Here is a 57,671-nt window from a genome sequence, read left to right as displayed (position 1 = left end):
GGGGTTCAACTCCCCCCACTCGCACCAGCGAAAAGGGCTGGAACCGATTGGTTCCAGCCCTTTTGCTTTAGGTTCGATTCCTACATCGCCCGTCTAAACCGACAATCGCAGCCCCGTTCCATCATCAACCCTCGATGGCAATCTGATGCTTGGCCTCGACCTGCGGCTTCGCCTCGGCCTTCGGCACCTCAAGGCACAGCGTGCCGTTCTTATAAGAGGCGTGGATGTCGGATTCCTTCACATCGTCGCCCACATAGAAGCTGCGGGACACCGAGCCCGCGTAACGTTCGCGGCGCAGCCACTTGCCGCCCTCATCCTTGTCCTCATGCGAGCTGTTGCGCTGCGCGGACACCGTCAGATAGCCGTTGCTCAGCTCCAGGTTGATGTCGTCCTTCTTGAAGCCGGGCATATCGATGTCGACGTCATAGCCCGTGTCGGTCTCCTTCACATCCGTGCTCATCATCGACTGGACGGGCATGCGATCCGCCGCACCGTTGGCGGCCTCGCGCCACCCCGCGAAGAACGGGTCATCGAACAGATCGGAGAACATCGTGTCGTTCATCAAAGCCGGAAACATTGCCATAATCCATACTCCTTGGCCGGAGTTGGAGCGGTTTGGCTTGCCGCCCGCGGCTCCGCTGGGAGCCCTGGACGGCTATCGTTGCCGTTCCCGGAACCCCTCGGCGGGGCTCCTTCGTTCCTTGTCACCTCCCCCAACATTCCCGAACGGATGCCATTCCATGATTTCACCGTGAGCATAATTCGACGAAGACCGCCCGACAACGCCTCGACGCCAAGCCCGCCCCGTTACATCGGCGCTGTATAAACGGGGTTGGTATGAGCATGACAGGGAACACGAATCAGACGAAAGGGGCTGCGGACGGAGAGCCGCACCATGGCCGGCATACGCTCGCGGGCATCCTTGGACCGGCCTTCGTGGCGGCTGTGGCCTATGTGGACCCGGGCAACGTCGCCGCCAACATCACTTCCGGCGCACGCTATGGATATCTGCTGGCGTGGGTGCTGGTGATGGCCAACGCGATGAGCGTGCTCATCCAGTATCAATCCGCCAAACTCGGCATCGTCACCGGCAAATCGCTGCCGCAGATTCTCGGCGAGCGCATGGGAGACGCCGGTCGCTTCATGTTCTTCGCGCAGGCCGAGGTCATCGCGATCGCCACCGACCTGGCCGAGCTGATCGGCGGCGCCATCGCGCTCAATCTGCTCTTCGGACTGCCGCTGTTCGTCGGCGGCTGCGTCATCGGCGCGGCCTCGACCATACTGCTGCGCTTCGAAGGCGGGCGGACGCACCGGCTGTTCGAACGCATCGTCATCACGCTGCTGCTGGTCATCACCTTCGGATTCATCGCCGGTCTGTTCATCGACCCGCCGAACCCAGGCGAGGTGGTCGGCGGCCTCGTCCCGCATTTCCGCGGCACCGATTCGGTGCTCATGGCCACCTCGATGCTCGGCGCCACCGTCATGCCGCACGCCATCTATCTGCATTCGACGCTGGTCAACGACCATTACGCCCCCGGCCAGTCCAAGCCCAGCATCCCGCGTCTGCTGCGCGGCTCGAAGATCGATGTGGCGTGGGCGCTGCTGCTCGCCGGCAGCGTGAACCTGTGCCTGCTCATCCTCGCCGCGAACTCGCTGTACGGCATGAGTGGCACCGATTCGATCGAAGGCGCGCAGCATGCGATCGTCACGGTGCTCGGCCCCGTGATCGGCACGATCTTCTCGATCGGCCTGCTCGCCTCCTCCCTGAGCTCGACCTCGGTGGGCACCTATGCCGGCGAGGAGATCATGAGCGGCCTGCTGCACGTCAGGGCACCGATGTGGGCATGCCGCCTGGTCACGTTGGTTCCGGGACTCGTGGTGCTGTGGTTCGCCCCGAATCCAACGATGGCGCTGGTGATCGGCCAGGTGATTCTGTCGATCGGCATCCCCTTCGCGATCATTCCGCTGCTGCGATACACGCATGACCGCGAGTTGATGGGCGAATGGGCCGACGGGCGGTTCAAGCACGCGCTGTTCGTCGCGGTGGCAGCGCTGATCATCGCCCTCAACGTCACGCTGATCGCACTGACGATCCTGGGGAAGGCTTAGCAGCGTCGGCGGCGCAGCGGACGGAGCGGGGCCGGTCCGGAATCAACGGTCGACGCCGCCAAAAGCCTCGGTCAGGCTCCGCCACTCGTTCTCGTCGATGGCGAGCAGCGAGCCGTGGCGTGCGAAGGGCGGCATTTCGTATTCTTCGACCCCGAGTTCGCGGAAGGAACCGGCACGGGTCGGATCGTCGGCGATCAGCGGAATATAGCCGCGCCTGGCGTTCGCGTATTCGTCGACGAAAAGCAGCGTCGTCCCATCGGCGCGACGCACGGCGGCCGGCCCCTCGACCCAGCTCAGGTCGGCGAGCGCGCGCTGCGGCACATCGGCGAAACCGGCCGACAATGGCTCGCATGTCGCTCCGTCCCCATCGAAGAGCCGGGCGGAGACCTTGACATCGATGCGTTTGTCCCGCTCGTCCTTGATGACCATCAGCCACCGGTCGTCGCACGGCATCAGCAGCATATCGATGCGCGAATGCGCGTCGTCAAACAAGGGGAACGGCTCGGAACAGGTCGTGAAATCCCCGGTCCAGCAGCCGTAGATGCGCTCCTTGGCATAGCCATCGCCGCCCGTGGCGCTGGACCATGCGATCAGATACCGGCCGGCCTGCGGCACCCACACGGCCTTGGGTGCCCACGCATTGCCGGCGCCCACGCCGTCGGCGACGGGCAGCAACGTCGGACCGGACCAGTGCGCGAGATCATCGGAACGCCACACGAGGATATCGGTGCGACCGTCCGATTCCATGCGGTCCCAGTCAGGGCGTCCCTCGGCATCCGCATACCGGGGATGCTTGGTGTTCAGGTCGGTGGCGATCAACACAAACCCGCCGTCGGCCAGCCGCAGCACGAACGGATCGCGCGCCCCGCAATCGTTGATCTGCGATTCGAGCACGGGCCGCCCGCCGTTCAAGGGCGACCAATGCAGGCCGTCGCGGCTTACGGCGAAGCGCACCTGCTGGTCGTCGGCGAGTGTTTCGTCGCCGCTGAAGTAGGTGTAGAGATATCCGGCGGTGTTCATGGTGTGCCTTCCTTTGCCTTACCCGGACATGGAAAGGTGGCGTCCGTCCCGTGTGGGGCGGAAGCCACCCATTCGTTCGAGGAGGAGAATCCTCATATGGACGGCGCGCTGCGAATCACACCATCCACGCTATTTTCAGCCGTTGGACGGTCACTTATTGACGGTGTATCCCTGGCCTTCGGCATATTCGACGAGCTTGTCCTGCCACTGCTTGAGGCCGTCCTGCATGGTGGTGCCGTCGCCGGAGAAGGCCTTGCCCACGGTGTCGGCGTAGACGTCGTTCGCGTAGACCTGGAAGGGAAGGAACTGGAATTCGGTCTTCACGTCGGCCGCGGACTGGGCGAGCACCTGGTTGATCTGCTGGCCGCCGAAGTAGTCCCATTCCTTGTCAAGGAAGGCTTTGTCCTCCAAGGTGGCCTTGTCCGGAGGGAAGCTGCCGCCCTCGGTGAAGGTCTTGTTGCCGCCGCCGATGGCGACGTACTGCGCGAACTTGTAGGCCGCCTCGGCGTTCTTGGTGCCCTTGACGACCGCGAGCGCACCGCCGCCGTTCTCGGAGCTCACGGCTTCGCCGCTCGGGGTGGGCAGTGCGGCCACGCGGTACTTGCCGGCCGCATCCTTGACGCTGTTCTCCAGCGTGATCGGCATCCAGGCGCCGGTGAGCAGCGAGGCGATCGAGCCATCGTTCAGCGACTTGTACCAATCCTCGGACCAGCCGGCCGTCTTGGTGTCGATGAGATCCTCGGAGATCATCTTCTGCCAGAACTCGGCGAAGGCCTGCACACCCTTGTCGCCGGTCAGGTCGATGGTGAGGTTCTCGCCGTCGAGCTGGAAGGGCTCGCCGCCGGCCTGCCACATCATCGACATCGCGAAACCGGCGTCGCCGGAGTCGGAGGTGATGTAGGAGCCGGTGGCGCGGATCTTCCTGGCGGCCTCGTAGAACTCGTCCCAGGTCTTCGGCGCCTCGGTGACGCCCGCCTTGTCAAAGACCTCCTTGTTGTAGAACATCGCCATCGGGCCGGTGCCGAGCGGCAGGCCATAGACCTTGCCCTGCACGGTGACGGCGGACTTGGCGCCGTTGGTGAACTGGTCCATGATGCCGTCGGCGCCATACTGGCCCAGGTCCTCAAGGCCTTCGGTAAGGGCGAACTGGGGGATGGCGTTGAAGTCGAGCTGCACGACATCGGGGGCGCCGGAGCCGGCGTTGAGCGCGTTGCTCAGGGCCGTGTATTCGTCGGCGTTGGTGCCGGCGTTGGTGAGCTTGACCTTGATATCCGGATTCTCCTTTTCGAATCCTTCGATCACATCGCTCAGCAGCGGCTCCCAGCCCCAGACGTTGAGCTCGGTGGCGCCGCCGTCGGCCTTGGCGGTGGAGTCGTCCTTGGCTGCCGTATCGGATCCGCAGGCCGCGAGGGGGACGATCATGGCGGCGGCCGCCGCGAGAGCCACGGCCTTCTTCCTCAATGTCAACATATCTGCTCCTTTGCGTTTCATTTAGCGGTAAACTTGTACCGGTAAACTAGATGGTATTGCTTGATATCGGACTTGTCAAATCCAACGGGAGCCATGCGGCTCGCAGACCCGACAAACCGTATAATGAAGCCGAAAACACAGGGGAGGGCAGCGATGACGACCACGATCCAGGATGTCGCCGAGGCCGCGGGCGTCTCGAAAATGACCGTCTCCAACGTCGTCAATGGCAAACCGAACGTCGGCGCGGCGACGCGCAGGCGCGTGCTCGAGACCATCGAAAAGCTCGACTACCGCCCAAACGTCGCGGCCAGCGCCCTGAGTTCGGGGCGCAACGGATTCGTCGAGATCATCGTGCAGGACCTCGATTCCCCCTTCTATGGCCGCCTCACCCGCGCGATGTCCGGGCGCATCGACGCCGCCGGCATGCACGCCATCGTGCGTCAGACCCTCTATTCCGAGGAATCGGAACGCCGCATCCTCGGCCAGACCCCCCGCTTGTTCTGCGACGCGCTGGTGCTGGTGACGCACGGCATGTCATTGGACGAAGCACGCAACCTGGCCCGCGGACGCGTGCTGATCCTCGTCGACGAGCTATCGGACCAAAACGAGTTCTGCACGGTGAACACACCGAATCACGACGGCGCCAAGGCCGCGATGGCGCATCTGCTTGAGGTCGGAGTGCGCCGTCCCTTCATCCTTGGCGCGGGCCGCGACCAGATCGACCGGGGAAATGGTGAGCAATGGGCCGATCTCGTCGGCTCGACCCGTCTGGCCGGAGTGCGCGAAGCGTTGGCCGAACACAGCATGGAGCTGACCGAGGCCATGTGCGTTCCGATGGACTGGACCTACGAGAACGCCCAGGTCGCCGCGCGACGGCTCGCCGCGGAGCACCCGGAATGCGACGGCATCTTCGCAATGGCCGACACCGTGGCCTTCGGCGCGATCCGCGGACTGGCGGATGCCGGCGTGCGCGTGCCCGAGGATGTGCGGGTCGCAGGCTTCGACGGGGCCACGATCGGCCGTTTCACCACACCCTCGCTGACCACCGTCGATGTGGATATGGATGCGATGTCCGACATCATCGTGCGCCGCCTGCGCGAACAGCTCGACGCGGACGGGCCGCGGCCCGCGGCGACCCACGACATCGCGCCCTTCACGTTGCGCATCGCGGAGTCCACACGCTGATTCCCACCGGGGCGCCGCCCCACGCGCCCGCACGCGCCCCTGCCACGTCTCCCCCCGCCAACGCTTCGCCACCGGCCCCGCTGCCCCGCGCACAGGAAGCTCTCAGACTCCACACAGGGGTATAACAGTGATGGACAAGACAACGGTCACATTGCGTGACCATAGTGGGTAGGTACGGGATGCCTGCGCCTCGTGACACCTCGCGACGCCTTGCGATGGCATCCCGGCCAATTTGCGACGCACGCCCGCCCTCCCCGCGGCAGCGGACGCCCGCGCGCACGAGAACTGGAGAAGTACCGCATGTTTGTGCTCAAAAACGCATGGGCCGCGCTGGGACGCCGCAAATGGCGCACCGCGCTGACCGCTCTGCTGGCCCTGATCATCACCTTCGCAAGCTTCGTCTCACTGGCGGTGGCCAAGGCCAACGACACCGCGAACGGCTCGGAGCTCGACGCGCAGAAGGCCACCGCCGCCGTCCGCCTCAGCGACAAGGCGCGCGCGAAGTATGACGGCACGGACCCGAAGTGGGCCGAGAACAACCATCTCAACTGGGACGACTACACCAAGGTCGCCACCGCCGTGCAGACGGCCGGCCTGCAGTTCCAATACACGCTCACCGACACGGTTCCCGTGCGCCAGACCAACTCGATCAAGGCGATCGCCGGCTCCGACGACCCGGGCGCCGACAAAACCGGCGGCGAGCTGCTGATGCGCTCCTTCTACACGCTCGACGCGGCGAAGGACAACAGCCTCGGCGCCTACAAGGTGGTCGAGGGCAAGCACCTGAAATACAGCGGCGGCAAGGACAACGGCGTGCTGATCTCGCGCGACCTGGCCACCCTGAACAAGCTCAAGGTCGGCGACAAATTCAAGGTCGCCGAGCCGGGCGACAAGTCGAAGACGCACGAGCTCACGGTGCGCGGCATCTACGAATACACCGCCGAGCCCACCGCGGCCGACGCCGCCGGCAAAGCCGCTTCCCTGGCCAGCCCGAAGCTGTCGAAGGACAACCGCGACAACGCGATCTACACGACCTATTACACCTTCTACACAGCCGGACTCGACGCCAGCGACGGCAAGGGCTGGGCCAAACCCGACCTCGACATCGTGTTCCAGCTGAGCAGCAAGGCCGATTACACCAAGTTCGAGAAGGCCTTCAAGAAGGCCAAGCTCGACGACAAGTATGTGGTGAGTTCGCCGAGCCTCGACGAGTATCGAGCCTCCATCGCGCCGCTGGGCGCCTTCAACGACCGCATGCGCGTGACCTCCATCGCCGTGTGGGCGGTCGGCGGCCTGCTGCTGCTCGCGCTGACGCTGTCCGCCTCCTGGTTCGGGCGGCGCGAGGAGACCGCCACCGCCCTGCTGGTCGGCGTGTCCAAGGGCCGCCTCGGCTGGCAGTTCATGGTCGAGACCTTCGTCCCGACGCTGTTCGGTCTGGCCATCGGCGCGGTGGCCGGCGGCTTTGCGGCCGGCCCGATCGGCCGCGCGCTGGCCGACGGCCACGCCACCCCGGTGAACGGCACGATCATCTGGCAGGTGGTCGGCGGAGGACTCGCCGCGGCGCTGGCGCTGGCCATCGTCGCCGCGCTGGGCGCCGCCGCCTTCGACGCCAGCCGCATCTTCGAGGCGCGCACGGAGGCCAAGGCATGACGGGCACGACGAACACGACGGGCGACAAGGAGCATCTGGATATGAACGCCGACGAGACGAAGGACGAAACCATGGCCGAGAAGACCGCCGAGACCGTGCAGACGGACGCCGTGGAGACCGTGGACGCCGCGGCCACGGCTATGCCCACCGACGCCAGCGAAACCCCCGAGATCCCCGAGACGGTGCAGTTCGGCATCGACTTCGACGATGACGAGGAGACGGATGCCGCCGAAGGCGACGGCGAGCCGGCGGACGCCATCGATATCTCCACTCTCGCCGCCGAAGCCGAAGCCATCGATGACGACGCGTCCAGCGCCGAATCCGCCCCGCGCTCCGTGGACGCCTCGACCGCCATGGCCGCCGCGAACGCGCAGCGGGTCAACGACACCCTGGCCCTCGGCGCGCAATCCGCGGAGAACACCGCGGACACCGCCGCGGCGGCAGCCAAGGCCGCGCCCTCCGGGACCGCCGCGACCCGCCTGTCCTCGCATATCGACCGCGAGCTGGGCGATGCGGACGAGCAGATGTTCGTCAAGTCATATCCGACTTTCTCCCTCAACAAGCTCACCGTCGCCGACCGCCGCTCCGGGCGCAACGTGCTCGACCAAGTGGACATGGTCTTCCGCGCCGGCAAAACGCATGCCGTGCTCGTGCCGGCGGGCGACCCGGCGCAGCACCGCGCGCTTGTGGGCGCGATGGCGGGCCTCGTCGCGCCGACCTCGGGCTCGGTGATGAACAAAAGCGCGAATATCGCGGAGCTCGAGCCCGTCGAGCTGCGGGGGCACCGGCTGGGCGTGGTGCCGCAGCGGTTCGCGGTGCGCGACGACATGGACGCCGAGGCCAATGTGCTCTATGCGATGGATGCCTCGAACCGCACGTTCTTGAAGCCCAAGCCGGTGATCGCGCGCGAGCTGCTGGCCCGCGTGGGCTTCGACGGCGCGACGACCGGAGTGAAGGCCGGCGCGCTGCCGGCGCTGGAACGCTACCGCGTGGCGATCGCACGCGCCCTGAGCTGCGAGGCCGAGGTGCTGATCGTCGACGAGCCGGCCGCCTCGCTGGACGGCGACGCCGACGCCGCCGAGATCATGCGGCTGCTGGCCACGCTCGCGCACAAGGGCGACCCGAAGCACTGCGTCATCATCGTCACCGCCGACCGCACGCTCGCCGAAACCGCCGACGTCACCTACGAGCTGTAGACGCCGACCACCATGTCGGGGCCCGCGGAACGACTGCGTTCCGCGGGCCCCGACGCCTTCTCCCGTCATGGTCCGCATGCCGCCATATGCGCCGCGGATCGCATCGAGCGGCACCGACACCGCGCGATGCCGACGACTCCCGATCAAGATCCGACGGCAATGGAGCTTTTGCAAGTATTGCCAAGGCTCGCAGGCTCGGTTCGAGACCATGCGTACACTATGACAAGGATAGAAAGGGAGTACTATGAGCTTTCTCGACCGCTTTGAGAAGGGCGTGGAGGACAAGGTCAACGGAGTCTTCGCCAAATTCGGCTCCAAGGACCTGCAGCCCGTCGACCTCTCCAGCGCGCTGGAGCGCGAGATCGACAACGAGGCCATGCCCGTCGGCCGCGACCGCACGGTGGCCCCGAATGAATACCGCTTCAAGCTGAGCACTCCGGACTTCGACCGCATCGACCAGTGGGGCAGCGAGGCCCTGGCCAACGAGCTGGCCGACAACCTCACGCAGTATGCGAAAAGCCAGCACTACGCCTTCGTGGGGCCGGTGGTGGTGATTTTCGAGGAGGACCTCGACCTCAACAAAGGCGATTTCAAGCTCACCTCCGAATCCGTGCAGGGCAACGCCGTGCCCGTCACCACCGACGCGCAGACCGAGGACTGCCCGGTGCTCGAGGTCAACGGCAGCCAGTATCTGCTCACCAAGGAGAAGACCGTGATCGGCCGCGGCTCCGGCTGCGACATCGTGATCGACGATCCGGGCATCTCCCGCAAGCATCTCGAGATCGACATCACCGACAACGGCGTCGTCGCGCGCGACCTCGGCTCGACCAACGGCACCTATGTCGAGGGCCACCAAGTCCCGGCCGCCACGCTGCTCGACGGCAACACCATCACCATCGGACGCACGCGCATCCTGTTCTGGGCCTCCTCCGAGGAACAGGCCTAAGCCACCCGGAGCCAAGGTCCGTCATTATGACCGAACTCACCTTCGCGTTGCTCAAGTATGGATTCCTGATCCTGCTGTGGGTATTCGCATGGCTCGCGGTGCGCTCGCTGCACCGCGACATCACCTCGTTCTCCCCCCGCCCCTCGCGTTCGCGCCGGCGCAGGGAACGCCACGCGCGCGCGGCGGCCACCGCCACGGCCCCCGTGGCCGCCGCCAATCCGGCGTTGCCGGGCACGCCCGCGCCGAACGCCGATCCGACGCTGCTCGTCGTCATCGACGGCCCGCTGGCCGGCACCTCGATGCCGCTGACCGCCGGGACGGCGATCACACTCGGCCGCTCCGCCTCGAACGCCGTGGTGCTCGACGACGAATTCGTCTCCTCGCACCATGCCCGCGTCTACCAGGACCCGGCCACCGGCCGCTGGGCCATCGAGGACCTGGGCTCCACGAACGGCACCGTGGTCAACCACCAGCGCATCGCCGCCCCCACGCTGCTGCCCGCGCGCATCCCGGTGCGCATCGGCGCTACGACCTTCGAACTGAGGTAGCCGCCCGATGCCGAATTCCCCCACCCCACAGACCCTGTTCCTCTATTCGACCACCGTGTCGGATGTGGGCACCGTGCGCTCCAACAACCAGGACTCTTCCTTCGCGGGAGAGCATCTGGTGGCGATATGCGACGGCATGGGAGGCCACGCCGGCGGCGACACCGCCTCGACGATCGCGATACGGTCGCTGGCCCATATCGAACAGGACGACACGGGAGGGGACATCGCCGCGATCGCGCGGATGATGGAGACCTCCGTGATGGCCGCGCACGACGCGATCGTCGGCAAGGCCAAGCGCGAACGCAAGCTGGCCGGCATGGGCACGACCGTCACGGCCGTCGCGCTTGTGAACGGCCACTGGGTGCTCTCGCATATCGGCGATTCCCGCGCATATCTGCTGCGCGACGGCAAGCTGCGCCGCATGACCGCCGACCACAGCTATGTGCAGCACCTCATCGACACGGGCCGCATCACCGAGGCCGAGGCGCGAAACCATCCGCAGCGCAACGTCGTCATGCGCGTGCTCGGCGACTTCGACATCGATCCGCGCCCCGACATCGCGATCCTCGACGCGCGGCCGGCCGACCGCTGGCTGCTGTGCTCCGACGGCCTGTGCGGCGTGCTCGAGGATGAGACGATCGCCTCGATGATGACCCAGCTGTCCGACCAGGAGGAATGCGCGCAGACGCTGGTGTCGATGGCGCTCAAGGCCGGCAGCACCGACAACGTGACGGCCGTGATCGCCGATTCGACGCTGGCGCTCGACGCCGATGCCTTCGACCTGCCGCACCAGACGCCGCTGGTCGGCGGCGCGGCCAGTGCCAGCCTCGAGCCGATCGCCGACATCGTCAACGAACCGGTGGCCTCGGCCCCGTCGCTTCGTTCCGACGGCTCGCCCGCGCAGCGCGCCGCGGCCCTGGCGCAGGAGGCCGCGCAAGTCGCCGAGGAGGAGGGCGCGCAGGCGCGCATCGCCCAGCCTTCGGCGGTGCGCGAGGAAGCCGGCGAACGCGACAATCCCGACACCGGCGAGATCCCGGTCGTCCAGAAAAGCGACGGCCGTCTGTCGGCCGACCCGAACGACCCGGATGTGGCGCAGGCCATCCACCACGAGAAGATCAGGAAGCGCAAGTCCGACCATGCCAGGACCCGGCGCAGGCGCGTTCTCGCCGTCGTCATCGTGCTGGCCGTGCTGGCCGCGTTGGCCGGCGCCGGATGGGGAGCATGGCGCTGGAGCCAGACGAAGTACTACCTGACCGAGTCGAACGGCGCGGTGACGATCTGGCAGGGCGTGCCGACCGATCTGTTCGGCATCGACCTGTCGCACGAGGTCGAGCGCACGTCCATCAAAACGGCCCGGCTGCCCCAGTCCTGGCGCGACCAGCTGGCCGAGGGCATCACGGTGGACAACTATGACGAGGCCATCCGCCACGCCAATCTGATTCGCCGCGAGCTGAAGAAGAACCTCGAGCGCCAGCAGAAGGAAGAGGCGGACAAAAGCGGCAAGGCGGATGCCGGGAAAACCGGATCCGACGAGTCGAAGCAATCCAAGCCCTCCTCGACGGACGCCTCCGACAAGGACGCTGACAAGGCCACGGACGCGCCTGACAAGGACGGTGAGGGCCGATGATCGTCACCCGTCTGCGTCAGATGGCACTGCTGCTGCTGGCCATGTTCATCGGCGCCATCGCACTGGTGCAGATGTTCGAACGCACCACCGGAGGCTTCCCCGCCGGCTATGCGGCCATGTTGGCGCTCGTCGCCGCGCTGCTGCTCGTCGACTGGGCCCTGGTGCTCAAATTCCAGCCCTATGCCAGCCAGACGATCATGCCCTGCGTGCTCCTGCTCAACGCGATCGGACTGACGATGATTACGCGCATCGACCAGGCCGAGGGCACCTCCGTGGGGCTGCGGCAGCTGATTTGGCTTGCCGTGGCGCTGGTGCTCTGCGGCGCGCTTGTCGTGGCGCTGCGCGACTACCGGCTGTTGCGCCGCTTCTCCTATGTGTGCATGGTCGTGGGCCTGGTGCTGCTGCTGTCACCGATGATCCCGGGACTCGGCCAGAACGTCAATGGCGCACGCATCTGGATCCACATCCCCGGCCTGGGCTCGATGCAGCCGGGCGAATTCGCCAAACTGTTCCTCGCCGTGTTCTTCGCGGCCTATCTGTTCAACCACCGCGACCAACTGGCGGTCGGCGGGCGCAAGGTGCTCGGGCTCCAACTGCCGCGTATCAAGGATCTTGGCCCGATCGTCATCGTGTGGGTCGCCTCGATGGGTGTGCTCGTCGTGCAGCATGACCTCGGCACCTCGCTGATGTTCTTCGCGATGTTCGTCTCGATGCTCTACGTGGCCACCGGCCGCGGCAGCTGGATCGCGATCGGCTTCGTGGCCTTCGGCGCGGGCGCGGTGGCTGCCACGACGATCTTCAGCCATGTCGGCGCGCGCATCGACAACTGGCTGCACGCCTTCGACCAGGCGCAGTATTCCGCCGCAGGCGGCTCCTACCAGCTCGTGCAGGGCGTCTTCGGCCTGGCATCCGGCGGCATCTTCGGCACCGGACTGGGCCAGGGCCATCCTTCGATCACCCCGCTGGCCAATTCCGACTACATCTACGCCTCCGTGGGCGAGGAGATGGGACTGGTCGGGCTGCTCGCCGTGCTGCTGCTTTACATCATCATCATCGCCTCCGGATTCGTGACCGCCATGAAGATCAAGGACGGCTTCGGCAAACTGCTCGCCTCCGGGCTCGTCTTCACGATGGCCTTCCAGGTGTTCACCGTCGTCGGCGGCATCACGCTCGTCATCCCGCTGACCGGCCTGACCATGCCGTATATGGCCGCCGGCGGCTCCAGCCTCATCGCCAACTACCTGTTGGCCACGCTGCTGGTCATCATCTCGAACTCGGCCAACAAACCCGCGGCCGACACCTCGAGCGAGACCTTCCAATACGAGGCGCTGGCGGCATTGCGCGACCGCGAGCTCAAGGAGCGCAGCGAACAGGAGCCCGCCCGCCGCACCTCCTCGAGCACGCCCACCGAACCGGTGGACGTCGCCTCCCTCCGCAGTGACCCCGCCTTCGTCGGGAGCGTCGCCGAAGACCTCGACGAAGACGCGGAGCTGACCGCCACCCGCGAGCATCCGGTCGTGCCGGACATCCCCGCTCCCCCGGCCCCACGCACGGCGAGGGGAGGCGCACAATGAACAAAACCCTGCGCCAGCTCTTCACGGCCGTCATAGCCCTGTTCGTCGTCCTCGGCCTGTCGACGACCGTCATCACCGCCATCCGCGCGAACACGCTCAACGCCGATTCGCGCAACCAGCGCGCGCTCTATCACGAGCTCGGCGCGCCGCGCGGCTCCATCCTCGCCTCCGACGGCACCGTCATCGCCAAATCCGATCCGGTCAACGACGCGTTCTCGTATCAGCGCTCCTACGCCAACGGGCCGCTCTACGCGCCCGTGACCGGCTATTTCTCGATCAACCAGCCCGCCGACCGCGGCATCGAGGCATCCCGCGCCACATTGCTGTCGGGCCAGTCCGACACGCTGTTCTGGTCGCGGGTCAAGGCGATCGTCACCGGACAGACCAACAAGGGCGCCTCGATCGAAACCTCCATCAACCCCAGGCTGCAGCAGATCGCCTACGACCAACTCAACGGCAAGGAAGGCTCGGTCGTGGCCATCGAGCCAAGCACCGGGCGCATCCTCGCGATGGTGTCGACCCCGAGCTACGACCCCAATGTCCTGGCCACGCATGACACCAAGCAGGCCGACGCCGCATACCAGGCCCTGGTGCAGGAAACCGGCAATCCGATGCTCAACCGCGCCACCTCGCAGCTCTATCCGCCCGGCTCCACGTTCAAAACCGTGGTCGCGGCCGCCGCGCTTGAAACCGGCGACTACAACCCCGACACGCAGCTTCCGGCCGGTGCCTCCTACACGCTGCCCGGCACCGCCACCGCGCTGACCAACTCGACGGCGGCCGGCGGCGGATCGGACGGCAAGATCTCCTTCGAGGACGCGATGGCGTATTCATCCAACACCGCCTTCGCGCAGCTCGGCGTCAAACTCGGCGCCGACGAGGTCGAGGACATGGCCAAGAAACTCGGCTTCGGCTCCACCATCACCCTCGACGGCTCCGATTCGACCGGCGCGCCAATGAAAACCGTCGCCTCGAAATTCCCCTCCGACGCGGCCGAGGACCGGCTGGCCCTCGCCTCGATCGGCCAGGGCGACACGCTGATCACCCCGCTGCAGAACGCGCTGGTGGCGGCGGCCGTGGCCAACGGCGGCAAGCTGATGCAGCCGACGCTGACCGACCGCGTGCGCGCCTCCGACCTGTCCGTGCTCTCCGAGACCAAGCCGCGACTCATGTCCGAGGCCTTCGGCAAGGACACGGCCGATGCGCTGACGCAGATGATGGAGGCGGTCGTCACCAAGGAGAACCAGAACATCGCCATCGACGGCGTGAAGGTGGCGGCGAAGACCGGCACCGCCCAGATCGGCGCAAGCAACGAGTCCATCGACGGATGGACGATAGGTTTCGCACCGGCGGACGATCCGAAGATCGCGGTCGCCGTCGTCGTGCACAACGTGGATCTGCTCGGTTCGCTTGCGGCCGGCCCCATTATGAAGTCTGTGATGGAGGAGGCGCTCAGGCAATGAAACTCATCGAAGGACAGCTGATCCACCGCCGGTACCGCCTCGATGCGAGGCTGGCGCAGGGCGGCATGGGCGAGGTCTGGAAGGCCTGGGACATCCAACTGGGCCGCCCGGTGGCCATCAAGGCGTTGCGTTCCGACGTGACCAGCGCCGAGGCCAAGCTGCGCCGACTGCGCGCGGAGGCCCATAATTCCGCCAACCTCGCGCATCCGAACATCGCCGCGCTGTTCGAATACTACGAACACGACGGCATCGGCTTCATCATCATGGAATACGTGCCGAGCAAATCGCTGGCCGACCTCTTCCATGAGGAGGGGGCGATGGATCCGCTCAGGCTGCTGCCGATCCTGATCCAGACCGCCCGAGGCCTGTTCATCGCGCATTCGCACGGGGTCATCCACCGCGACGTCAAGCCGGCGAACATCATGGTCGCCGATTCGGGGGCCGTCAAGATCACCGACTTCGGCGTGAGCTATTCGACCGGCCAGGGCCAGATCACGCAGGACGGCATGGTCGTGGGCACCGCGCAATACATCTCCCCCGAGCAGGCGCAGGGCAAACAGGCCACGCCGCAATCCGACATCTATTCGCTGGGTGTCGTCGCCTACGAGGGCCTGGCCGGGCATCGCCCGTTCACCGGCGCCACGCCCGTCGACATCGCGGCCGCGCATGTGAACAACCCGGTGCCGCCGCTGCCGGACGACGTGGACGTGCAGCTGCGCGAATTCGTCATGTCGATGCTGGCCAAGGATCCGCAGGACCGCCCGGCCGACGCGCTGGTCGTCGCACGCACGCTGCAGCGCATCGAGCGCCGCCTCTACGACCAGCAGACCGTCTCCAGCGATGTCACGATGGTGACCGCGGGGCGCGTGCCGCGCCGCGTGATGAGCTCGCCGCACGCGGGCTCGTCGATGCTGCGCGCCGCCTCGACGGCCGCCGATCCTGTGCGCATCCAGACCAGGCCGGCGCCGCGGACGGTGACGGGGGTGGCGGGCGTCGATGCCGCGCCCGCGGCGTTTGCGTCCCCCATCGAACTCGACGCGACCGGCGCACCCATCACGCCCGCCGATCCGAACGCGGACGCACCCGCGCATGTCGTCGACCCGCATCCGGCCCCGCGGCCGATGCCACTGCCCGCATCCGGGGCAACCCAAGCGTATCCTTCCCAGGCCGAGCCGGCCCCGGGACAAGAGGAGGAGCAGCAATGAGCAGCAATATGCCCAACTCGTTGGCGAACGGCCGTTACCAGCTCGGCCAGCTCATCGGCCGCGGAGGGATGGCCGAGGTCCATGTGGCGCTTGACACGCGACTGGGCCGCACCGTGGCGGTCAAGATCATGCGCGCCGACCTGGCCAACGACGAGATATTCCTGAGCCGCTTCCGCCGCGAGGCGCATTCGGTGGCGCAGATGAACAACACCAACATCGTCGCGATCTACGACTCCGGCGAGGAGATCGTCTCGGCCGAGGGCGGGCAGACCGAACGCCTGCCGTATCTGGTGATGGAATACGTCAAGGGACAGACCCTGCGCGACATCATCAAGGTCAACGGGCCGCTGAGCCAGCGCGACGCGGCGCAGGTCATGCTCGGCGTGCTCACCGCGCTCGAATACTCGCACCGGATGGGCGTCATCCACCGCGACATCAAGCCGGGCAACATCATGATCTCCGAACAGGGCGCCGTCAAGGTCATGGACTTCGGCATCGCCCGCGCCCTCGATGACTCGGCCGCCACGATGACCCAGTCGCAGGGCGTCGTCGGCACCGCGCAATACCTCTCCCCCGAGCAGGCGCGCGGCGAATCCGTCGACATGCGCTCCGACCTCTATTCGGCCGGCTGCGTGCTCTACGAAATGCTCACCGGCAAGCCGCCGTTCACCGGCGACTCGGCCGTCGCCATCGCCTACCAGCATGTCTCCGAGGTCGCCACGCCGCCTTCCGCGGTGGTGCCCGGCCTGCCGAAGATGTGGGATTCGATCTGCGCGAAGGCCATGGCCAAGGACCGGCAGAACCGCTACGCCACGGCCGCCGAGTTCAAGAACGACATCCTGACCTTCATGAACGGCGGCATGCCGGTGGCGGCCTCGTTCAACCCGCTGACCGACCTGTCGAATATGAAGGCGCGCAAGCAGGCCGAGCAGGACGCCGCCACGCAGGCGATGTCCCCGGCCGAGGCCGCGACCACCACCCAGGCCTTCAACCCGGTGACCGGGCAGTTCGAGGCCGTCATGGCATCGCCGGCGGCCACACGCGCCGCCCAGCGCGAGGCGACCGCCAAGGCACGCCGCAAGAAGAAGACCATCATCGGCGCCGTCATCGGCGTGATCGTCGCCGTGGCCCTCGCTCTGGGCCTGTGGTTCGCCTTCGGCGCGCCCTCCAAGGCCGAGCAGGTCACCGTGCCCGAATTCAACGCGATGACCACGCAGGCGCGCGCCGAGGAGCAACTCAATGCGTTGGGGCTCAAGCTGCGCAAGATGGACGACACGAAGTCGACCGAACCCGAGGGCACCTTCACCCGCCAGGATCCGGCCGGCGGCGCGAAGGTCGACAAGGGCAGCACCGTGCGCGTGTGGTTCTCCACCGGCCCCAAGTCCGCGAAGATCCCCGATGTGAAGGGATACACGCAGGAGCAGGCGCGCAAGACGCTGACGGACGCCGGCTTCAAGGTCTCCGACAGCGTCACCCCGGAGGACTCCGCCACCGTTGAACGCGGCAAGGTGACCCGCACCAACCCGGCGGCCGGCATGGCGCTCGACCAGGGCCAGGAGGTCACGCTCTTCGTGTCGAACGGCATGACCAGCATGCCCGACGTCACCGGCAAGACGCAGGAGCAGGCGCGCAAGACGCTGACGGACGCCGGCTTCGGCACCATCGACATCCAGCATGAATACAGCGCCACCGTGCCGGCCGGCTCGGTGATCCGCATGGATCCGGCGGGCGGCACCCCCGTCTCGCAGGGCACGACGGTGACTATATGGGTATCCGACGGCGCGGAGAAGGTCACGGTGCCGGATATCAAGCTCAACACGGAGACGCTGGGATCGGCGCTGTCCAAGCTGCAGCAGGCCGGCTTCGCGATCCAATACACCACCGGCAGCTCCGAGGATATGCTCTCCGTCGTCACGAACATGAACCCCGCGCCCGGCACCCAGGCCGACAAAGGCTCCACCGTCACCATCACCACCCAGGCGATGGGCGACGATGACGGATCCAGCGGCGAGCCCGACGACCCGAACGATATCGGTGGCCGTCCCGGCGGCGCCAACTGACGGCTCCCGACCGGGTACTGACACCCCCTGACGCCCCCACGAACACGTCCCATGGGCACCCCGAGTCATCGGGAACCCATGGGACGTTCCGTTTTCTCCCTTTTCTCGTGCTAAGGGGGCCATAACTACGAGAAAAGCGAGAAAATCGACGCTGGTTTTCTCGCATTTCTCGTATCAATGTGTGGCTGGCACGAGAAAAGGGAGATTTCAGTAAGGCTGTCGAGCGGACCGGCCGTCAGTGGGCCGTCACCTTGGGCCGGAGGCCGGCCGACTTCTCAACGGCGTTCGTCTGCCCGCAGATCGCAAGCCAGTTGGCGAAAAGCCGGTAGCCATCCTGGCTCATCACCGATTCGGGATGGAACTGCACCGAATACAGCGGCAGATCGCGGTGCCTGATGCCCTGGATCGTGTGGTCGTCGATGGTGCGGGCCGTCACCACAAGCTCCTCGGGCACGGAATCCGGCTCGGCGGCGAGCGAATGGTATCGGGTGGCCGTCATCGGATTGGCGACGCCCTCGAACAGCGGGTCGTCGATATGTTCGACGAGGCTGGTCTTGCCGTGCATGATGGTCGGCGCATGGTCGACCGTGCAGCCGTAGACCTCGGCGAGCGCCTGCAATCCAAGGCAGACGCCCAGCATCGGCTTGCGCTCGGCGGCGCAGCGGCGGATCACGGCCTCGCTGGCACCGGCGTCGGCGGGCGCGCCCGGACCGGGGGAAATCAGCACGCCGTCATAATCGTCCAGCAATCCCGGGGCCTCGGGATCGATCGCATCGTTGCGCACGACATTGACGGTGGCGCCCAGCGTCTTCAAATATCCGACGATCGTGTAGACGAAGGAGTCGTAGTTGTCGACGACCAGGATGCGCGCGGAATCCGTCATAGTACCTCCCCGCCGGTTCAGGCCGGCATAGTTTCACGTGCGCCAGTCTACCGCGCCATCTGCGTTCGGAGGGCGGTCAGTCCACGACGAAATTCGACATCTGCTGCAAGTAGGGGATATGGGAGGCGGCCCACGGATATCCCCACTGGAACAGGGCGGCCGCGGCGGCGAGCGCAAGCAGCAGCACCTGCAGCCAGCGCACGGGGGCGACGCCGGGCTGGTGGCGCAGCAGCCATCCGTAGATGCTGATCTCGGGGCGAGGGCGGCGGCCGGCGCGGATATCCCTCAGCACGGGCCAGCGCCACGCGACGGCGGCCGCGATGAAGATGACGAGCCATGCAAGCAGCGCGACGATGACGACGGGCGCGAGCGAGTCGAGGCGCGAGGCAAGCGATGGGGTGCGCGAGTTGACGAAGCGCACGTTGCCGTTGGCGTCCTTGGCCGCAAGTTCCTCGGGCACGCCGTCGGAGACCTTGGCCCAGTATTTCAGCTCGCCGTGGCTGATCCAGCGGTGGGTCGGCGCGCTGTATTTCGGCTCGCAGGTCGTCAGCGTGATCATGCGCTTGGTCGCCGGCTGGCCGGGCCGCTCGGGGTTGGCGGCGATGACGCTCACATCCGTGGGGAGCACGATTTCGGAGGAGGTGTAGGAATACACATACCAGTAGTGCTCGGTGCGCACGATGATGGGGTCGCCCGGCTGGAGTTTGTCGACGTCGCCAAGCGGCTGGCCGTAGCCGTTGCGGTGGCCGGCGATCGCGAAGTTGCCGACCTGCCCGGGCAGTTGGGTGTCGGAATACCGCCCAAGACCATGTTTGTTGAGTTGCGTGAGATCGGTGCCTTCGACGAGGTTGCGTTCCCATTGCGCGCCGAAGCGCGGGATATATACCTGCGCGATGAGATCGCCGGTCTGCGGATGCTCCGGTTCGGCGGGCGGGGCGCCCTGCTGCGCGGCGGCGATCTTTTGTTCGCCGGCGGCCGCGGGGTCGGACCAGTTCACGGATTGCGTGGTCTCGTTTTGGATGCGCTCGGCTTCGACGCCGGTCCACCACATCTGCCAGGCGATGTAGAGCGCGCATATCGCGGCGAGGGTCAGCAGAATCTCGGCGAGCACGCCGACGGACGTCCATAGCGCTCCACGGCCACGGGACGGACGGGTCCGGCGACCGGTCCTAGGCTCGGCCTGTGAGCCGGAGCCGGGCGCATCCCCATCCGTCGCCGACGTCGGCGGAGCCGGCGGCTCATCGCGGCTGAACCGGGCATGGGCGGCGTGACGACTCATTGCCCCTGACCTTCCTGCGAACCGTCGCCGCCGTCCGCGGACACGGTGCCATCGTCGCCGTCAGCGGCGACGGAAGCATATTTCAGCGGCTGCAGCGAGGCGGCCGTCGACGGGAACTCAAGGTTTTCCTTGTTCTTGACCTCCCATCCGAGGCCGAAGGGGGAGACATATTGCTTGAACAACTTGATGGCGGGGGAATCGTCGAGCGCCTTGTTCAGGCGCTCCGGGTCGCCGATCGCGGAGATATGGAAGGGCGGGGAGTATTTCTTGCCGTGCAGCGACACGACGTTGCCGGAGCACAGCACCGCGGAGGTGGACAGCAGACGCTGGTCCTCGAACATCATCGAATCGGCGCCGCCCTGCCATAGCGCGTTGATGACGCCCTCGATGTCCTCCTGGTGGATCACATAGTCGTTGATATTGGCGGTGGTGCCCGAGCCGTTGACGGCCTGCTCCCACATCGGCGAATCGTTGAGGATCACGGTGACGCCGGGACCTTCGACCTTGCGCAGCATCGCGCCCGAGCCGGCGTCCTCGGAGTCGGTGGCGGTGCCGCCGGCGGCCAGGTCGGTGAAGGTGTCGATCTGCGAGCTCAGGCTTTTGACGTCCTCGGAGAGCTCCTCGACCCGCTCGACGCGCTGCTCGACCAGACCGGCGGTGTCGGAGGAGACGGTGGCGGTGCGGTTGACGCGTAGGTTGGTCATCAGCAGGTATCCGCTCAGCGCCACGACCACCATCACCGCAAGTGAACCGAGCAGGGAGCGGCGCGCGCCGTGCCGTGCGGTGTGCTTCGCCATCTGTCCTCGTTTCCGCGTATTTTTCGTATGTTGGCAGTCGCTTTCGAGTGTAACCACTATGATGACTTTTAGCCTATTGAATGGAGACTATGCTGATGGCTGACGAAGAGTTGCGCGAAACCGACTCGAAGGAGCAGAAGGACTGGCAGTCCGCAGACGCCGAGAGCGCCGAAGCCGCCGAGGAGAATTTCGGCGTCGACATGGACAAGATCCGCGCAGTGCTCGATGCCTCCGCGGACAAGGCCACGCTCACCCCGCAGATGCAGCGCATGATGGCGCGCCAGGCGGAGAACACCAAGCGCGTCGAGGAAACGATCAAGGGCACCAAGTCGAACCCGCGCTGGTTCGTGCCGCTGTTCTGCGCGCTGATGATCATCGGCCTGATCTGGGCCGTCGTCTATTACCTGTCCCCCGGCGGCGCCTGGCCGATCCCCGGCATCGGCGCCTGGAACCTCGCCATCGCCCTGGCCATCATCATGGTCGGTTTCATCATGACCATGTGGTGGCGCTGATTTATTCTTCCCCTTCCCTTTCTTCTCCGAAAGCCCGCGGCTCATCCGAGCCGCGGGCTTTCGTCATATGCGGTCCCCGTTTCCAACGTTCCCTCCGCCATCTCCGCCGCCGAAGCGAAGTTATCCACGGGTTATCCACAACGCATCTCCATTTATCCCCCGCTTATCCCCAAGTTATCCACAATGTTGTCCACAACTGTGGAAAACTACATTCGTGTAATTTATGTCGCCGGAATATACCACCAAAAGTGTCGAGTATAAACGACACTTTGCTCATATAAACGCAGATATGTCGACCATACTCGGCATATCTGTGATATATCATCGAAAACATCGAGTATAAACGACACTTTCGATGGAAGAGGACCCTATGGGTACGGACCACGGCCTAATCCCCCGCCCCACTTATCTACGAATGATCGAGCCCTACATCGGCACCGAACAAGTGAAAGTCCTCCAAGGCATACGCCGATGCGGCAAATCCAGCGTGCTGCGGATGCTGCGCGAGGAATTGGAGCAGCGCGGCATCGCACCTCGCAATATCTTCCATAAGTGCTTCGATGAATTCGGGCTGCCCCAACACATCACCGCCCAAGACCTGACCGAGGAGCTCAGCACGGCCTTTGCCAACGCGGATCCGAACTCTACGTTCTATGTTTTCCTCGACGAGATACAGGAGGTCGAGGATTGGCAGACCGTTGTCCGAGGACTGCACGGCAAACCGAATGTCGACGTCTATATCACAGGCTCCAATGCACGAATTCTGTCAAGCGATCTGGCCACGTTGCTCACCGGACGCACCATAACCTTCGACGTCTTCCCACTATCCTTCGTCGAATACCGTGACTTCGTCGCCGCCACGGACACGCAGCCGCACTCCGACGACGAAATGTTCGCCGACTACCTGCGGTTCGGAGGCATGCCCAGCCTGTTCTCGCTGCGCAATAGGGACATGGATGGCGTGACCCGAGAGCTGGGCTCCATCTATAACACCGTCATCCTCAAGGATGTTGCGGAACGGCTGGGAATACGGGATATTGCGCTACTGAACAGACTCGTGTCCTATCTGTTCTCGACTTCCGGAAACCTGTTCTCGACGCGCAAGGTGGTGGGGGCGCTGGTCAGCGGCGGACGCAAAACCACCGCCGACACCGTGGAAAACTACATCGACGCACTTGAACAAGCCTATATTCTGTGCGAAGCGCCGCAATCAGGCCTTCAAGGCAAGGAAATGCTCAACCCCCTGCGCAAGTTCTACCCGATCGACACGGGTCTGAGGAACATGGCCATCGGCTTCTCCATGCAGGATCTCGGCTTCCAATTGGAGGACGTGGCATGCAACGAATTGCATCGCCGCGGATGGCAGACAGAAGTCGGCGTGCTGCGCTCGGGGAAAGAAATTGATTTCGTCGCACGCCGACTCGACGAACGCGAATACATCCAAGTCACCGAAACCATGGTCGACGCTTCGACGCGCGAACGTGAGCTCGCTCCATTGCAAACGCTGAACGACGCTTTCCCTCGGACGGTGCTGACCTTGGACCGATTCAGCACCGGTATCACCAAGGATGGCATTCGCATCATCAACATCATCGACTGGCTGACGAAGCGGTAGGGCACCGCTCACCAACGCGGCGCGCACAGGACGATGACGGCGACGAGAAGGACGACCATCGCGGTGCCGTATATCCACATGCGCTGGGTGAAGGAACGGCGGCGAAGGGGCGGGATGCCGCTGACCAGCAGCCAGGTGAGCGCGCCGCCGACGACGAAGCCACCCGCATGCGCCTGCCAGGCGATGCCGCCCACGACGAAAGGCAGCAGGAAATTGACGCCCATCCATATGAGCATCGAACGGATGTCGACGCCGATGCGGCGGTAGACGACCAGTATGCCGGCGAACAGACCGAAGAGCGCGCCGGACGCGCCGTAGGCGGCCGTGGCCCAATCGCCGGTCGCGCGCGCCCAGACCATAAGTCCAGCCGAGCCGCCGAGGCCGGAGATCAGGTAGAGCGCGAGGAAACGCCAATGGCCCATCATGCGTTCGAGCACGGGGCCGACCGAATACAGAGCCAGCATATTGAACAGGATGTGCAGCACGCTTGGCGCGTGCAGGAACATCGAAGTAAGCCAGGTCCAGGGCATCACCAGCATCGTCAGCGGCGAGACCATGCCCATGCCGACAAAGGCCGCGAACGCGCCCGGGGCAAGGAGACGCAAGGCGATCTCGACCACCCACACCACCACGCATAGGGCGATGATGGCCTTGGTGACCACGGGGCCGCCGTTGCGCCATTCGTAGGACAATTCGCGTTTCGTCGGCATCTTCATAGGGGCCACTGTAGCCGGACACCTCACCCAATCGTCACATTCATGCAACTATGATGGAGGGCAGAGTCGGCCTGAATGGGCAGACCGGCCACACATGGGAAAGGAGCCGTCATGGAGAACAAATCCAGCGGTTGGAAGTTCTTTGCGTTGCTGTTCGGCGCGCTGCTCGCGGCCGTCGCAGCCCTCTACATCTACAAGCAGCAGAACCCGGACTACGATCCGTGGGAGGAGCCGTGGGAGAACAGCTCTTCGCCGGTCGATCTGGGGCTGAACAAGGCCGAGGCCACCGACGGCGAAACCGCCGAGCCCGCCGCCGAAGCCTGAATTCCACAAACGCAGCGAAACCCCCGCAGCCTTTTGGCTCGGGGGTTTTGTCATATATGCTTCGGGCACTCCGAATCGGCATACCAATCGGCTCAGTTGCCCAGCAATGTGGAGACCAGAGTGCCGATGGCGACCAGCAGCAGGAGCACTCCAAACAACAGCGTCAAGGTGCTTTCCTTGACGCGTCGCGAAGCCGGTGCACCAATCAGGCCTCCTCCCATCGAGGCCAAAGCAAAGACCACAACCACCATCCAGTCAATGGTGACACTGGTACCGATGCGCGAAATCAGTCCGACGGCCGAGGCAATGATCATCACCAATAGCGAGGTCGAGGACGCTTCGCGCATCGTAAAGCCAAGCGCCAGCACCAGCATCGGCACTACGGCGAACCCCCCGCCTACGCCGAAGAATCCAGTGAGGAAGCCTGTCGCGGTGGCACAGGCAATCAGCAACAGTAGACTGCGGCCGCTCCGTCGGCCGGAGGACGCATCTTCGACGGCTTCCGTGGCCTTCCCATCGGCACAGCGGGCACGGAACGCTTTGCGTAGCATCATGATGCCGACGACGACCAGCAGCACGCTGAACAGCAGCATCAATGTCCGAGGATTGACGAGCACGGACAGACGCGAGCCCAGCACTGTGCCCACCGAGGACAGCACGCCGAAGACCAGACCATCCCGCCAACGCACATGTCCTTCGCGTGAACGCGGTATCAACGAGACCAACGCGGTCAAACCGACGATGACCAAGGAACCGGCCGAAGCCGCATGAGGCTCCTGCCCCAGCAAATACACCAGCACCGGCACCGACAGGATGCCTCCTCCGGCGCCAAGCGCGCCAACGACGACGCCGACCCCCAATCCGACGGCTAATGCCACGATCAACTCAACCATCCACAATCTCCTTGCATCCTCATTACCTGTCTCCCGTGACAGAACGGTCATCGTGCGGCGCGCACCTGCCGACGCACTTGCGGATCCATGATTTCGGCGGGCGCGCGGTTTGCCCGCAGCAACCGCGCCATGCCGACGATATCGGGCCGAATATGCCCATAGAACTCGGTGTAGCCGGGGCAAAGGTAGTTCTGCCCCTCCTGCCCATCGGCGGACTTGACGAACCGGTCCTTGGGGCAACCTCCGTTGCACATGCGCAAATACGGGCACCGGCGGCACTGATCGGTCAGCTCAATGCGCTTCTTCCTAGAGAAACGTCGCATGACATCGCTGTGCGCCAGCGAGTGGAAGTCGTCCCTGAGCACGTTGCCGACGAGCCAATCCGGCTCGACCCAATGGTCACAGGCATAGACGTCGCCGTTGAACTCAAGCGCGAAATTGTTCCCGCATTCGGGCGCGTGCACACACACGGCATATTGGCCGAACAACGCGCCAAGGGCCGCATCGAAGTCCTGTACGAACACCCGGCCGACGTCCCGCGAAATCCATTCGTCGAAGATTTCACTAAGGAACCGTCCATATTGCGCCGGCCGTGTGGAACGCGAGGTGACCGCATCCCCGGCCTGGCGGTACAGCATGCCGACACCCTGCCCGCCGGTGGCGCGCCAGCCGTCGTGTTCGGCACGTTCGAGCTGCGATGGATTGACGCGCTCGACGATGGGGATGAACTGCATGAAGTCGGCACCGAGCTCGTCGCGGAAATATCGATAGACTTCGAGCCCGTGTTCCTCATTCGCATGGTGCACCGTGCACAGGATATTGCAACGCATGCCGGCCCGACGCAGAATATTCCAGCCTCGAATCACCATCGCATGCGTGCCGCGGCCGGCACGGTTGAGCCGGTAGGCGTCGTGATATGGCTCGGGGCCGTCGATCGAGACACCGACGAGCACGTCGTTGGCCTTGAGGAATTCGGCCCATTCCTCGTCGATCAATGTGCCGTTGGTCTGCATCGCATGGACAACATGTTGTCCGGGGCGACGGTAGCGTTCGCATAGCTTGACGAGGGTGCGGAAAAACGACAGTCCGCGCAGGGTTAGCTCACCGCCCTGCCAGAGCATCGTCACCTCGCCGTCGGGGCTGGCGGCCAGATATTCGGCGACATATGTGGCCAGCGTCTCTTCGCTCATCTGCTGGCGTTTGGTGGCGTAGAGCAGTTCCTTAGACAGAAAGAAGCAATACTGACAGTCGAGGTTGCAGGCCGCGCCGGTGGGCTTGGCGACGACGGAAAATGGCAATTGGCGACGCGTGAGCGGCCCCGCGGGAATCATGCTCCCGGTGGCACTCCTGCCATCGTCCCGTACCATCCGTGATGCCGTCGAGTCTGTCATATGAGCTCCTTAGTCAACGCATTCCGCCGATATATGCCTACTCCCCTGTCCCTATATTCGATCGGGGTCGAAATGGGAATGGCGGCCGCCCGACGGTTGCATCGAACGGCCGCCATGCGGGCGCTACTTGGCGACCTGGTCCCAGTCGGAACGCGCAGTGTTCTTCAGCGGAACGTCGAAGTCGGTCATCGCGGCCATCCACTTGGCGAAGGAGCTGTCGCCACGCTCGACCAACTGGCGGTAAAGCTCGGCGGCCATCTCACGGCGCACCTTGTCATAGGCCGGCGCCGCATAGACGTTGTTCATCTCGTTCGGGTCCTGCCTGAGATCGTAGAGCTCATCCAGCGACTCGTGGTTGATGACCAGCTTGTAGTCGTCGGTGCGCAGCATACGCTGCTGAATCGGGAAATGCAGGCCATGGAACTCGCACACGATGTTCTTGCGCCAATCCGGCACCTCGGCGCCGCGCGCCAGATCGACGACGGAACGGCCGTCCTCCACCTGCGCCGGATCAAGGCCGGCGATCTCCATGAAGGTGGCGGTCATGTCGATGAGCTGCACATAGTCATCGCACTTCGTACCGTGGGTGAGTCCCGGGATGCGGGCGATGAACGGAATGCGGTAAATGTCGTCGTACATGGCCGGCCCCTTGTCGTTGAGCCGGTGTGAGCCGGTGAACTCGCCGTGGTCGGCGCAGAAGAACATAGCCGTGTCGTCCATCAGGCCCAGTTCACGCGCCACGTCGAGGATACGGCCGATCTCGAAGTCGATCATGGCCACATATCCCCAATAGACGGCGATGAGCTTGCGCCACTGGTCGTTATCGAAGGAGGAGGTGGACCAGTAGGTCGCGTAGTTCTGCTGGACCGGCGGCTTACCGACGAGCGTATCGCCGAAGCTCTTGGGCAACGTGACGTCGTTCGGATCCATGAGGTCGAACCACTCGTCAGGAAGGAAGTAAGGCAGATGCGGGCCGAAGAAATGCACGTCCAGGCTGAACGGCTTGCCAGTCTCCTTATATTCCTTGGCGTATTGGCGCAGACGGGCAATGGAGCGATCGGCGATGAAACGCTCGAAGGTCGCCTCCTCCGGCTGCTCGAGCCGCGCCGCGATAATATGGCCGTCGCGGTTGCCCGGCAGCTTGCCACGCCAGATGTCGTGGGCCTTGACCGGCGGCAGGTCGTTTTCCTTGAGCCAGGCAACGTATTCCTCGTTGGCCACTGGGTTCTCGGCACCCCAGAAGGTGTCGTCGTCGCAGCCGAACTTATCGGGCAGGTTCGTGCCGCAATGGTATTTGCCGACCATGCCGACGTTGTACCCGGCATCGCGCAACGCCTGCGTATAGGTCCAGTCAGTTTCCGGGATGGCGGTCGAATAGGCGATGTTCCACTCCGGGTTGGCGAGCGTTTGGTGCTTGAACGGCAGCTGGCCGGTGAGCATCGAGGAACGCGCGGGAGTGCAGATCGCGGAGGGTGTGAAGGCCTTGGTGAACAGGCATCCGTCAGCAGCGAGGGAGTCGATGTTCGGAGTCTGCGCATGGGTGTTGCCCATGCATCCGAGGGTGTCGATGCGATGCTGATCGGTCATGAAGGTGATGATGTTGCGCACGTTGTCGGGGACGACGCGCGGTTTGGTCTGGCTGTCTGCCATGGATGCTCCTTTGGTTGGTGCGAACAGGTAACGAATATGGTTGGGGATACGCGGCGGGCCGGACGACCCGACCCGCCGGAGGGAGGCGACTCAGTCGCCCATTTCCTCGAGGGACTTGCCGCTGGTCTCATGCAGATACTTCTTGGCGAAGATCACCGCAAGCACGCCGAAGACGAAGAACGCCCAGTAGGCAGCGGCCGGCGACCATTCGACGACGTAGGGGAAGAGCAGCACGACGAGGAAGTTGACGAAGAAGTCGGCGCCGGAGGCCAGGGACATGGCACTGCCGCGGATCTGGTTCGGGAACATCTCGCCCATCATCACCGAGAAGATCGGGCCCCAGGAGGAGGTGAAGCCGAGCAGGAAGCAGCACAGAGCGGCGACGGCAAGGAAGCCAAGCACCGGGCTGTGGCTGATGTCGGGGCCGTTGGGACCGCTCGGGGCGACGGTGAAGACGGTGGCGACCACGGCCAGAGAGATGAAGATCAGCGTGCCGCCGTACATCAGCATGCGTTTGCGGCCGACGCGATCAACCAGCAGGATGCCCGTGGTCACGCCGATGATCTTGAAGACGGTCAGAATCAGGGTCTGCTGGAAGGCGGCGGACTCGGGGATGCCGACCGCCTCGAACAGGGTGTTGGAATAGAAGAAGATGCCGTTGGTGCCGGTCAACTGCTGGAAAGCGGCGAGCGCCATGCCCACGCAGACGAGGCCGAGCCACTTCGAGCGCAGCACAGCGAAAATACCGAGGGCCTCGTTGACGCCGCCAAGCGAGCGCTGGATGGATTCGACCTGCACGCTGACGTCGTCGGTGCCGGACAGACGCTCAAGCACCTTGGCGGCTTGTTCGTTCCTGCCCTTGGAGACCAGATAGCGCGGCGATTCGGGGATGAACGGCATCAGAACCATATAGACCAGGGCCGGCACGATCAGGCACAGGAACATGCACTGCCATGCCTTGATGCCGAGGAATACCTCGGCGGAGGAATTACCGGCGAGATTGGTCATCACCAGATTGGCGACCGCGGCAAAGAGCAGGCCGAGGATGATGGCGAGCTGGCGGAAGGAAATCAGACGTCCGCGAATGCGCGCCGGGGAAATCTCAGCGACATATCCCGGAGCGACGGTCGTCGCGGCGCCGAAGCCCATGCCGCCGACGATACGGCAGAACAGCAGGAACGGATATCCGCCCAGATAGGGGCACAGCGCGCCGAAGATGGCCTCGAACATGAGGAAGGGACCAACCAGCAGCAGCACACCACGCCTGCCGATGTAGTCGGAGAGGCGGCCGGCGATCAACGAGCCGATGAGACCGCCGATGATGCCCGCTGCGCCGGCGACACCCTTGGCGAAGGAACCGAGCTGGAATTCGCTGCCGACTGCGCTGATGGCGCCGTTGAGCACCATGCCCTCGAATCCATAGAACAGCGGGCCCAGTGTGACGATGAGCGCAAGGGTCGTGGCATATCGTTCGGCCTTTCGAGCCCGTGGCGTCAGAACCACCTGTGATTCAGCCATGAAAGTCTCCTTTGAATCTCGATACTGAATGCCGCCAGTAATGGCTTGCGTCATCCAGTATACATTATTTTGTCAACCTTGTTGACATATTCAGAGATAATGCGCGAAAGAGACTTAGATATTACTGAAATATCAGGGGTTTATAGAGAGGAAATATTTTTTACACATATATGACATATATGTCGTTTATGTAGCAAGCGTCCGCCCCGAGCCAGCATCTTCGCCGACGCGGGGCGGACGGAGGCTCACGACAGCGACAGCGTCTGCCCCAACGTGCGGGAGGCACCCGGAGCCAGCTCAACCGCATGCTCGCGACAGAGCGCCGCCTCCACACAGACAAAGGAGGCCCATTCGCCCGGCGCCATGTCAGCGATCGCATCGCCAACCCGCGCCCCGGGATTCCACACCACGGTCTGCTCTGCGCCATCCGGACATACATGGATGATGCGGTCAAGGATGGGATCGTGCACCTCAAGCGAGCGAGCAACCCCATAGACACGATCCACCTCGCCCTCGAAAACGACATCCTCATCCGACTGCACCCGATCAACGCCACCGGCCGCGGCGTCCCAATACCCGGCTCCAAAGAGACCACACACCCGCGCGCGACGCACATCGCCGACGCGCAGATAGGTATGCAGCGCCATCTCCAGACGCGCGGGCGCCTCACCCATGTTGATGATGGTCAACATCATGCGCAGCCTTTCGCCGGCCTCGACCTCATAGACCGCTCGCAGCTGCTGGGCGCCAGGACCCGCCGCGTCGGCGGGCAGATCGAGCCGATAGCGCACGCGATTATTCGACCCGCCTGCCGGCTCCTCGCAGCGCCAGAAGCCCAGCCGAGCCGAACCATGCTTGGGGTTCAGGCCAAGCGCACGCCCGTCGACATATCCTGCCCCGAACCAAGGCGCGACCACCGGCACGCCGCCGCGGATCGGTAAGCCCGCCTCCAAAACCAGGGCCGAGGGACGCCATATCACGGAGGGCTGGCCCATCGGCGCCCACGACAGCACCTGCGCTCCGTAATCACTGATCTCCAACCGGGAATCATCGCCATTGAATTCACGAATAACAAAGGTGTCACACATACGAATAATTATAGTATGTAGCCTATCTAATAAATGTTCTCTTTCTCTTCAAACCCACTTCACACAACGAAGAGACGTCCACTAAAGACTGAAATATCAAGTTTTTGTGCACCATATTCCTCGGCACTATATTTAGGAAGCTATCTTGACTAATTAGTTCCACGATGTTATATTCACCAATTGAGGTCAGTCAATGAACCGATTGGCCGCGCACAAGACTCGAAAAAGGAGTTCACGCCGCATGTCCGCCCGCAAAGATGCCACAATAGATACAGGCATCATCGAAAAGCGCCCATTCAAGCGCTGACGGGAGCTTTTCATGCTGCATTTCGCATCGGAACGACCTATAAGCGAGACTCCTTTGACCAACATCGCCACAAAAACGGTGCCATCGGATATCCGCGCCAACAACACGATGGCCGTCTTCAACCTGCTGTTCCCCGCCGCGCATATGTCCCGCGTCGAACTCGGACGGCATATCGGGCTGTCTCGAATGGCCATCAGCAAAGTGACCGAGGAGATGACCCTCCACCGCATCATCCGAGAGACCGGCATCGACAACCGCACCGGCCGCGGCAAACGTTCGACGGTCCTCGCCATCGATACGGCATACTGGCGGGTCATCACCATCGACTTGACGCAGCCCTTCATCATCAAAGGCGCGCTGGTGGATCTCTGCGGACGCATCGCCGAACGAGCCGAAAGCCCCATCGAGACCGATGCCATCACGGTCGACGACGTCATCACCTTGATCGAGCGACTCCGCGCCATGTCCGATCAGCCGGTGCTCGGCGCGGGAGTCGCTCTGCCCGGCATCGTGGACTCGGAGGGCACGGTGCTCAACGCCGTGCACCTAGGCTGGTCCCATCTGCCGCTGCGCGCACGCCTCGAGGAAGCGCTGGAGCTACCCGTATCAGTCAACAACGCGACGCGGATGGCACTGATCGCCGAACGGTTCTTCGGCGAGGGCTCCCCGAACTCATTGCTGGTGCGCATCGGGCAGGGCGTCGGCGCGGCGCTCTGCGTCAACGACGAGGTCGTGGACGGGCAGACCTTCGCCGCCGGCGAGATCGGACACATCACCATCGACCCCAATGGACCGGTCTGCGCCTGCGGACGTCCGGGATGTCTGGAGACCTTCCTCTCCTCCTCGCGGCTGCACGCCATGATTGCCGAGAACCCACAACGACGCACGCAGATACTTTCCGAAGCCGGGCAGACCCTCGGACGGGTGCTGGCGATCCCCGCCGGATTGCTGGACCTCGACGACATAGCGGTCTATGGCCCTCCGGAAATCGTCGGCGAGGCATTCCTCGGATCGATGAACGAAGAGCTGTCCGCGAGTATCTCCTTTGGCAACTGCACGGCACCCCGGCTGCACCGCTGCCAGCAAGGAGAGGACCTCGTGCTGCGGGGCCAAGCCGTGGCCGTCATACGCACCTGCGTTCCGACGATACGCGAAAGCGACGCAGGACCGGCGAAGGAGAACGATCATCCGTGACGCCACACACCATATATTCCACAAAGCACATCAGCAATCGAAGGAGGGCCCTATGAGCACAATCCAAACGGACGGAGGTGCATTGCGCATCGGCATTGACGTCGGCGGCACCAAAATCGCCGGCGTGCTGCTCGCCGAGGCGGCGGACGGCGACGCACGGCCCACGCTGCTGGCCGAGCGGTCGATACCGGCGCGGCCAGGCGCCGAACAGCTTGTCGACGACGTCGTCTCCGTCGTCGAGGCATTGACCGAGGGCGCCCCGGCCGGAGCCGATATCACGACCATCGGCATCGGCACCCCGGGCATGGTCGACGCGGCGACCGGCGCAGTCGAGAACATCGCCAACCTCGACATCGTGCGCGTCGAACTCGGCGGCGAGGTCGCCCGCCGCACCGGCATACCCACCCGCGTCGAGAACGATGTGAACGCGGCAGCACTCGGCGCCGCGGCCATGCTGCCGACGGCCGACGATGCCAAGGGCACCGTCGTCTTCCTCAACCTCGGCACCGGACTGGCGGTCGGAGTGATCCGAGGCGGCGAGCTGGACCACGGATACAGCAACAACGTCGGCGAAATCGGCCACATCCCAGTCGAGCCGCACCGCTGGGCCTGCGCCTGCGGACAGCGCGGCTGCCTCGAGACGGCAGCCAGCGGCGGCGCGGCGACGCGTCTGTGGCCGCAGGACAACCCGCCGATGCCGGCGATCATCGCCAAGGCCAACAACCCGGCTTCGCCGGACCATGCCCAGGCGGTCGAAACGCTCGACACCATCGTCAGCGCGATTGCCGACGCCATCGACGTCGTGGCTGTGACCATCGACCCACGCAGCATCATCATCGGCGGCGGCATGGCGAAAACCGGCCGTCCGCTGCTCGAAAGCATCACGGCCGAGCTGCACCGACGCGAAGAGCCGAGCCGTTTCATCGCCTCGCTGCACCTGGCCGACCGCCTGTCGTTGACCGATCCGGACCAGCCCGTCGGCGCGATCGGCGCGGCGTTGGCCGGCAGAGGCGCCGCCTGACGCACGTCGGCGGACGAACTGCGGCGCGCGCCTCATACCCATAAACCCATAACCCTATAACTCATCCACCAACCCCATATCAACGAAAGAAGGACACCATGGCGGAAGTCATCATCGTCAAGGACGAGGCCGAGGCGGGCGCGATCTACGCGCGCTCCGTGGCCGATCTCATCAAAGCCAAGCCGGACGCGGTGCTCGGCCTGGCCACCGGCTCGAGCCCGCTGGCCGCCTATCAGGCGCTCGCCGCGCTCGTCAAGAAGGAAGCGATCGACGTGAGCCAGGTGCGCGGCTTCGCGCTCGACGAATACCTCGGGCTGCCGTTGACGCACCCGGAGTCGTATCATTCGACGATCCACCGCACCGTGGTCGAACCGCTCGGCCTCGACCCGGCGAAGGTGCATGTGCCCGGCGACGCGCTGGAGGGCGCCCCCCTGACCGATGGCGAGAAAATCGCCGGCGCGGGCGCCGCGTATGACCAGGCGATCGCCGAGGCCGTCGGCGTCGACGTGCAGATCCTCGGCATCGGCACCGACGGACACATCGGCTTCAACGAGCCGGGCTCCTCGCTGGCCTCCGGCACACGTGTCAAGACCCTGGCCGAGCAGACCCGCATCGACAACGCACGCTTCTTCGACGACGACGTGAACCAGGTCCCGATGCACTGCATCACCCAGGGCATCGGCACGATCCTCAAGGCCCGCCATCTGGTGCTGCTCGCCTTCGGCGCAGGCAAGGCCGAGGCGATCGCCGAAACCGTCGAAGGCGGCGTCTCCGCGTTCTGCCCGGCGTCGGCGTTGCAGCTGCACCCGCACGCCACGATCATCGTCGACGAGGCGGCCGCAAGCCGTCTACGCCACAAGGATTACTACAAGTACGCTTTCGCGCACAAGCCGGCCTGGCAGGGCATCTGATTTTGCAGAAAAGAGCTTGGAACATGGACAGACAACAGATCGTCGCGCAGGTCACGGCCTCGATGGAAGGCGCGCCGGCGGCGTTTGCGATTCGAGGTGCGCGCAAGGTGGATGCGCGCGGCATCGAGGAACGCGCTTGGATCGTGACCGATGCCAGTGGCGTGATCGCGGCCACGGGCACGTCGGATGATGAGTTCGAGGCCGCATGCCGCGCGAATGGCATTGACCCGGCTGGCGCCGTGGATGCCGCGGGCATGGTCATCACCCCCGGATATGTGGATATCCATTCGCATGGCGCGTGGGAGAAGAGCTTCGATGACGGTCCCGAGGGAATCGACGTGGCGCGCGCCGGACATGCGGTGCATGGCACGACCCGCCAAGTGTGCTCGCTGATCACGAATCCGATTGATGTGCAGTGCGAGAATCTTCGCAATGTGCGCGCCAAGATGGACCAGCGGCCCGATATCCTCGGCGCGCATCTGGAGGGGCCGTTCCTTGCGATGTCGCGCAAGGGCGCGCACGATCCGGAATGCCTCAAGGATCCGGTGCCCGAGATCGTGGACCAAATGCTCGAAGCGGCCGACGGTTGCCTGCGACAGATCACGATTGCCCCGGAGCTGCCGCACGGCCTTCAGGCCATCCGCCAATTCGTAGCCGCCGGCACGGTGCCCGCGGTCGGACACTGCGACGCCGACTACGAGACCGCCCGCCGCGCTTTCGACGAGGGCGCGGGCCTGATGACGCATATGTTCAACGCGATGAACGGTCTGCATCATCGCGAGCCCGGTCCGATTCCGGCGGCGGTCGAGGACCCGCGCGTCACCATCGAGCTGATCTGCGACGGCTTCCATGTGCAGGATCCGATGCTGCGGCTCGGCCTTGGTTTTGCGCCGCACCGCATCGCCTTCGTCACCGACGCGATGGCGGCCACCGACTGCCCGGACGGCGCCTACAAACTCGGCGCGCTCGACGTGGATGTGGTCGACGGGCACGCCCGGCTCAAGTCCAACGGCGCCATCGCCGGCTCTACATTGACCCTCGAGCACGCCGTGCAGCGCACGATCCTCGAGTTGGGCATGTCCCCCATCGAGGCCGTTGAGGCAGCCACATTGACCCCGGCGAAGGCCTTCGGCTTCGACCGCCCGAACCCGGTCACCGGCGCGCCCCTTGGCCTGCTCGCCCCCGGATACGCCGCCGACGTGCTGATCACCGACCCCGCCGACTGGTCCGTCCAGCACGCCTGGTGCGCGGGCCGCCGCATCAAGTAGGCAACACCACTCAATAAACGAAAGGCCGCACCGGAATCCACATTCCAATGCGGCCTTCACCGTTGATGCTCAGCTACTCAACAAGCATCACTTGAGCGAAGCGAGCGCGATGATGCGTGCGTCCTCTAGGCGCGGAGGATGAAGGCGTATTGAAATACGTCGAATCCTCCGCAACGACGAGGACGCTCCATCATCACGCGAGCGGGCCGGTGTGCCAGATGCGGTCGAGATAATCCTCCATCGAGCGATCCGAGCTGAAGTAGCCGGAGTTCGCGACGTTGAGGATGGCCTTGCGGTTCCACTCGAGCGGATCGCGGTAGAGGGCCTCGATCTCGCCTTGGATGGAGGTGTAGGCGGTGAAGTCGGCCAGGGTCATGAACCAGTCCTTGGTCAGCCAGTCGGCGACGAGCGGCGCGAAGGTGTTGCGGTCGCCGTTGGAGAAGGTGCCGTTGGAGACCATGTCGATGGCGTTCTTCAGGCGCGGATCGGCCTCGTAGTACTTGGCCGGATCGTAGCCGTTGGCGTACTGCGCCTCGACCTCGTCGACGGTCATGCCGAAGAGGAAGAAGTTCTCGGCGCCGACGCGCTCACGGATCTCGACGTTCGCGCCGTCGAGCGTGCCGACGGTCATGGCGCCGTTGAGGGCGAACTTCATGTTGCCGGTGCCGGAGGCCTCCTTGCCGGCCTGCGAGATCTGCTCGTCGAGGTCGGTGGCCGGGATGAGGTGCTGGGCGAGACGCACGTTGTAGTTCCAGGGGAAGTACACGTTGAGCTTGCCCTTGACATCCGGATCGTTGTTGACGACGCGGGCCACATTGTTGATGAGCTGGATCGTCATCTTGGCCAGATAGTAGCCGGGGGCGGACTTGGCGCCGAAGATCACGGTGCGCGGCAGCACGTCGTCGGCGTTCAGCTTGCCAGACTTGATGTCGGCGTAGCGGGCGATGACGGCGAGGATCTTCAGGCTCTGGCGCTTGTATTCATGCAGACGCTTGACCATGGTGTTGAACATGGTGTTCGGGTCGAGCTCGAAACCATACTCGCGCTTGGCATAGTTGGCGAAGTCGACCTTGTTGGCCTGCTTGACGGCCGCGAACTTCTTGACGAACTCGTCGTCCTTGGCCAGCGGTTCAAGGCCCTTGAGCATCTCAAGGTCGGTAAGCCACTTGTCGGTGCCGAGGCCCTCGGTGATGAGCGCGGACAGACGCGGGTTGGCGAGCTTGATGAAGCGACGCGGGGTGACGCCGTTGGTCACGTTGGTGAACTTGTCCGGGTAGACGTCGGAGAAGTCCTTCAGGGTGACGTCCTTCAGGAGCTGGGAGTGCAGCTCGGCCACGCCGTTGACATGCGAGCCGGCGTAGGTGGCCAGATAGGCCATGCGCACGGCGTCGCCGGTGTAGATGCGCATGCGCTCAATCTGCGCGGCATCGACGCCCTTGGAAGCCAGCTCGGCCTCGAACTGCTTGTTGATCTTCTCGATGATCTCGAGGTGGCGCGGCAGCAGCTCGCCGATCAGCGAGGCCGGCCACACCTCAAGCGCCTCGGGCAGCAGCGTGTGGCAGGTGTAGCTGAAGGTCTTGGTGGTGATGGTCCACGCGGTGTCCCAATCGTAGCCATGCTCGTCCATGAGCACGCGCATGAGCTCGGGGATGCCGATGACCGGGTGCGTGTCGTTGAGCTGGAAGCAGATCTTGTCGGGGAACGTGGTCAGATCGGGCTTGTCCTGGCCCGGATAGAACACGCGGATCGCATCGTGGATCGACGCGGAGACGAAGAAGTACTGCTGCTCGAGGCGCAGCGCCTTGCCCTGCGGCGTGGAATCCTCCGGATAGAGAATCTTGGAGATGTTCTCGGCCTCGACCTGCGGCTTGACGGCGTCCAGATACTCGGACTTGTTGAAGGTGAGCAGGTCGAATTCGTCGTAGGACTTGGCGCTCCACAGGCGCAGCGTGTTGACGCGGCCGGACTTGTATCCGGGCACCATATAGTCGACCGGCACGGCGCGCACGGACCAAGCCGGCTCCCACTTGCCGTCGACGACCTTGCCGCCGAAGGAGACCTTCTGCGAGCGGTTGTAGTCGATGTGCCCCCACGGCTCCTCGTTGGTCAGCCAGTAGTCGGGCTTCTCGATCTGCTTGCCGTCCTCGTCGAAAGCCTGCTCGAAGATGCCGTACTTGTACTGGATGCCATATCCGAAGGCCGGCACGCCGATGGAGGCGAGCGAGTCGATGAAGCAGGCGGCGAGACGGCCGAGGCCGCCGTTGCCCAGGCCCGGCTCATGCTCGGCGTCGATGACATCCTGCAGGTCGAATCCGAGCGCCTTGACGGCCTCGTCGAACTGCTCGGTCAGGCCGGCGTTGAGCAGCGCGTTGCGCAGCTGCTTGCCCATGAGGAACTCGGCGGACAGATAGCCGACGGCCTTGGTGTTGCCGTTGACCATATCGGTCTGCGTCTTCATCCACGAATCCATGAGATGTCTGCGCACGGCGAGCGAGGCGGCGACGTACACGTCGGCCGGCGTGGCCTGCTCGGGCGTGACGCCCTGGTTGTATTTCAGTTGTTCCCGAATCTCGTCGGCAAACTGCTCAGCCGTGACGGGTGACTTCGGTGCGGTGATTTCGGTCATAGTCAGACTTTCTTCCTTCCGGGTGATTTCCCCGCTTTATATTATCCCGCGACGACGCACCTGGGCAGTGGCGCCAACATGAACTCTTCGTAACATGGGCCACGCTGTCCTGCATACGTTGTCATCGCACCCCACTATACCGCATCGCCTTCGATCCCGCGGCCGAAGGCCCGCCATAAAAGACGCCCGCGCCCTAGTATTGGGCTGACGGATATCACGCGACGAAAGGCAAGGCTATGGCGGCGATACGCGAGGCGGACCTCGGCAAGGGACAGGCGGCATGGAAGGCATGGCGCGAGGCGGCGCGCGAGGTCCTGGACGCCGGCAGCGCGCCGCTGGACGTCGCGCCGGCATTGGCGCGGCCGACGATGGCGATGGCGGTGCGATACACGCTGTTTCTATTGGAGCGCCGCGCGCCCGGGCCGGGCGCGGAGGTGCGCGTGGCGCCGTTCGCCGCGGTCAAGATATTGGATGGCCCGGAGTCGGACCCGCATAATCTCACGCCCCCGGATGTCATCGAACTCGACCCGGCGGTATGGCTGCGTCTGGCGGCCGGCGTGACGACTTGGGATGAGGAGCGCGAGGCCGGGCATATCACGGCTGTCGGCGAGCGCGACAATCTGAGCGACCTGCTGCCGCTGACAACGCTATAACCACTCGTCTTGGCCCTTCATTGGGAAATAGCCGATTTTAAGGGACTGTCGGTCCGCCTTGGTTATAGCGTTGTAGATTGACGACAACGCTATAACCAACCACAATTCCGCATCGTTGGAATGTCGCGCTTTTAGGCGACCAACGACCGGCCGATGGTTATAGCGTTGTAAAAAGTCACGCCTTCTTGGGCTTAAGCGCGCTCGGCATCGGCATCGGCATCGGAATCGGCTTGCGCGGCGCGGCGGGCTTGGGCGAGGGCGACGCGGCCGGAAACTCGCCGCTGGTCGACTTCGCGGCGGCTTCGGCAGCCCACTTGGCGTATTCGTCCAGATCGTCGCCGGCGGACGCGGCGGTTTCGTCCGCCTCGGGCTCGTCGGCGGGCGCGGAGTATTGATCCTCGATATCGGCGAACGGGTCGACGGAACCAGTGCCCGGCTCCTGCGCGTTCAATTCCTTGGCAAGCTCGTCGTAATCGGTGTCAGTGGTCAGATACTTGAGCTTACGGGCTATTTTCTGTTGCTTTGCTTTCTGACGTCCGCGGCCCATCTGACCCCCTGCGAGTTGCTTCCTATCGATTCATCATCCAAAAGAGTACCACTTGTTATGTTCTGTTGGCTTGTCGGCTCACATATTTACCATAAAAGCGTTATTTTGCACGGTTTTCACACAGTTTGCGAGGGATAGAGGGATGACCGACGAAACGCAGGGGACCCAGCTGACGGCTGCCGGCAACGAAATGAGCGCCAGCTTCCTGGCGGCGAAGAAGCGTTCCGACGCGACGCTGGCTGCGTTGGAGAAGGATCCGTCGAAATTCACGATGCTCACCGGCGACCGCCCGACCGGGCGCCTGCACCTGGGCCACTATTTCGGCTCCATCAAGGAGCGCGTGGCGATGCAGAACAAGGGCGTGCACTCGAATATCATCATCGCCGACTATCAGGTCATCACCGACCGAGACACCACCGAACATATCCAGGACAATGTGCTGAACCTCGTGCTCGACTATATGGCCGCCGGCATCGATCCGAAGAAGACCATGATCTACGCGCACTCCGCCGTGCCGGCCGAGAACCAGCTCATGCTGCCGTTCCTCTCGCTGGTCACCGAGGCCGAGCTGCACCGCAACCCGACCGTCAAGTCCGAGATGGAGGCGAGCGGCCATGCGCTGACCGGCCTGCTGCTCACCTATCCGGTGCATCAGGCGTGCGACATCCTCTTCTGCAAGGCCAACGTCGTGCCGATCGGCAAGGACAATCTGCCGCATGTGGAAATCACACGCACCATCGCGCGCCGTTTCAACGAGCGCTATGCGAAGAAGAACCCGGTGTTCCCGGAGCCGGCGGCGATCCTGTCCGACGCGCCGGAGATCCCGGGCCTCGACGGACGCAAGATGAGCAAGTCCTACGGCAACTCGATCATGCTCGGCGCCACGGCCGAGGAGACGGCCAAGCTCATCAAGAAGAGCCCGACGGATTCCGAGCGCACGATCACCTTCGATCCGGTGAATCGCCCGCAGGTCTCGGCGCTGCTGACCACCGCGGGACTGGTGACCGGCCGCGACCCGAAGGAGATCGCCGACGAGATCGGCGCTTCCGGCGCCGGCGCGCTCAAGGCCTATGTGACCGAGTCGGTCAATGAGTTCCTGGCCCCTCACCGCGAGCGCCGCGCCGAGCTCGCCAAGGACATGGACTATGTGCGCGACGTGCTCGAGGACGGCAACAAGCGCGCGAACGCCGTCGCCGAGGAAACCCTCGCCCAAGTGCGCGAAGCCATGGGCATGCAGTACTGAGCCTGGTTCCGATGGGGGCGGCGCTGTTCCGGCGCCGCCCCATTTGCGTTTCTCGGCGGAGCCGATGCCGACGGACCGGCGTTGGATGCGTCATTCCGAGACCCCCATCATTCCATCGGGCTGTCGGACCATCCGTTTTCTCCCTTTTCTCGTGCCAGCCACACATTGGTACGAGAAAAGGGAGATTTTCATAGGCTCTTTTTTCGCTTTTCTCGTACCTATGCCGTTCCTAGCACGAGAAAAGGAAGAATCGTTGTGCCGAACGCAGCAGCCCGTTGATATTGCCGGATATGCGCATTTCGGATATGCCGCTGCCGTGGAATCCGGGATGGTCCGTCACAGACGGGAGTATGTGCGGCGGCCGGAGAGGAACGTGGCCGCGACCCGGCCGGACATGCCGCGCATGGCCTCGGGCGAGTCGACCGAGTAGGGATCGGCGTCGAGCAGCGCAAGATCGGCGGGATCGCCGGAGCGCAGACGGTCGCGGCCGGTGCCGGTGGAAGCAGCGAGCGCGGCGCGCACGTCGAGGCACTGTTCGGGCTGGAACGGTTCGCGGTCAGAGCTCTCCGTGCCGAAGACGGCGGCGGAAATGGCCATCCATGGGTCGAGCGGGGCGACCGGGGCGTCCGAACCCATGCGCAGACGGGCACCCGACTCATGCAGAGCGCGGAAAGCGTAGGGAATACCGGCCGGATGGGCCCAGAAACGGGGGATGACATCGCGGTCGTCCATCGCGTGCTGCGGCTGGATGCTGGCAGTCAATCCCAACGCGGCGAACCGCGGAATATCGGAGGTTTTGAGCATCTGCGCATGTTCGACGGAACCGTGGGCATGCGTGCGTTCGGCGGCGTCCAGCACAACGGTGTTCGCTTCGTCGCCGATGGCATGGCAGGCGATGTCGAACTCGTGGTCGGTGGCCAGCCGCATATAATCCTCGATCTGCTCCGGCGTGTAGCTCAACGTGCCGTAGGTCGGCGGTTCGATGCCCGAATATGGCGTCGAGCAATAGGCGGAGCGCGTGTTCAACGAACCGTCGGAGATGAGTTTCATCGCGCCGACGCGGCCCAATCCATGCGAACCGGGCAATTCCATGCCGGTGCGCCAACCGGCGTCGATGGCGGCCCGAAGCCGCTCCGGATAGGTGCCGGCGTCCACGCGCAGGCCATCAATGCCGGCGGCGAACCGCGCGATCCAGGTATTGATGTTCTCGGCCATCTCGTAATCGCGCACGCCCACCACGCCTTTGCGGGCGGCGTCCGCCTCGGCCTCGCGCAGCAGACGGTCGGTTTCCTCGGCGGCGCCGGGGGCCTTGTCGAACTCGCAGTAGGCATTGAACCACTCGAGTTCGCCGACCAAGCCGGAATCGCCCACATGCACGCCGAGGCGGCGGGCGGCCGCGGAATTGACCCATCCGCAGTGCATGTCGGCGCTCGAGAGGGCCACGGGCTGCTCGCCGGCGACCGCGTCGATGGCGGCCAGCGTCGGCTGCGCGTCGTCGGCCCAGAGCGAATGGCGGAACCGCATGCCCACCACGAAGGCATCCGGATCGAGCGTGCCGGCGGCGCGGCGTTCATCAAGATGCGCGCGCAGCATCGCCATGGCCTCGCTCGCCGAGCGAGCCTCGATGAGATCCAGCCGACCCAAGGTCTTGGCCCACTGCGTGAAATGCGTGTGGCAGTCCCAGAGTCCCGGAATCACCCAACGTCCCTCGGCGTCGATATCCGACCCGCCGCCGGGATATCCCTCCGGTTTCACCCCATCATGCGGTTCGACGGCCGTCACCACACCCCGGCGTTCGTCGATGACGATATCAATCCGTTCGCTACTGCCCGGCACCCGCGCATCCGTGATTCTCATGGCTTCATTATGGTCATCGCAGGCCCCGTCCGGCCATCGCGCCGTCCACCATGCGGAGCGCGGAAGGCGCGGACTTCCCATGCGACGTGCGCGCCGCCGCCAAGACGCCCGGACGTCGGCCGCAGTCAGATGTCGTAGCGCCAGGATTTATCGGTGATCACGCGCGCCATCGCCAAGCCGATCGGCAGGCAGATGATGACCATGAAGGCGCGGAAGGCCCAGTCCAACGCCAGCTGGGTGTCGAACTGGCCTAGGTGGAACATGGCCTGATACATATACAGGCCGGGTACCATGATCACGATCGAGGGCACGGTCAGGCAGATGCGCGGATAACCCAGGTGCGGCGGCAGCCAGCCGCGGCGCACCGAGGAGCGCCAGCCCGAGGCCAGCAGACCGGCCAGCAGCGCGCCGATGAACGCGCCGGCCTCGGCGGGCACGCCCGCGTCGACGATCTCAAGGCGCAGGGTGTCGGTGATACCGCCAATCAGCGCGGCGGTCAGGCACATACGCTGCGGCGAGTTGAATAGCACGGAGAAGCCCCATACGCCGAGGAACGCGAAGACGAAACGCAACGCGCCATTAACCCACGGGTTGAGGCCAAGCGGTTCGAAGCCCTCTGGGTTGAGGTGAACGATGGTGGCGACCATCCATCCTGCGAGCGTGGCCATCAGCACGATGCAGAACACATAGACGACGCGTTGGATGCCGGAGGGGAAGTCGATTTTCGCCATATCGAGGCCACCGGTGATCAGCGGGAAACCGGGGATGACGAAGAGCATCGCGCCGATGTAGGCGGTGTCGTGCTGCAGCGCCACCGGATCGAACAGGCCGATGAGGCGCAGCGTGCCGGTGCAGGCGAGCGCCGCCAGCGCCACGCACACGAAGGTGACGAAGAACTGGTTGAGATGGTGGGCGAACAACCGCCGACGCATCCATTGGCCGAGGCCCGCGCCGACGAAGGCGCCGATCATGTCGTAGGGGCCGCCGCCCAGGAGGAAGACGAAGGAGGCGCAGGCGATGGCCGAAGCCAGTCCGGAGAACCAAGGGGCATAGAGCGGTTTGCGCCGTTCGATCAGGTCGAGCCGTTCGTGGGCCTGCCGCACGGTGATGCCGCGCGCGTCGATGTCGTCCTTCCCGCGCCGCACGCCGACATGGTCGAAATGCTGGGCGTATTCGCCCTTGGGAGGTTTGTGGTCGCGCCGCGGGCGGGCCGCGTCGGCCCCCTGCGCGATATTGCGGATGGCCGGGTTCGCCGGCGCCGGGTCCGGAACGATTCCGGAAGCGACGTCCGACCCACGATCGCCAACGGCGCCGTCCTTCGGCTCGCCCACAACGGCCTCGGCCGCCGCATCCAGCGCCGCCATCTCCTCCTCAGACTCCTGCGCCTTCCTATCGCGTTCCACCGCGCGCATAATCGAGGCGCCAGCCGCCTCAGGCGAGTCAAGGTGCGCGACCAGTTCCTCGGAAATCGAGGATTTGGCGTGATACATGGTCCCGGTGCCGAGATTGACGTTGAACCAGTCGGCGAAATGCTCAAGCAGCCAGATGCGCTCGGTATTGACGCCGGTGCTGGGCAGGTCGACGACCTCGGTGATGCGGTCGCGTCCGTCGGTGCAGGTCGCCTCGATATCGGTCAGGTTCACGTCGGCGCGCACATGGACGCCGAGCGGATAGGCGATCCGGTGCATCATCTCGCGCACGCGGAACGAACCGGTTCCGGCGCCCAAGTCGAGCATGCCGACGCGCACGACGACGCTGGCCTTCGCCGCGATGCCGGCCTCGGCGACGGGCTTGTCCCAGTCGCGTTCGATATCCTCCATATCCAGCGGAATGGAATGGGTGTGGAATTTGCGCACGGCATTCGCCGCGCTGGTGGACTGATTATGCTCATGCTCGTCGCTCACGTTCCCAGTATTACTCGGGACCGTCCCCGGCCCGCTCTGTTGCGCATTGTGAACCTCGTAACATAGCGTCAGATATCGGGTCGTACAATATTGAGCACAACTTACGCCTCGTCAAAGGCTGTGGGCTCGCAACAACCGATTTCAACAACCGCGGAGGAGCCGCGGGCAATCGGCAGACCGGGCAACCAGAGACGTGGGTATTAAGGAGGTCACTAGTGACAGATAATGATCAGCAGATCACGCCTGCCGATGCGACGATCGTCGATACCGGCACCGGGACCAAGGGACCGGAGGAGCGCGATCTTCCCACTTCGCTCAAGCACGATATGGATTTGTGCATGAGCATTCTGCGCGAGGTGCTGGGGGAATTCGACCCCAAGCTGCTCGCCACATTCGATGAGGTCCGCACCCACACGGTTGAGGCCAGCGCCGCGCATTTCGGCGGCGTTGAGCAGCATCCCGACGAGGATGGACTGGCGAAGGCCGCGGCGATCATCGATGCCATGAATTTGCACGACGCGCAGCTGCTGGCCCGCGCCTTCGCCACGTATTTCCATCTGGCGAACCTGTGCGAGGAGAACTACCGCGTCTCCGTGCTGCATAAGCGCGAGGAAGAGGTCGATGGCAACGAGCCGGTCGATCCCGCCAACGAGCTGACGCTGGCATATCATCAGCTCATCCAAGAGATGGGCCCGGCGAAGGCCCGCGAACTGCTGGACAAGCTCGAGTTCCATCCGGTGTTCACCGCGCACCCCACCGAAGCACGCCGCAAGGCCGTCGAGGGCAAGATCCGCCGTATCTCGCAGCTGCTGGCCGCGAGCAAGCATCTGGGCGGTTCGGATAAGAAGGAGAACTACCGCCGTCTCTACAACGAGATCGACGCGCTGTTCCGCACTTCCCCGATCGCGCTGAAGAAGCCGACCCCGGTGGAAGAGGCCGACACCATCCTCGACATCTTCGACAACACGCTGTTCCATACGATTCCGCAGGTCTATCGCCGTTTCGATGACTGGCTGCTGGGCGACAAGGCCGGCCTTGAGCCGCCGCAGTGCCCGGCGTTCTTCCATCCGGGCAGCTGGATCGGCTCCGACCGCGACGGCAACCCGAACGTCACCGCCAAGGTGAGCCGTCTGGTGTCGCGCAAGTTCAGCGACCATGTGATCGGCGCGCTTGAGGAGGCCTGCCGCACCGTGGGCCGCAACCTCACGATGGAGACCGAGACCACGCCGGCCAGCGAGGAACTGCTGGCGCTGTGGGGCCGCCAGAAGGAGATGAGCGAGCGCCTCACCGAGCGCGCGTCGCTGATCTCCACCAAGGAGACCCACCGCGCGGTCATGCTGGTGATGGCCGACCGTCTGCATTACACCATCGCGCGTGACGCCGATCTGATGTATCAGTCCTGCGACGAATTCCTCGCGGACTTGAAGACCGTGCAGCGCTCGCTGGCCGCGGCAGGCGACAAGCGTTCCGCCTACGGCCCGTTGCAGGACCTTATCTGGCAGACCGAAACCTTCGGCTTCCATATGGTCGAGATGGAGTTCCGTCAGCATTCCGTGGTGCATGCGCGCGCCCTCGCGGATATCCGCGAGCATGGCCTGCATGGCGAGCGCGGACCGCTGCAGCCGATGACGCACGAGGTGCTCGACACCTTCCGCGCGCTCGGCTCCATCCAGAAGCGCGCCGGCGAGAAGGCCGCCCGCCGCTACATCATCTCCTTCACGCAGAGCGCGCAGAATGTGCGTGACGTGTTCGAGCTCAACCGCCTCGCGTTCGCGAATCCGGCCGACGCACCGGTGCTCGATGTGATCCCGCTGTTCGAGCAGCTTGAGGACTTGCAGAACTCGGTGAACGTGCTCGAGGAAATGATCAAGATCCCCGAGGTGCAGGCCCGACTCAAGGCCACCGGCGGCAAGATGGAGGTCATGCTCGGCTATTCGGATTCCTCGAAGGACGCCGGCCCGACCTCGGCCACGCTGGCGCTGCACGCCGCTCAGGAGCGCATCGCGAAGTGGGCCGAGTCGCATGACATCGATCTGACCCTGTTCCATGGCCGCGGCGGTGCCGTCGGCCGCGGCGGCGGCCCCGCGAACCGCGCGGTGCTCGCTCAGCCGGTCGGCTCGGTGAAATGCCGTTTCAAGCTCACCGAGCAGGGCGAGGTCATCTTCGCCCGCTACGGCAACCCGGTGCTGGCCGTGCGCCACGTCGAATCCGTCGCCTCGGCCACGCTGCTGCAGTCCGCGCCGAGCGTCGAGAAGACGAACACCGATATGACCGAGAAGTACGCGGATATGGCGTTCGCGCTCGACGAGGCCGCGCACGAGCGCTTCCTCGACCTGCTCAACACCGATGACTTCGCCCCGTGGTTCTCGACCGTCACGCCGCTGACCGAGATCGGTCTGCTGCCGATCGGTTCCCGCCCGGCCAAGCGCGGACTGGGCGCCAAATCCCTGGACGATCTGCGCACGATTCCGTGGATCTTCTCCTGGGCGCAGGCGCGCATCAACCTGGCTGCTTGGTATGGACTGGGCACGGCGTGCGAGAAGTTCGGCGACCTCGAGACACTGCGCAAGGCCTATCAGGAGTGGCCGCTGTTCTCGACCTTCATCGACAACATCGAGATGTCGATCGCCAAGACGGACGAGCGCATCGCCAAGATGTACCTCGCCCTCGGCGACCGCGACGACCTGCGCGACAAGGTGCTTTCCGAGATGGAGCTCACCCGCAAGTGGGTGCTGCGCATCGTCGGCGACGAATGGCCGCTGCAGCACCGCCATGTGCTCGGCCAGGCCATCCGCATCCGCTCGCCGTATGTCGACGCGCTGTCGGTCACCCAGGTGCTGGCGCTGCGTTCGCTGCGCAAGAAGGTGGACAAGGAAGAGCTGAGCCACGGCCAGCAGGCCGGGTTCACCTACCTGATCCTGTGCACCGTTTCAGGCGTCGCGGCCGGCCTGCAGAACACCGGCTGATCTCACGCGTAGCAAAGACCCCGCACATGTGTGCGGGGTCTTTCTATACTTGAGTCTCATGACCGATATCGAACAGGAATCCACCGCCAACGCCACATGGAGCCGCATGCTCGCCGGCAACCGACGCTTCGCCGAGGGCAAGCCGGAGCATCCGTGGCAGGACCGCGAGACGCGTGAATCATTGGCCGACGGGCAGCACCCGGACGCCGCGGTGCTCGCTTGCTGCGATTCGCGCGTGCCTCCGGAGATCATCTTCGACCAGGGGCTCGGCGACCTGTTCACCGTGCGTACGGCCGGTCAGATGATCGACGAGGCGACGTTGGCCTCGCTCGAATATGCGGTCGATCATCTTCATGTGAGCCTGCTGGTTGTGCTCGGCCACGAAGGCTGCGGCGCCATCACCACCGCCGCGAAGGAGTTCGACGCCCTGTTGGAACATGCCACGGCCGAAGCCGCCGGCTCGCTGGAGGCCGCCGAAATTATGGATTCGCTGGACGAGCGCATCGTCGAAGCCGAGTCCCCGTTCCTGCGTCAGGTGGGACTCTCCGTCTGGCAGGCGCGTGAGGCCGAATTGGAGGCCTTCGCCGATATCGAGCAGGTGCATATCGCCCGCACCATCGAGGAACTGGTCACCCGCTCCGAACCAATCCAGCAAGCGCTGGCTGCGGACCGTCTGATGATCGTCGGCGCGCGCTATCACCTCAGCGATGGCAAGGTCGAGGTGTTAAGCTTCTGAAAAAAGATCGCGCCGCTTATTCCATCGCGAAACGGGTGGCGCGGTCGGCCAGAGACTGACGCACGACGGCGGCACGGGTGTCGCCGACCGAATGACGGATGACCAGCGAGGTGTCGATTTGCGTCACCTCGGAGCCGAACTCCTCGCTGACGATGCCATGCTCGGTCAGATATTGCCGCAGTTCCGCCTCCCGCGGGCTCAGCGCATGCGGCACCGGGCGGCCGAGCAGCAGACTCACGGCGGCCTGCCCCATGGTGGCGCGCGGAATACGTATCGTCGTGATCGAAGGACTGACCACCGGCGCAATCAACGTATTGTCGAATCCGATCACCGACACATCGCCCGGCACCTGCACCCCATCGGCGGTGAGCCGCAGCACGACGCCCGCCGCGACCAGATCGTTATAGGTGATGACCGCGTCCGGCATCATGCCCTCAAGCGCGAGCGCCGCCTGATATCCGCCCTCGACGGAAGGCGTCACCGGACCAATCGAACGCACCGTGAAACCTTGGCGCGCCGCCATATCATGCAGGCAATTCCAACGCGATTGATTCGCCCATGAGGATGGCCCGGCCACATAGGTGAGGGAGCGGTGGCCGTAGCGCCGCAGCATCGTCAGCGCACGGCACACGCCGAGCAGCGGGTCGGGCACGACGGACGGCACCCCTTCGACGGGCCGGTTGAGCACAATCACCGGCATATCGCGCCGTAGACGATGAATCTGCTCGGCCGACAGTTGGTCGGTGGCGAGAATCAGTCCGTCGGCGCTGTGCCTGAGATGACCGAGCATGCGCTCGGTCCATGCGACGGAACGGCCGGTTTCGATCACCGAAACGACATGACCGGATTCCATCGCCGCCTGCTGCGCGCCCTTGAGGATCTGCGAGGATATGCCGTCGGTCGTGTCCTTGACGACCAGCGCCAGCAGGCCCTCCGAAGCCTCGGCCGCGGCTTCCTGCGCGTTGCGGCGGCGTGGCCGCATGCGGGCGCGCCGGACGGGCCGGACGCGGCCGATATCCGAGCCGCTGCGCGACGGCGCGCACCTGTTCGACTGTTTGGAAATTGACGCGATCGGGATTGGAAAACACCCGGGAGACCGTGGATATGGCGACGCCGGCCTCCTCGGCCACGTCGGCCAACCGCACGCGGTCGGTCGCCTTGTGATGTTCGGTCATGCCTTCTCCCGCATCCTTGCGTGTCATCGTGATACGCCGCCGTATGTCAGGATATCCTCCCTGCGTGGGCGGGGAGGATATCGCTTGGGGTTGGTGGGTGATCCTCTGGGGACTACCCCTCAGTCAGGCTTCGCCTGACAGCTCCCCTCACAAGGGGAGCATAATTCGAGCTTCGCCATTTGCGGCGCCTGTCGAACGGGTGCCACCCCTCAGTCAAGCTCAGGCCTCGACGGCCTCGGCCTTGGCGTGGCGCTCGGCCAGCTCGGCCTTGATCTCGGCGAACTTCTTCTCGGTGATCGGGTAGAAGAAGATGATGATGGCGGAGATCACGAAGCCGATCAGCGGCACGAGGCCGGCGGCCAGGCGCAGGTTCTCGGCGACGGACGGATCCTGGGCGACGTTCATGCCCTCCTTGTAGCCGGTGAAGGCGAGGATGGCGGGTCCGAGCCAAGAGGTGAGGGCGCCGAACATCTGGCGGAAGAAGCTCAGGCCGGCCATGGCCGCGCCATCGGTGCGCTTGCCGGTCTTCCACTCGTAGTACTCGACGGTGTCACCTTCCATGCCCCAGACGTAGTTGCCGCAGAACTGGGCGCCGATGGCGTTGAGGGCCAAGGCCACGAGGGAGAGCCACACGTTGCCCACGAAGATGAACATCACGCCGCCGATGATGCCGAGGGCGCAGCCGACGTACCAGCCGCCCTTCTTGCCGAGGTGACGGGCGATGACCGGGCCGAACGGGGAGGCCACGACGCCGATGGAGGCGTTGATCAGGGTGACGAGCGTGGTGATCAGGGCGATCGTGCCGGCGTCCATGCCGTTAGCGAGGACTTCCTTGGCGATGATGGGTCCGATGGAGCCGACGCAGGTGGCGATCAGGTAGAAGCCGGTGGCGAAGCAGAGGATGAGCAGGGCCGGGTTCATGACGATGGCCTTGAGCGTGTCGACGAAGGAGACCTTCGGCTGGGCGGGCACGTCGATCTGCTCGATGGTGGTCTTGTAGAGGAAGACGTAGATCAGGGCGCCGATGAGGCAGAAGATTGCGACGACCGGCAGGAACAGCTTGGACGGATCCATGGAGTTCACCTTCGGGGCGAGGGTGAAGGTGATGATGAGGCCGAAGAGCGCGCCGCCGATCATACGGGCGGAGGACAGGCGCTGGCGCTCGTTCTGGTCCTGCGTCATCGCGCCGAGGAGCGCGCCATAGGGCACGCCGCCAAGGGCGCCGAGCAGCTGGTAGAGCAGGTAGGTGACGATGGCCCAGCAGACCTTGATCTGCAGGTTGGCGTCGGCCGGGATCGTGTACATCAGGGTGATGGCGACCATCATCGGGATGCCGAACCACACGACGAGACGGCGGAACTTGCCGTTGCCCTTGTCCTTCACGCGGTCGGCGTAGTTGCCGGCCAGCAGGTAGACGACGGCCTGGAAGAAGCGGGCGAACAGGAAGATGCCCGCGGTGATCGCGGCCGGAATGCCGATGTAGATGTAGTAGGTCGCCAGGAACATCGACATCATGCGCCAGCCGATGTTGTTGGCGAGATCACCGGAGCCATAGCCGACGTAGTTCAGCCACGTCAGCTTCTGGGGCGCCTTCTTGGCAGGCGCCGCGGTTGCGTTGCTCATATTCTCTCCTTTGTTGTTATATGAGACAGATTGGAAAACTTGATTCTTGTCATCCTGAGCGGAACAGTTCCCCGCTATGTCATCCTGAGCGGAGGTCATTCCCCTCCCCCCGTCATCCTGAGCGGAGGCCATAGGCCGGAGTCGAAGGATCTCATCCACATGCGAGACCGAGATCCTTCGACTTCGCGCTACGCGCTCCGCTCAGGATGACATTGGCGCGAAGCGCCAATGTCACTTGATGATGCAGGGCAATGACGGCGACGACTCGGCGCTCATGCCGATCGCGTTGACCGCGATGACGGAGGCGGTGTAGTTGCCGGGGGTCAGCTCGCCGACGGTCTTCGATTCCTCGCCGGCCTCGGCCTTGACCGTCTTCACCGTGTTCTCGGTGAGGTTGCGCAGCGTGAGCACATAGGAGGTGACCGGGGTGCCGCCGTCGGCCGGAGCCTTCCAGGTGACGTTCATCACGTCGTCGGTGGAGGTGACGCCCGGCTTGTTCGGCTGGGCGGGCACGGTGGCGACGATGGTTTCGGCGCTCGGCTCGGAGGTCTCGGAGACGCGATCCTCGCCATCGGTGGTTTCGATGGTGACGACATACGTACCCTTGGCCACACCCTCGAAGGTGAAGCTCGGCTTCTGGCCCGCGGCCACCCATGCGGCGCGTGCCTTGAGATCGCCGGACACCGACTTCAAGTGCACATTGGTGCCGCCGACCGTGCCGTTCGGAGCGTCGGTCCAGGTGACGGTGACGGCGCCGGTCTCGACGATCAGCTCGGCCTTGGGCGCGGCCGGCTTGGCGATCGTCGTGTCGAGCGCATTGGCGCCGGCGCGGCCGACCTTGAACGGCGCGGACACCGCGGCATCGCCTTCGCCGATGGCATTGCGTCCTTGCACGGTGACGGTCCACTCGCCGGCGGGCACATCGTGCACCAGTGCGCTGGCGGCGTTCCCGGAGACGACGGTTTCGATGACTTCCCCGGCCTCGTTGGTCAGCGTGAGCGTGGTGCCCAGCAGCGGGGAGCGCCCGTCGGAGGCGACCGTCCAGGAGACGCGCACGTCGTGGGCGCTGGCCTCGACCTTGACGTCGGCGGGCTCGGCCGGCACGGTGGGCATATGGGCGTCCGCATAGGCGGCGATTTCGACGAGTTGCAGCGCGTATTCACCGTGTTCGTTCGGGTTCGAGCGCAGCTTGCTCACGTCGAGCTTGACGTACTGCACGTCCTCGGCCGGGTCGAAGTCGAAGGCGCGCGCCTTGCCGTTGGCCGGCAGCGGGTAATCGGTTTTCTGCGCGACCGTGGTCCAGGACTGGCCGTCCTTGGACACCGCGATCGTGAAGTCGACCGGGAAGCCCTGGCCCATGTTCGGGTCGACGGCCTTGTGGCCGGCGGCGAACTCAAGCACGCCGCCCACGCCCTCGCCCTCGCCATGGAAGGCCTCGGCGACGGTGCCGCCGGGGTTCTCGCCGCGGGGCACGAGCACGACCTGCGCCAGCGTGGTCGGCTTGGCGAGCTTCAGCACCACCCATTCGTGGCGGGAGGCATCAGACGGCTCGGAGGACCAGCCGAAGTTGTTGTAGTCGGCGGCGAACAGGCCGTCCACCAGCGCGGCGGAGGTCCAGCCCCAGCGCGTCGAGGCGGAGGAGACGCGCACGGTGGCGCCGACGGTTTTGTCGAGGGCGAGCTCGCCTTCCGGCTGCTCGCCGGCGACGAAGCGCACACGCACCTCGGCGGTGTCGCCGTTCTCGCCCGTGTATTCGATCACGCCGGTGTATTCGCGCCCGGTTTCGAGTCCGGCGACGTTCACCGTGTAATACAGCTCCTGCTCATGGCGCAGGTTGCCGCTCAGGCGCTCGAGGCTCAGCGCGCCATCGGCGTCGTCGACCACGCGCGCGGTCCACTGCTCGCTCAGCGCGCCGCCCTGCTGCGCCAGGCGCAGCACATGCTTGACGGTGCGGGAGACGAAGTCCACGCGGCCCAGGTCAATGAGCGGGCGGACGGCGGCGAGGCGCGCCGGCGCCGGGCGGCCGATCCAGCCGAGGAAGTTGTCTTCGCGGAACTTCTCCTTGCCGGCCTTGCTCACGGTCAGCGTGAGGATGAGCTTGGACTCATACGATTCGACGTCGCCGGGCACATGGATCTCGATGCCATGCTCGGTGAAGCAGCCGTGGTCGACGGTCACGGTGTCGCCGCCGTGCTCCATCTCGACCGAGGCGCCGTCGGGGCGCACCGCCGAGACGGTCCAGCCGAGCTCAAGCTCGGTGCCGTCGATCTCCTCGTCGTTGTAGAGCATGATCGTGCGCTTGGAGGTGGTGCCGGGCTGGTAGATGCTGTGCGGCAGGCCGAGGCGCGGCTCCTTGTCGAATTCGCGGTCGAAGGCGGCCACATCGGCGAAGGAGTTGGCGAAGTATCCGAATCCGTCGCCTTCGATCCAGCGGGCGTCGCCCTCGGCGGTCGGGTCGAACTGCGGTCGGATGAGCTGCTTGGCGTTGATGCCGTGCTTGGTGCCGGCCTGGTCGAGCGGAATGTACTTCTCGATGTTGTCGTAGACGAACATCGACCAGCAGAACGGCTTCCAATCGGCCATGCGGGTGGTGCGGATGCCGCGGGACACACGGCCCAGCTCGCGGCCGAAATCGGCGCGGGAGATGGTGTCCGGATTGCCGTTGAGACGGCCGTGGTAGATGTCCTTGATTGTGCCGTCCTCGGCATACTGCGGGATGCCGGCGGTGGACACGGAGAACTCCTCGCCCGCGCCCAGCGGCAGGTCGGAGTCGATCTGGTAGAGGTTGTAGATGTCGGGCGCGGAGGTCATGCCGGAGGGGTAGCCGCCGAAATAATGGCGCGAATCCTCGTTGGTGATCGGCTTGTTGAAGCCGTCGTTGATGACCATGCGGGAGGGGTCGTTCTTGAGCACGGCCTGCTCCAGGGCGGGGATCAGCACCTCAGGATCGTTGGGATTCCAGCACTCGTTGGTGGTGGACCACAGCACGATCGACGGATGGTTGCGGGAGGCCCTCACCCAGCGCTCGACCCACTCGCAGTAGTAGCCGACGGTTTCGTCGGAGTAGTTGATGTAATACGGCGGGTTCAGAGAGACGTTGGAGACGGAACCGGGGTTCCAGAACGCGGTCTCCTCCTCCATCAGCATGCCCACCTCGTCGGCGTGGTCGAACAGCGCCGGAGAGGGGATGGAGCGGATATGGTTGCGCACGATGTTGGCGTTGGCGTGCTTGTAGGCGTCGATCCAGGCCTTGGCCATCGCGTCGGAGGCATGGTTGTCGTCGAGGATCACGCCGTAGGCGTCGCCGATCTCGTTGATGAGGTCGCGGTCACCCTGGTTGAGCAGGCACAGCGAGTCGCCGCGCAGGCGGATCTTGACGCCGTTGAAGATGTACTTGTCGCCTTCGCGCCAGAACTGGCGGAAGCCGAAGCGGTCGGAGGCCTCGTGCACGGTGGCGGTGCCGTCCGTCAGGCGCGCATCGACGGTGTAGAGGAACGGATCGGTGCGGCTCCAGTAGTGCGCATTGGGCCAGTTGGCCTTGAGGGTAACGACGGTCTCGGAATCGGCGTCCACATGCACGTCGGCCGGAGCGAAGTCGAAGGCATGCTCCTTGGACTGCCATTCGTTGACGGCCGCTTCGAGCTTCAGGTCGCGGGCGGTGGAGGTGTGGTTGACGACGGTGACGTTCACGGTCAGCTCGTCGTCGGCGGGATCGGCGTTCTTCTTGAGATCGGGGATGATCTGCAAGTCGTCGATGCGCAGCTTCGGGCGGGATTCGACCCACACATCGCCGCCGAGGCCGACGCGGCCGACGATATTCTCGGTGCCGAAGGGGAAGAGCAGGCGGTCGGGGCCGCCTTCGGGGGCGAGCGCGTCCTCGGGCAGGGCCTTGACGCTCCACACCTCGATGGCGATCTCGTTGGCGCCGGCCTTGGCCGCCGCATTGATATCGAGATCATAGGGCAACAGGGTCATCAGATAGCCCTTGGTGGTCTTCGGGCCGACGGAGACGCCATTGACATAGACCTTGCCAAGGGTGGCGAGGGCACCGACATGCACGAAAAGATCGTCCTGAAGGTCCTCGGCCTTGAGTTCGACGGTGGTCCGGTAGATGCCGTGGAACAGCCCCTTCTCCCATTCCGCCGGATATCCGGTGGTGACGGGGAGCGAGTCCCACCAAGTCGGGACCACGATGGTGGTTTTCTCATCGCCACCGTTCGGGTAGAAATCCCATTCGCCGTTGAGGTTCAGCCTCATCGCACTGCCTTTCGTCTGCTGCTGTGCTTCCGTTGCGCTCCATGCCGTTGCGTTGGCATGTTTGCGCTGACATCGTTGAGAATAGAGCGAATATCTCTTTGCCATTTTTTGCCAACGCATAGCCGGCGATTTTTGCCAGCCTTTGCCATTTCCCAGCCAATGGCCCACCCGACAGAAACGCCCATATACAATGTCCCGTAGTTTTTCGTCTTTTCACCACCGTCGCCCGGCAGCGCCGCTGCCGCATGGCATGCGCATAAGGAGCCGCCATGATTCGTCGCACCTCGCGTTTCGCGCGCACCGGCCGCATCCTCCTCGCGGCCCTCGTCTCCGCAGCGCTTATCGCTCCGCTGGCGGCCTGCGGACAGTCGAACGAGGCTGCGGACGGCACCACCGAGATCACGCTGTGGACCTGGCAGTCCACCATCGGCGATTTCGTCAGCGCCTTCGAGAAAGAGCACCCCGACATCAAGGTCAAGGTGCAGAACGTCGGCACGAACGACGACGAATACATGCAGCTCAACAACGCGATCACCGCGGGCAAAGGCGTGCCGGACCTCATCTACCTCGATTACAACGCGGTCCAGCAGTTCGCGATCAGCGGTGAGCTGCGCGATGTGGCCGAATATGGCTTCGATGACATCGCCGACGATTTCACCGACTCCGCCTTGAACGCGGTGACCAACAGCGGCGCTCGATATGCCCTGCCGATTTCCAGCGGACCGATGGTGATGTTCTACAATGCCGAGATCTTCAAAGAAGCCGGCATCAGCGAGCCTCCGACCACTTGGGATGAATACGCCAAGGCCGCCGCCAAGATCAAGGCCCTGGGCGGTGGCAAGCATATCGCCAACGAAACCGGCGACGGCGGCTTCCTCGCCTCGATGCTCTGGCAGGCGGGCGCGCGCCCCTTCACCGCCGACGGCGAGACGATCGGCATCGACTTCTCCGGCCCCAAGGTGCGCCAATTCACCGATATGTGGCAGCCGCTGATGGACAAGGAACTCATCGACACCAACACGAAGGGCTGGACCGAGGACTGGTACCAGGCCCTGAACAACGGGCGGATCGCCACGATCCTGACCGGCGCGTGGATGGTCACCTCGCTTAAGAAGAACGTCTCCGGCATGTCCGGGAAATGGCGCGTGGCGCCCATGCCGCAATATCAGGCCGGCGGGCATGTCAACGGCGAGAACGGCGGCGGGGCGCTGGCCTTGCCTGCCAAGTCGGACGACGCGAAGGCCGAGGCCGCATATGCCTTCGCCAAATGGTATGCCCACGACGGCGGCGTCGACGTGAACCTCGCCCAGGATGGCGTGCCGCCGCTCAAGGCCGTTTTCGACGACGAGGCATATCTGAACGCCACCGACGACTATTTCGGCGGGCAGCAGATCCATCAAGTCATCGCCGAGGCCGCGAAGGATGTGGACAGCCGCTGGCAATACCTGCCGTATATGGCCTACGCGAACTCCATCGCCGTCAATACGATCGGCAAGGCCTATATCGGCCGCAAAACCCTCAACACGGCCCTCAACGAATGGGGCGAGGCTCTGGCTGAATACGGGCGTCAGGAGGGCTTCACCGTCAAGTAAAGCGCGGCATCCGCCACCGCTCAGGTTGAGGGGTGCTGGGAGAATGGCGGGTATGGCTATCAAGAAAGGACCGACCAAGGGGTCGGGCGGAAAGCATCGTAACTCCCTGCGCGGCAAGGGACCGACGCCCAAGGCAGAGGACCGCGTCTATCACAAGGCTTATGCGGCCAAGAAGGCGGCCGATCGCCGCAAGGCCGCCGACCCGCGTCTCGCGGCCCGCAGGCGCGCCGATAAGTTCGCCTCCAACGACACCACCGATCTCGTGTTCGGCCGCAATTCCGTGCTCGAGGCGCTGCGCGTGGGCGTGCCCTCCTCGACGCTCTATATCCTCACCCGCATCGAGCATGACGACCGCACACGCGAAATCGTCAAGATCGCCGCCGCCAACGGCCTGCACATGCTCGAAGCCGACCGCCTCGAGATGGACCGCATCGCCCGTTCCGGCAACCATCAGGGCGTGATCCTCAAGGTGCAGCCCTATCAATACTCCTCGCTGGCCGAACTGGCCGACCGCGCCGACAAGAAGGCGCGCGCGATGGAGGCCGCGAACTCCGAGACCGCGCGCATCAAGGCGCGCCCGCTGTTCATCGCGCTTGACGGCGTGACCGACCCGCAGAACCTCGGCGCCGTGATCCGCTCCGCAGCCGCCTTCGGCGCCAACGGCGTGATCCTGCCCGAGCGTCGCTCCGCCTCGGTGACCGCCGCCGCATGGAAGGTGTCGGCCGGCGCCGCCGCGCATATGCCGGTGTGCCGCGTCGTCAACCTCACCAAGGCGCTGGCCGGCCTCAAGGAACGCGGATATTACGTCGTCGGCCTCGACGGCGGCGGTGACAAGCTCGTCGGCGAAACCGGATTCGAGAAGGACCCGCTGGTCGTCGTGCTCGGTTCCGAGGGCTCGGGACTGAGCCGCCTCGTGCGCGAAGCGTGTGATGCGATCGCCGGCATCCCAATCTCCTCCGCCGTCGAATCGCTGAACGCCTCGGTCGCCGCCGGCATCAGCCTGTACGCCGTCGCCACGGCGCGCGCCAAGGCGTGAAACGGAATAGATGACAGTCCAACGGACTGTCATCCC

42 protein-coding genes, 1 tRNA gene and 2 pseudogenes (1 of these 45 cut by a window edge) are annotated in these 57,671 nt (G+C 64.6%); 25 read left to right on the top strand and 20 right to left on the bottom strand.

Annotation, left to right across the window (positions count from 1 at the left end):
• Nucleotides 1-27, top strand: a tRNA-Leu gene (locus AC1AUD_RS08955); it begins 59 nt to the left of the window's first position.
• A 97-nt stretch (nt 28-124) separates the two neighbouring features.
• Here the strand turns inward: AC1AUD_RS08955 and AC1AUD_RS08950 are convergent.
• Nucleotides 125-583: an Hsp20/alpha crystallin family protein gene (locus AC1AUD_RS08950; RefSeq protein WP_476573997.1), complete on the bottom strand. Its 459-nt coding sequence runs from the start codon at nt 581-583 to the stop codon at nt 125-127.
• Between the two features lie 260 nt (nt 584-843).
• On the opposite strand from AC1AUD_RS08950, the gene AC1AUD_RS08945 reads away from it, so the two are divergent.
• Nucleotides 844-2,109 carry an Nramp family divalent metal transporter gene (locus AC1AUD_RS08945; protein WP_476574018.1) on the top strand — a complete coding sequence of 422 codons (1,266 nt, stop codon included), beginning with the start codon at nt 844-846 and terminating at the stop codon, nt 2,107-2,109.
• A gap of 42 nt (nt 2,110-2,151) precedes the next feature.
• Here the strand turns inward: AC1AUD_RS08945 and AC1AUD_RS08940 are convergent, their stop codons facing one another.
• Both AC1AUD_RS08940 and AC1AUD_RS08935 read right to left on the bottom strand, forming a co-directional pair.
• Entirely contained in the window at nt 2,152-3,129 is a 978-nt protein-coding gene (locus AC1AUD_RS08940) for a glycoside hydrolase family 43 protein (RefSeq protein ID WP_476573996.1), read from the bottom strand.
• A gap of 150 nt (nt 3,130-3,279) precedes the next feature.
• Entirely contained in the window at nt 3,280-4,599 is a 1,320-nt protein-coding gene (locus tag AC1AUD_RS08935; RefSeq protein ID WP_476573995.1) for an ABC transporter substrate-binding protein, read from the bottom strand.
• A gap of 153 nt (nt 4,600-4,752) precedes the next feature.
• Between AC1AUD_RS08935 and AC1AUD_RS08930 the strand changes: the two genes are divergently transcribed.
• The 10 genes and pseudogenes from AC1AUD_RS08930 to pknB all read left to right on the top strand — a co-directional run bounded on the left by AC1AUD_RS08930 (nt 4,753) and on the right by pknB (nt 18,053).
• Nucleotides 4,753-5,784: a LacI family DNA-binding transcriptional regulator gene (locus AC1AUD_RS08930; RefSeq protein WP_476573994.1), complete on the top strand. Its 1,032-nt coding sequence runs from the start codon at nt 4,753-4,755 to the stop codon at nt 5,782-5,784.
• A 300-nt stretch (nt 5,785-6,084) separates the two neighbouring features.
• Nucleotides 6,085-7,434, top strand: coding sequence for an FtsX-like permease family protein (locus tag AC1AUD_RS08925; protein WP_476573993.1), 1,350 nt, complete (start codon nt 6,085-6,087; stop codon nt 7,432-7,434).
• Nucleotides 7,431-8,630 carry an ATP-binding cassette domain-containing protein gene (locus AC1AUD_RS08920; protein ID WP_476573992.1) on the top strand — a complete coding sequence of 400 codons (1,200 nt, stop codon included), beginning with the start codon at nt 7,431-7,433 and terminating at the stop codon, nt 8,628-8,630. The genes AC1AUD_RS08925 and AC1AUD_RS08920 overlap by 4 nt, the downstream gene beginning before the upstream one ends.
• Before the next feature lie 244 nt (nt 8,631-8,874).
• Entirely contained in the window at nt 8,875-9,576 is a 702-nt protein-coding gene (locus tag AC1AUD_RS08915) for an FhaA domain-containing protein (RefSeq protein ID WP_476573991.1), read from the top strand.
• Nucleotides 9,577-9,602: 26 nt separating this feature from the next.
• Entirely contained in the window at nt 9,603-10,124 is a 522-nt protein-coding gene (locus AC1AUD_RS08910; RefSeq protein ID WP_476573990.1) for an FHA domain-containing protein FhaB/FipA, read from the top strand.
• A gap of 7 nt (nt 10,125-10,131) precedes the next feature.
• Entirely contained in the window at nt 10,132-11,751 is a 1,620-nt protein-coding gene (locus AC1AUD_RS08905) for a PP2C family protein-serine/threonine phosphatase (protein ID WP_476573989.1), read from the top strand.
• Nucleotides 11,748-13,325 (top strand): FtsW/RodA/SpoVE family cell cycle protein, encoded by a 1,578-nt coding sequence (locus AC1AUD_RS08900; protein WP_476573988.1) that lies wholly within the window; start codon nt 11,748-11,750, stop codon nt 13,323-13,325. The genes AC1AUD_RS08905 and AC1AUD_RS08900 overlap by 4 nt, the downstream gene beginning before the upstream one ends.
• A complete protein-coding gene (locus AC1AUD_RS08895; protein ID WP_476573987.1) occupies nt 13,322-14,788 on the top strand; it encodes a peptidoglycan D,D-transpeptidase FtsI family protein in 1,467 nt (488 codons plus the stop codon). Before AC1AUD_RS08900 ends, AC1AUD_RS08895 begins: the two co-directional genes overlap by 4 nt.
• Nucleotides 14,785-15,681: pseudogene (locus AC1AUD_RS08890) on the top strand (serine/threonine-protein kinase); the annotation flags it as partial. The gene AC1AUD_RS08895 and the pseudogene AC1AUD_RS08890, both read left to right, overlap by 4 nt.
• Nucleotides 15,682-15,989: 308 nt before the next feature.
• Nucleotides 15,990-18,053 (top strand): Stk1 family PASTA domain-containing Ser/Thr kinase, encoded by a 2,064-nt coding sequence (gene pknB, locus AC1AUD_RS08885; RefSeq protein WP_476573986.1) that lies wholly within the window; start codon nt 15,990-15,992, stop codon nt 18,051-18,053.
• 235 nt (nt 18,054-18,288) lie between these two features.
• Here pknB and AC1AUD_RS08880 read toward each other — a convergent pair whose 3' ends face one another.
• The 3 genes from AC1AUD_RS08880 to AC1AUD_RS08870 all read right to left on the bottom strand — a co-directional run bounded on the left by AC1AUD_RS08880 (nt 18,289) and on the right by AC1AUD_RS08870 (nt 21,012).
• The gene (locus tag AC1AUD_RS08880) at nt 18,289-18,936 is read right to left on the bottom strand and encodes an anthranilate synthase component II (RefSeq protein ID WP_476573985.1); all 648 of its coding nucleotides are present in this window, start codon (nt 18,934-18,936) and stop codon (nt 18,289-18,291) included.
• A gap of 76 nt (nt 18,937-19,012) precedes the next feature.
• Nucleotides 19,013-20,215 (bottom strand): class E sortase, encoded by a 1,203-nt coding sequence (locus tag AC1AUD_RS08875; protein ID WP_476573984.1) that lies wholly within the window; start codon nt 20,213-20,215, stop codon nt 19,013-19,015.
• Nucleotides 20,212-21,012 carry a DUF881 domain-containing protein gene (locus AC1AUD_RS08870; RefSeq protein ID WP_476573983.1) on the bottom strand — a complete coding sequence of 267 codons (801 nt, stop codon included), beginning with the start codon at nt 21,010-21,012 and terminating at the stop codon, nt 20,212-20,214. Before AC1AUD_RS08870 ends, AC1AUD_RS08875 begins: the two co-directional genes overlap by 4 nt.
• Before the next feature lie 89 nt (nt 21,013-21,101).
• On the opposite strand from AC1AUD_RS08870, the gene crgA reads away from it, so the two are divergent.
• Nucleotides 21,102-21,524 carry a cell division protein CrgA gene (gene crgA, locus AC1AUD_RS08865; protein ID WP_476573982.1) on the top strand — a complete coding sequence of 141 codons (423 nt, stop codon included), beginning with the start codon at nt 21,102-21,104 and terminating at the stop codon, nt 21,522-21,524.
• Between the two features lie 415 nt (nt 21,525-21,939).
• Nucleotides 21,940-23,139, top strand: a complete 1,200-nt coding sequence (locus AC1AUD_RS08860) for an ATP-binding protein (RefSeq protein ID WP_476573981.1) — start codon at nt 21,940-21,942, stop codon at nt 23,137-23,139.
• An 8-nt stretch (nt 23,140-23,147) separates the two neighbouring features.
• On the opposite strand, the gene AC1AUD_RS08855 is transcribed toward AC1AUD_RS08860, so the two are convergent.
• Nucleotides 23,148-23,855 carry a rhomboid family intramembrane serine protease gene (locus tag AC1AUD_RS08855; protein ID WP_476573980.1) on the bottom strand — a complete coding sequence of 236 codons (708 nt, stop codon included), beginning with the start codon at nt 23,853-23,855 and terminating at the stop codon, nt 23,148-23,150.
• A 111-nt stretch (nt 23,856-23,966) separates the two neighbouring features.
• On the opposite strand from AC1AUD_RS08855, the gene AC1AUD_RS08850 reads away from it, so the two are divergent.
• A complete protein-coding gene (locus tag AC1AUD_RS08850; RefSeq protein WP_476573979.1) occupies nt 23,967-24,179 on the top strand; it encodes a hypothetical protein in 213 nt (70 codons plus the stop codon).
• Between the two features lie 92 nt (nt 24,180-24,271).
• Here the strand turns inward: AC1AUD_RS08850 and AC1AUD_RS08845 are convergent, their stop codons facing one another.
• The 5 genes from AC1AUD_RS08845 to AC1AUD_RS08825 form a co-directional block, all read right to left on the bottom strand.
• On the bottom strand, nt 24,272-25,072 hold the full coding sequence (locus AC1AUD_RS08845) for a sulfite exporter TauE/SafE family protein (RefSeq protein ID WP_476573978.1): 801 nt from the start codon (nt 25,070-25,072) through the stop codon (nt 24,272-24,274).
• Between the two features lie 47 nt (nt 25,073-25,119).
• Nucleotides 25,120-26,463, bottom strand: coding sequence for an anaerobic sulfatase maturase (locus AC1AUD_RS08840; RefSeq protein WP_476573977.1), 1,344 nt, complete (start codon nt 26,461-26,463; stop codon nt 25,120-25,122).
• A 123-nt stretch (nt 26,464-26,586) separates the two neighbouring features.
• The gene (locus AC1AUD_RS08835; RefSeq protein ID WP_476573976.1) at nt 26,587-28,113 is read right to left on the bottom strand and encodes a sulfatase family protein; all 1,527 of its coding nucleotides are present in this window, start codon (nt 28,111-28,113) and stop codon (nt 26,587-26,589) included.
• Between the two features lie 90 nt (nt 28,114-28,203).
• Nucleotides 28,204-29,631 carry a sugar porter family MFS transporter gene (locus AC1AUD_RS08830; RefSeq protein WP_476573975.1) on the bottom strand — a complete coding sequence of 476 codons (1,428 nt, stop codon included), beginning with the start codon at nt 29,629-29,631 and terminating at the stop codon, nt 28,204-28,206.
• Between the two features lie 245 nt (nt 29,632-29,876).
• Nucleotides 29,877-30,719 carry a D-hexose-6-phosphate mutarotase gene (locus AC1AUD_RS08825; protein WP_476573974.1) on the bottom strand — a complete coding sequence of 281 codons (843 nt, stop codon included), beginning with the start codon at nt 30,717-30,719 and terminating at the stop codon, nt 29,877-29,879.
• A 385-nt stretch (nt 30,720-31,104) separates the two neighbouring features.
• On the opposite strand from AC1AUD_RS08825, the gene AC1AUD_RS08820 reads away from it, so the two are divergent.
• The 4 genes from AC1AUD_RS08820 to AC1AUD_RS08805 all read left to right on the top strand — a co-directional run bounded on the left by AC1AUD_RS08820 (nt 31,105) and on the right by AC1AUD_RS08805 (nt 35,420).
• Nucleotides 31,105-32,220: an ROK family protein gene (locus AC1AUD_RS08820; protein WP_476573973.1), complete on the top strand. Its 1,116-nt coding sequence runs from the start codon at nt 31,105-31,107 to the stop codon at nt 32,218-32,220.
• Nucleotides 32,221-32,272: 52 nt separating this feature from the next.
• A complete protein-coding gene (locus AC1AUD_RS08815; RefSeq protein ID WP_476573972.1) occupies nt 32,273-33,241 on the top strand; it encodes an ROK family protein in 969 nt (322 codons plus the stop codon).
• Between the two features lie 98 nt (nt 33,242-33,339).
• Nucleotides 33,340-34,152 (top strand): glucosamine-6-phosphate deaminase, encoded by an 813-nt coding sequence (gene nagB, locus AC1AUD_RS08810; protein WP_476573971.1) that lies wholly within the window; start codon nt 33,340-33,342, stop codon nt 34,150-34,152.
• A gap of 23 nt (nt 34,153-34,175) precedes the next feature.
• The gene (locus AC1AUD_RS08805) at nt 34,176-35,420 is read left to right on the top strand and encodes an N-acetylglucosamine-6-phosphate deacetylase (protein ID WP_476573970.1); all 1,245 of its coding nucleotides are present in this window, start codon (nt 34,176-34,178) and stop codon (nt 35,418-35,420) included.
• A gap of 193 nt (nt 35,421-35,613) precedes the next feature.
• On the opposite strand, the gene AC1AUD_RS08800 is transcribed toward AC1AUD_RS08805, so the two are convergent.
• A complete protein-coding gene (locus AC1AUD_RS08800) occupies nt 35,614-38,046 on the bottom strand; it encodes a glycogen/starch/alpha-glucan phosphorylase (RefSeq protein ID WP_476573969.1) in 2,433 nt (810 codons plus the stop codon).
• A gap of 236 nt (nt 38,047-38,282) precedes the next feature.
• Between AC1AUD_RS08800 and AC1AUD_RS08795 the strand changes: the two genes are divergently transcribed.
• A complete protein-coding gene (locus AC1AUD_RS08795) occupies nt 38,283-38,699 on the top strand; it encodes a sterol carrier family protein (RefSeq protein WP_476573968.1) in 417 nt (138 codons plus the stop codon).
• A gap of 175 nt (nt 38,700-38,874) precedes the next feature.
• Here the strand turns inward: AC1AUD_RS08795 and AC1AUD_RS08790 are convergent, their stop codons facing one another.
• Entirely contained in the window at nt 38,875-39,246 is a 372-nt protein-coding gene (locus AC1AUD_RS08790; RefSeq protein ID WP_476573967.1) for a DUF3073 domain-containing protein, read from the bottom strand.
• A gap of 142 nt (nt 39,247-39,388) precedes the next feature.
• On the opposite strand from AC1AUD_RS08790, the gene trpS reads away from it, so the two are divergent.
• Nucleotides 39,389-40,489 (top strand): tryptophan--tRNA ligase, encoded by a 1,101-nt coding sequence (gene trpS / locus AC1AUD_RS08785; protein WP_476573966.1) that lies wholly within the window; start codon nt 39,389-39,391, stop codon nt 40,487-40,489.
• Between the two features lie 336 nt (nt 40,490-40,825).
• On the opposite strand, the gene AC1AUD_RS08780 is transcribed toward trpS, so the two are convergent.
• Both AC1AUD_RS08780 and AC1AUD_RS08775 read right to left on the bottom strand, forming a co-directional pair.
• Nucleotides 40,826-42,346: an amidohydrolase gene (locus tag AC1AUD_RS08780; RefSeq protein WP_476573965.1), complete on the bottom strand. Its 1,521-nt coding sequence runs from the start codon at nt 42,344-42,346 to the stop codon at nt 40,826-40,828.
• Between the two features lie 125 nt (nt 42,347-42,471).
• A complete protein-coding gene (locus tag AC1AUD_RS08775) occupies nt 42,472-44,166 on the bottom strand; it encodes a threonine/serine exporter family protein (protein WP_476574017.1) in 1,695 nt (564 codons plus the stop codon).
• Nucleotides 44,167-44,465: 299 nt separating this feature from the next.
• Between AC1AUD_RS08775 and AC1AUD_RS08770 the strand changes: the two genes are divergently transcribed.
• Together AC1AUD_RS08770 and AC1AUD_RS08765 are read left to right on the top strand one after the other, a co-directional pair.
• Nucleotides 44,466-47,216, top strand: coding sequence for a phosphoenolpyruvate carboxylase (locus tag AC1AUD_RS08770; protein ID WP_476573964.1), 2,751 nt, complete (start codon nt 44,466-44,468; stop codon nt 47,214-47,216).
• 58 nt (nt 47,217-47,274) lie between these two features.
• Complete coding sequence (locus AC1AUD_RS08765) at nt 47,275-47,952, top strand: carbonic anhydrase (protein WP_476573963.1); 678 nt, start codon at nt 47,275-47,277, stop codon at nt 47,950-47,952.
• 16 nt (nt 47,953-47,968) lie between these two features.
• On the opposite strand, the gene AC1AUD_RS08760 is transcribed toward AC1AUD_RS08765, so the two are convergent.
• The 4 genes and pseudogenes from AC1AUD_RS08760 to AC1AUD_RS08745 form a co-directional block, all read right to left on the bottom strand.
• The gene (locus tag AC1AUD_RS08760; RefSeq protein WP_476573962.1) at nt 47,969-48,934 is read right to left on the bottom strand and encodes a LacI family DNA-binding transcriptional regulator; all 966 of its coding nucleotides are present in this window, start codon (nt 48,932-48,934) and stop codon (nt 47,969-47,971) included.
• Between the two features lie 37 nt (nt 48,935-48,971).
• A pseudogene (locus tag AC1AUD_RS08755) lies at nt 48,972-49,127 on the bottom strand (LacI family DNA-binding transcriptional regulator); the annotation flags it as partial.
• Between the two features lie 219 nt (nt 49,128-49,346).
• Nucleotides 49,347-50,750, bottom strand: coding sequence for an MFS transporter (locus AC1AUD_RS08750; RefSeq protein ID WP_476573961.1), 1,404 nt, complete (start codon nt 50,748-50,750; stop codon nt 49,347-49,349).
• Between the two features lie 231 nt (nt 50,751-50,981).
• Entirely contained in the window at nt 50,982-55,007 is a 4,026-nt protein-coding gene (locus tag AC1AUD_RS08745; protein ID WP_476573960.1) for a fibronectin type III domain-containing protein, read from the bottom strand.
• Between the two features lie 269 nt (nt 55,008-55,276).
• Between AC1AUD_RS08745 and AC1AUD_RS08740 the strand changes: the two genes are divergently transcribed.
• Nucleotides 55,277-56,599, top strand: a complete 1,323-nt coding sequence (locus AC1AUD_RS08740; RefSeq protein ID WP_476573959.1) for an ABC transporter substrate-binding protein — start codon at nt 55,277-55,279, stop codon at nt 56,597-56,599.
• Nucleotides 56,600-56,651: 52 nt separating this feature from the next.
• Nucleotides 56,652-57,635, top strand: a complete 984-nt coding sequence (gene rlmB, locus AC1AUD_RS08735) for a 23S rRNA (guanosine(2251)-2'-O)-methyltransferase RlmB (protein WP_476573958.1) — start codon at nt 56,652-56,654, stop codon at nt 57,633-57,635.
• Nucleotides 57,636-57,671: the final 36 nt, after the last annotated feature.

This window comes from Bifidobacterium sp. LH_730, assembly GCF_056355835.1.
Note: the sequence above shows the minus strand (reverse complement) of the source record. Positions and strands in the feature narration are given on the sequence as shown.

Excerpts from the sequence above, each read along its gene's own strand:
- AC1AUD_RS08950 (WP_476573997.1), bottom strand. The coding sequence starts at position 583 with ATGGCAATGTTTCCGGCTTTGATGAACGACACGATGTTCTCCGATCTG.
- AC1AUD_RS08945 (WP_476574018.1), top strand. The coding sequence starts at position 844 with ATGACAGGGAACACGAATCAGACGAAAGGGGCTGCGGACGGAGAGCCG.
- AC1AUD_RS08940 (WP_476573996.1), bottom strand. The coding sequence starts at position 3,129 with ATGAACACCGCCGGATATCTCTACACCTACTTCAGCGGCGACGAAACA.
- AC1AUD_RS08935 (WP_476573995.1), bottom strand. The coding sequence starts at position 4,599 with ATGTTGACATTGAGGAAGAAGGCCGTGGCTCTCGCGGCGGCCGCCGCC.
- AC1AUD_RS08930 (WP_476573994.1), top strand. The coding sequence starts at position 4,753 with ATGACGACCACGATCCAGGATGTCGCCGAGGCCGCGGGCGTCTCGAAA.
- AC1AUD_RS08925 (WP_476573993.1), top strand. The coding sequence starts at position 6,085 with ATGTTTGTGCTCAAAAACGCATGGGCCGCGCTGGGACGCCGCAAATGG.
- AC1AUD_RS08920 (WP_476573992.1), top strand. The coding sequence starts at position 7,431 with ATGACGGGCACGACGAACACGACGGGCGACAAGGAGCATCTGGATATG.
- AC1AUD_RS08915 (WP_476573991.1), top strand. The coding sequence starts at position 8,875 with ATGAGCTTTCTCGACCGCTTTGAGAAGGGCGTGGAGGACAAGGTCAAC.
- AC1AUD_RS08910 (WP_476573990.1), top strand. The coding sequence starts at position 9,603 with ATGACCGAACTCACCTTCGCGTTGCTCAAGTATGGATTCCTGATCCTG.
- AC1AUD_RS08905 (WP_476573989.1), top strand. The coding sequence starts at position 10,132 with ATGCCGAATTCCCCCACCCCACAGACCCTGTTCCTCTATTCGACCACC.
- AC1AUD_RS08900 (WP_476573988.1), top strand. The coding sequence starts at position 11,748 with ATGATCGTCACCCGTCTGCGTCAGATGGCACTGCTGCTGCTGGCCATG.
- AC1AUD_RS08895 (WP_476573987.1), top strand. The coding sequence starts at position 13,322 with ATGAACAAAACCCTGCGCCAGCTCTTCACGGCCGTCATAGCCCTGTTC.
- pknB (WP_476573986.1), top strand. The coding sequence starts at position 15,990 with ATGAGCAGCAATATGCCCAACTCGTTGGCGAACGGCCGTTACCAGCTC.
- AC1AUD_RS08880 (WP_476573985.1), bottom strand. The coding sequence starts at position 18,936 with ATGACGGATTCCGCGCGCATCCTGGTCGTCGACAACTACGACTCCTTC.
- AC1AUD_RS08875 (WP_476573984.1), bottom strand. The coding sequence starts at position 20,215 with ATGAGTCGTCACGCCGCCCATGCCCGGTTCAGCCGCGATGAGCCGCCG.
- AC1AUD_RS08870 (WP_476573983.1), bottom strand. The coding sequence starts at position 21,012 with ATGGCGAAGCACACCGCACGGCACGGCGCGCGCCGCTCCCTGCTCGGT.
- crgA (WP_476573982.1), top strand. The coding sequence starts at position 21,102 with ATGCTGATGGCTGACGAAGAGTTGCGCGAAACCGACTCGAAGGAGCAG.
- AC1AUD_RS08860 (WP_476573981.1), top strand. The coding sequence starts at position 21,940 with ATGATCGAGCCCTACATCGGCACCGAACAAGTGAAAGTCCTCCAAGGC.
- AC1AUD_RS08855 (WP_476573980.1), bottom strand. The coding sequence starts at position 23,855 with ATGAAGATGCCGACGAAACGCGAATTGTCCTACGAATGGCGCAACGGC.
- AC1AUD_RS08850 (WP_476573979.1), top strand. The coding sequence starts at position 23,967 with ATGGAGAACAAATCCAGCGGTTGGAAGTTCTTTGCGTTGCTGTTCGGC.
- AC1AUD_RS08845 (WP_476573978.1), bottom strand. The coding sequence starts at position 25,072 with ATGGTTGAGTTGATCGTGGCATTAGCCGTCGGATTGGGGGTCGGCGTC.
- AC1AUD_RS08840 (WP_476573977.1), bottom strand. The coding sequence starts at position 26,463 with ATGACAGACTCGACGGCATCACGGATGGTACGGGACGATGGCAGGAGT.
- AC1AUD_RS08835 (WP_476573976.1), bottom strand. The coding sequence starts at position 28,113 with ATGGCAGACAGCCAGACCAAACCGCGCGTCGTCCCCGACAACGTGCGC.
- AC1AUD_RS08830 (WP_476573975.1), bottom strand. The coding sequence starts at position 29,631 with ATGGCTGAATCACAGGTGGTTCTGACGCCACGGGCTCGAAAGGCCGAA.
- AC1AUD_RS08825 (WP_476573974.1), bottom strand. The coding sequence starts at position 30,719 with ATGTGTGACACCTTTGTTATTCGTGAATTCAATGGCGATGATTCCCGG.
- AC1AUD_RS08815 (WP_476573972.1), top strand. The coding sequence starts at position 32,273 with ATGAGCACAATCCAAACGGACGGAGGTGCATTGCGCATCGGCATTGAC.
- nagB (WP_476573971.1), top strand. The coding sequence starts at position 33,340 with ATGGCGGAAGTCATCATCGTCAAGGACGAGGCCGAGGCGGGCGCGATC.
- AC1AUD_RS08805 (WP_476573970.1), top strand. The coding sequence starts at position 34,176 with ATGGACAGACAACAGATCGTCGCGCAGGTCACGGCCTCGATGGAAGGC.
- AC1AUD_RS08800 (WP_476573969.1), bottom strand. The coding sequence starts at position 38,046 with ATGACCGAAATCACCGCACCGAAGTCACCCGTCACGGCTGAGCAGTTT.
- AC1AUD_RS08795 (WP_476573968.1), top strand. The coding sequence starts at position 38,283 with ATGGCGGCGATACGCGAGGCGGACCTCGGCAAGGGACAGGCGGCATGG.
- AC1AUD_RS08790 (WP_476573967.1), bottom strand. The coding sequence starts at position 39,246 with ATGGGCCGCGGACGTCAGAAAGCAAAGCAACAGAAAATAGCCCGTAAG.
- trpS (WP_476573966.1), top strand. The coding sequence starts at position 39,389 with ATGACCGACGAAACGCAGGGGACCCAGCTGACGGCTGCCGGCAACGAA.
- AC1AUD_RS08780 (WP_476573965.1), bottom strand. The coding sequence starts at position 42,346 with ATGAGAATCACGGATGCGCGGGTGCCGGGCAGTAGCGAACGGATTGAT.
- AC1AUD_RS08775 (WP_476574017.1), bottom strand. The coding sequence starts at position 44,166 with ATGGAGGATATCGAACGCGACTGGGACAAGCCCGTCGCCGAGGCCGGC.
- AC1AUD_RS08765 (WP_476573963.1), top strand. The coding sequence starts at position 47,275 with ATGACCGATATCGAACAGGAATCCACCGCCAACGCCACATGGAGCCGC.
- AC1AUD_RS08760 (WP_476573962.1), bottom strand. The coding sequence starts at position 48,934 with ATGCGGCCACGCCGCCGCAACGCGCAGGAAGCCGCGGCCGAGGCTTCG.
- AC1AUD_RS08750 (WP_476573961.1), bottom strand. The coding sequence starts at position 50,750 with ATGAGCAACGCAACCGCGGCGCCTGCCAAGAAGGCGCCCCAGAAGCTG.
- AC1AUD_RS08745 (WP_476573960.1), bottom strand. The coding sequence starts at position 55,007 with ATGAGGCTGAACCTCAACGGCGAATGGGATTTCTACCCGAACGGTGGC.
- AC1AUD_RS08740 (WP_476573959.1), top strand. The coding sequence starts at position 55,277 with ATGATTCGTCGCACCTCGCGTTTCGCGCGCACCGGCCGCATCCTCCTC.
- rlmB (WP_476573958.1), top strand. The coding sequence starts at position 56,652 with ATGGCTATCAAGAAAGGACCGACCAAGGGGTCGGGCGGAAAGCATCGT.